Annotated in this window: 54 protein-coding genes (2 of these 54 cut by a window edge); 15 read left to right on the forward strand and 39 right to left on the reverse strand. The window is 51.7% G+C overall.

The genetic code is table 11. The features are described 5' to 3' along the window. Together KNP92_RS10055 and KNP92_RS10060 are read right to left on the reverse strand one after the other, a co-directional pair. Positions 1 to 143 carry the 5' portion of a sulfite exporter TauE/SafE family protein gene (locus tag KNP92_RS10055; protein ID WP_214839935.1) on the reverse strand. Its footprint begins 637 nt before the window's first position, so 143 of the gene's 780 nt are visible here — the first part of the coding sequence; the start codon lies at positions 141 to 143; its stop codon lies off the left edge, out of view. A 36-nt stretch (positions 144 to 179) separates the two neighbouring features. Then, complete coding sequence (locus tag KNP92_RS10060; RefSeq protein WP_214839937.1) at positions 180 to 551, reverse strand: rhodanese-like domain-containing protein; 372 nt, start codon at positions 549 to 551, stop codon at positions 180 to 182. Positions 552 to 661: 110 nt separating this feature from the next. Here KNP92_RS10060 and KNP92_RS10065 point away from each other — a divergent pair, with 110 nt between their 5' ends. The 3 genes from KNP92_RS10065 (at position 662) to KNP92_RS10075 (ending at position 3,612) form a co-directional block, all read left to right on the forward strand. Beyond that, positions 662 to 958, forward strand: a complete 297-nt coding sequence (locus KNP92_RS10065; protein ID WP_214839939.1) for a rhodanese-like domain-containing protein — start codon at positions 662 to 664, stop codon at positions 956 to 958. 67 nt (positions 959 to 1,025) lie between these two features. Continuing rightward, entirely contained in the window at positions 1,026 to 2,426 is a 1,401-nt protein-coding gene (locus tag KNP92_RS10070; RefSeq protein WP_214839942.1) for an MBL fold metallo-hydrolase, read from the forward strand. A 67-nt stretch (positions 2,427 to 2,493) separates the two neighbouring features. Further along, positions 2,494 to 3,612 (forward strand): TlpA family protein disulfide reductase, encoded by a 1,119-nt coding sequence (locus tag KNP92_RS10075; protein ID WP_214839944.1) that lies wholly within the window; start codon positions 2,494 to 2,496, stop codon positions 3,610 to 3,612. A 26-nt stretch (positions 3,613 to 3,638) separates the two neighbouring features. Here the strand turns inward: KNP92_RS10075 and nfsA are convergent, their stop codons facing one another. The 4 genes from nfsA to KNP92_RS10095 form a co-directional block, all read right to left on the reverse strand. Continuing rightward, complete coding sequence (nfsA, locus tag KNP92_RS10080; RefSeq protein ID WP_214839951.1) at positions 3,639 to 4,388, reverse strand: oxygen-insensitive NADPH nitroreductase; 750 nt, start codon at positions 4,386 to 4,388, stop codon at positions 3,639 to 3,641. A 62-nt stretch (positions 4,389 to 4,450) separates the two neighbouring features. Next, the gene (locus tag KNP92_RS10085; RefSeq protein WP_214839953.1) at positions 4,451 to 5,137 is read right to left on the reverse strand and encodes a hypothetical protein; all 687 of its coding nucleotides are present in this window, start codon (positions 5,135 to 5,137) and stop codon (positions 4,451 to 4,453) included. A 67-nt stretch (positions 5,138 to 5,204) separates the two neighbouring features. Then, positions 5,205 to 6,674: a catalase gene (locus tag KNP92_RS10090; RefSeq protein ID WP_214839955.1), complete on the reverse strand. Its 1,470-nt coding sequence runs from the start codon at positions 6,672 to 6,674 to the stop codon at positions 5,205 to 5,207. Positions 6,675 to 6,783: 109 nt separating this feature from the next. After that, positions 6,784 to 7,362, reverse strand: coding sequence for a DUF2238 domain-containing protein (locus KNP92_RS10095; RefSeq protein ID WP_251136450.1), 579 nt, complete (start codon positions 7,360 to 7,362; stop codon positions 6,784 to 6,786). A gap of 147 nt (positions 7,363 to 7,509) precedes the next feature. On the opposite strand from KNP92_RS10095, the gene KNP92_RS10100 reads away from it, so the two are divergent. Further along, positions 7,510 to 7,929, forward strand: a complete 420-nt coding sequence (locus KNP92_RS10100; RefSeq protein ID WP_214839957.1) for a VOC family protein — start codon at positions 7,510 to 7,512, stop codon at positions 7,927 to 7,929. A 36-nt stretch (positions 7,930 to 7,965) separates the two neighbouring features. Here KNP92_RS10100 and KNP92_RS10105 read toward each other — a convergent pair whose 3' ends face one another. The 11 genes from KNP92_RS10105 to KNP92_RS10155 all read right to left on the reverse strand — a co-directional run bounded on the left by KNP92_RS10105 (position 7,966) and on the right by KNP92_RS10155 (position 14,703). Beyond that, positions 7,966 to 8,691, reverse strand: coding sequence for a class I SAM-dependent DNA methyltransferase (locus KNP92_RS10105; protein WP_214839959.1), 726 nt, complete (start codon positions 8,689 to 8,691; stop codon positions 7,966 to 7,968). Further along, the gene (gene rsfS / locus KNP92_RS10110; protein ID WP_034804400.1) at positions 8,691 to 9,038 is read right to left on the reverse strand and encodes a ribosome silencing factor; all 348 of its coding nucleotides are present in this window, start codon (positions 9,036 to 9,038) and stop codon (positions 8,691 to 8,693) included. The genes KNP92_RS10105 and rsfS overlap by 1 nt, the downstream gene beginning before the upstream one ends. Positions 9,039 to 9,048: 10 nt before the next feature. Further along, positions 9,049 to 9,606, reverse strand: coding sequence for a bis(5'-nucleosyl)-tetraphosphatase (symmetrical) YqeK (yqeK, locus tag KNP92_RS10115; protein ID WP_214839961.1), 558 nt, complete (start codon positions 9,604 to 9,606; stop codon positions 9,049 to 9,051). After that, complete coding sequence (locus tag KNP92_RS10120; protein ID WP_214839963.1) at positions 9,596 to 10,165, reverse strand: nicotinate-nucleotide adenylyltransferase; 570 nt, start codon at positions 10,163 to 10,165, stop codon at positions 9,596 to 9,598. The genes yqeK and KNP92_RS10120 overlap by 11 nt, the downstream gene beginning before the upstream one ends. Continuing rightward, positions 10,162 to 10,458: a ribosome assembly RNA-binding protein YhbY gene (gene yhbY / locus KNP92_RS10125; protein ID WP_214839972.1), complete on the reverse strand. Its 297-nt coding sequence runs from the start codon at positions 10,456 to 10,458 to the stop codon at positions 10,162 to 10,164. Before yhbY ends, KNP92_RS10120 begins: the two co-directional genes overlap by 4 nt. A gap of 5 nt (positions 10,459 to 10,463) precedes the next feature. Next, positions 10,464 to 11,249, reverse strand: a complete 786-nt coding sequence (gene aroE, locus KNP92_RS10130; protein ID WP_214839974.1) for a shikimate dehydrogenase — start codon at positions 11,247 to 11,249, stop codon at positions 10,464 to 10,466. Further along, positions 11,246 to 12,358, reverse strand: a complete 1,113-nt coding sequence (yqeH, locus tag KNP92_RS10135; RefSeq protein ID WP_214839976.1) for a ribosome biogenesis GTPase YqeH — start codon at positions 12,356 to 12,358, stop codon at positions 11,246 to 11,248. Before yqeH ends, aroE begins: the two co-directional genes overlap by 4 nt. A gap of 134 nt (positions 12,359 to 12,492) precedes the next feature. Beyond that, positions 12,493 to 13,119, reverse strand: coding sequence for a YqeG family HAD IIIA-type phosphatase (locus tag KNP92_RS10140; RefSeq protein WP_214839978.1), 627 nt, complete (start codon positions 13,117 to 13,119; stop codon positions 12,493 to 12,495). 129 nt (positions 13,120 to 13,248) lie between these two features. Continuing rightward, positions 13,249 to 14,025, reverse strand: a complete 777-nt coding sequence (locus KNP92_RS10145; protein WP_214839980.1) for a phosphatidylserine decarboxylase — start codon at positions 14,023 to 14,025, stop codon at positions 13,249 to 13,251. Beyond that, positions 14,022 to 14,441, reverse strand: coding sequence for a thioredoxin family protein (locus KNP92_RS10150; protein ID WP_214839982.1), 420 nt, complete (start codon positions 14,439 to 14,441; stop codon positions 14,022 to 14,024). The genes KNP92_RS10145 and KNP92_RS10150 overlap by 4 nt, the downstream gene beginning before the upstream one ends. Before the next feature lie 67 nt (positions 14,442 to 14,508). After that, positions 14,509 to 14,703 (reverse strand): DUF2929 family protein, encoded by a 195-nt coding sequence (locus tag KNP92_RS10155; RefSeq protein ID WP_214839984.1) that lies wholly within the window; start codon positions 14,701 to 14,703, stop codon positions 14,509 to 14,511. A gap of 163 nt (positions 14,704 to 14,866) precedes the next feature. On the opposite strand from KNP92_RS10155, the gene KNP92_RS10160 reads away from it, so the two are divergent. Further along, on the forward strand, positions 14,867 to 15,679 hold the full coding sequence (locus KNP92_RS10160) for a Cof-type HAD-IIB family hydrolase (protein WP_214839986.1): 813 nt from the start codon (positions 14,867 to 14,869) through the stop codon (positions 15,677 to 15,679). 304 nt (positions 15,680 to 15,983) lie between these two features. Here KNP92_RS10160 and KNP92_RS10165 read toward each other — a convergent pair whose 3' ends face one another. The 10 genes from KNP92_RS10165 to KNP92_RS10210 all read right to left on the reverse strand — a co-directional run bounded on the left by KNP92_RS10165 (position 15,984) and on the right by KNP92_RS10210 (position 28,235). Next, the gene (locus KNP92_RS10165) at positions 15,984 to 16,832 is read right to left on the reverse strand and encodes a YitT family protein (protein ID WP_214839987.1); all 849 of its coding nucleotides are present in this window, start codon (positions 16,830 to 16,832) and stop codon (positions 15,984 to 15,986) included. 146 nt (positions 16,833 to 16,978) lie between these two features. Then, positions 16,979 to 19,276 carry a glycoside hydrolase family 65 protein gene (locus KNP92_RS10170; RefSeq protein ID WP_214839988.1) on the reverse strand — a complete coding sequence of 766 codons (2,298 nt, stop codon included), beginning with the start codon at positions 19,274 to 19,276 and terminating at the stop codon, positions 16,979 to 16,981. Between the two features lie 214 nt (positions 19,277 to 19,490). Beyond that, complete coding sequence (locus KNP92_RS10175; protein WP_214839989.1) at positions 19,491 to 19,898, reverse strand: general stress protein; 408 nt, start codon at positions 19,896 to 19,898, stop codon at positions 19,491 to 19,493. Then, complete coding sequence (locus tag KNP92_RS10180; RefSeq protein ID WP_214839990.1) at positions 19,895 to 20,707, reverse strand: YsnF/AvaK domain-containing protein; 813 nt, start codon at positions 20,705 to 20,707, stop codon at positions 19,895 to 19,897. The genes KNP92_RS10175 and KNP92_RS10180 overlap by 4 nt, the downstream gene beginning before the upstream one ends. A 73-nt stretch (positions 20,708 to 20,780) precedes the next feature. Beyond that, on the reverse strand, positions 20,781 to 21,830 hold the full coding sequence (locus KNP92_RS10185) for a YsnF/AvaK domain-containing protein (protein ID WP_214839991.1): 1,050 nt from the start codon (positions 21,828 to 21,830) through the stop codon (positions 20,781 to 20,783). A gap of 222 nt (positions 21,831 to 22,052) precedes the next feature. Next, positions 22,053 to 23,096 carry a LacI family DNA-binding transcriptional regulator gene (locus tag KNP92_RS10190; protein ID WP_214839994.1) on the reverse strand — a complete coding sequence of 348 codons (1,044 nt, stop codon included), beginning with the start codon at positions 23,094 to 23,096 and terminating at the stop codon, positions 22,053 to 22,055. A gap of 42 nt (positions 23,097 to 23,138) precedes the next feature. Then, on the reverse strand, positions 23,139 to 24,650 hold the full coding sequence (locus KNP92_RS10195) for an alpha-amylase family glycosyl hydrolase (RefSeq protein ID WP_214839995.1): 1,512 nt from the start codon (positions 24,648 to 24,650) through the stop codon (positions 23,139 to 23,141). Between the two features lie 23 nt (positions 24,651 to 24,673). Then, positions 24,674 to 25,507, reverse strand: coding sequence for a sugar ABC transporter permease (locus tag KNP92_RS10200; protein ID WP_214839997.1), 834 nt, complete (start codon positions 25,505 to 25,507; stop codon positions 24,674 to 24,676). 1 nt (position 25,508) lies between these two features. Then, entirely contained in the window at positions 25,509 to 26,861 is a 1,353-nt protein-coding gene (locus tag KNP92_RS10205; protein ID WP_214839999.1) for a carbohydrate ABC transporter permease, read from the reverse strand. Positions 26,862 to 26,966: 105 nt separating this feature from the next. Next, positions 26,967 to 28,235, reverse strand: coding sequence for an extracellular solute-binding protein (locus tag KNP92_RS10210; protein WP_214840001.1), 1,269 nt, complete (start codon positions 28,233 to 28,235; stop codon positions 26,967 to 26,969). Positions 28,236 to 28,609: 374 nt separating this feature from the next. Between KNP92_RS10210 and KNP92_RS10215 the strand changes: the two genes are divergently transcribed. Both KNP92_RS10215 and KNP92_RS10220 read left to right on the forward strand, forming a co-directional pair. Continuing rightward, a complete protein-coding gene (locus tag KNP92_RS10215; RefSeq protein WP_214840003.1) occupies positions 28,610 to 30,394 on the forward strand; it encodes a glycoside hydrolase family 13 protein in 1,785 nt (594 codons plus the stop codon). A gap of 157 nt (positions 30,395 to 30,551) precedes the next feature. Next, positions 30,552 to 31,910, forward strand: coding sequence for an MATE family efflux transporter (locus tag KNP92_RS10220; RefSeq protein ID WP_214840005.1), 1,359 nt, complete (start codon positions 30,552 to 30,554; stop codon positions 31,908 to 31,910). 67 nt (positions 31,911 to 31,977) lie between these two features. Here KNP92_RS10220 and KNP92_RS10225 read toward each other — a convergent pair whose 3' ends face one another. Then, positions 31,978 to 32,715, reverse strand: a complete 738-nt coding sequence (locus KNP92_RS10225) for an enoyl-CoA hydratase/isomerase family protein (RefSeq protein WP_214840007.1) — start codon at positions 32,713 to 32,715, stop codon at positions 31,978 to 31,980. Positions 32,716 to 32,869: 154 nt separating this feature from the next. Between KNP92_RS10225 and ybaK the strand changes: the two genes are divergently transcribed. From ybaK to KNP92_RS10255, 6 genes are all read left to right on the forward strand, one after another. After that, on the forward strand, positions 32,870 to 33,334 hold the full coding sequence (ybaK, locus tag KNP92_RS10230; RefSeq protein ID WP_214840009.1) for a Cys-tRNA(Pro) deacylase: 465 nt from the start codon (positions 32,870 to 32,872) through the stop codon (positions 33,332 to 33,334). Positions 33,335 to 33,351: 17 nt separating this feature from the next. Then, a complete protein-coding gene (pssA, locus tag KNP92_RS10235) occupies positions 33,352 to 34,050 on the forward strand; it encodes a CDP-diacylglycerol--serine O-phosphatidyltransferase (RefSeq protein WP_214840011.1) in 699 nt (232 codons plus the stop codon). Positions 34,051 to 34,144: 94 nt separating this feature from the next. Further along, positions 34,145 to 34,894, forward strand: a complete 750-nt coding sequence (locus tag KNP92_RS10240; protein ID WP_214840013.1) for a carotenoid biosynthesis protein — start codon at positions 34,145 to 34,147, stop codon at positions 34,892 to 34,894. Then, entirely contained in the window at positions 34,860 to 35,558 is a 699-nt protein-coding gene (locus KNP92_RS10245) for a lysophospholipid acyltransferase family protein (protein WP_214840015.1), read from the forward strand. The genes KNP92_RS10240 and KNP92_RS10245 overlap by 35 nt, the downstream gene beginning before the upstream one ends. Next, the gene (locus KNP92_RS10250) at positions 35,555 to 36,622 is read left to right on the forward strand and encodes a glycosyltransferase family 2 protein (protein ID WP_214840018.1); all 1,068 of its coding nucleotides are present in this window, start codon (positions 35,555 to 35,557) and stop codon (positions 36,620 to 36,622) included. The genes KNP92_RS10245 and KNP92_RS10250 overlap by 4 nt, the downstream gene beginning before the upstream one ends. Further along, positions 36,514 to 38,112, forward strand: a complete 1,599-nt coding sequence (locus KNP92_RS10255; RefSeq protein ID WP_251136451.1) for a phytoene desaturase family protein — start codon at positions 36,514 to 36,516, stop codon at positions 38,110 to 38,112. Before KNP92_RS10250 ends, KNP92_RS10255 begins: the two co-directional genes overlap by 109 nt. 420 nt (positions 38,113 to 38,532) lie before the next feature. Here the strand turns inward: KNP92_RS10255 and KNP92_RS10260 are convergent, their stop codons facing one another. From KNP92_RS10260 to addB, 9 genes are all read right to left on the reverse strand, one after another. After that, positions 38,533 to 39,372 carry a phytoene/squalene synthase family protein gene (locus KNP92_RS10260; RefSeq protein ID WP_214840021.1) on the reverse strand — a complete coding sequence of 280 codons (840 nt, stop codon included), beginning with the start codon at positions 39,370 to 39,372 and terminating at the stop codon, positions 38,533 to 38,535. Next, the gene (locus KNP92_RS10265) at positions 39,341 to 40,816 is read right to left on the reverse strand and encodes a phytoene desaturase family protein (protein WP_214840023.1); all 1,476 of its coding nucleotides are present in this window, start codon (positions 40,814 to 40,816) and stop codon (positions 39,341 to 39,343) included. Before KNP92_RS10265 ends, KNP92_RS10260 begins: the two co-directional genes overlap by 32 nt. Further along, positions 40,813 to 42,303, reverse strand: coding sequence for a phytoene desaturase family protein (locus KNP92_RS10270; RefSeq protein ID WP_214840025.1), 1,491 nt, complete (start codon positions 42,301 to 42,303; stop codon positions 40,813 to 40,815). Before KNP92_RS10270 ends, KNP92_RS10265 begins: the two co-directional genes overlap by 4 nt. Positions 42,304 to 42,407: 104 nt before the next feature. Further along, positions 42,408 to 43,409, reverse strand: coding sequence for a class I SAM-dependent methyltransferase (locus KNP92_RS10275; protein WP_214840027.1), 1,002 nt, complete (start codon positions 43,407 to 43,409; stop codon positions 42,408 to 42,410). A gap of 100 nt (positions 43,410 to 43,509) precedes the next feature. Continuing rightward, on the reverse strand, positions 43,510 to 43,890 hold the full coding sequence (locus KNP92_RS10280) for a YisL family protein (RefSeq protein ID WP_214840029.1): 381 nt from the start codon (positions 43,888 to 43,890) through the stop codon (positions 43,510 to 43,512). 120 nt (positions 43,891 to 44,010) lie between these two features. Further along, positions 44,011 to 46,569 (reverse strand): sensor histidine kinase, encoded by a 2,559-nt coding sequence (locus KNP92_RS10285; RefSeq protein ID WP_214840031.1) that lies wholly within the window; start codon positions 46,567 to 46,569, stop codon positions 44,011 to 44,013. Beyond that, positions 46,566 to 46,928: a response regulator gene (locus tag KNP92_RS10290; RefSeq protein ID WP_021066686.1), complete on the reverse strand. Its 363-nt coding sequence runs from the start codon at positions 46,926 to 46,928 to the stop codon at positions 46,566 to 46,568. Before KNP92_RS10290 ends, KNP92_RS10285 begins: the two co-directional genes overlap by 4 nt. Before the next feature lie 113 nt (positions 46,929 to 47,041). After that, the gene (addA, locus tag KNP92_RS10295; RefSeq protein WP_214840032.1) at positions 47,042 to 50,644 is read right to left on the reverse strand and encodes a helicase-exonuclease AddAB subunit AddA; all 3,603 of its coding nucleotides are present in this window, start codon (positions 50,642 to 50,644) and stop codon (positions 47,042 to 47,044) included. Then, positions 50,628 to 54,068, reverse strand: a complete 3,441-nt coding sequence (gene addB, locus KNP92_RS10300; protein WP_214840034.1) for a helicase-exonuclease AddAB subunit AddB — start codon at positions 54,066 to 54,068, stop codon at positions 50,628 to 50,630. Before addB ends, addA begins: the two co-directional genes overlap by 17 nt. Before the next feature lie 158 nt (positions 54,069 to 54,226). Between addB and KNP92_RS10305 the strand changes: the two genes are divergently transcribed. Then, on the forward strand, positions 54,227 to 54,607 hold the full coding sequence (locus KNP92_RS10305) for a truncated hemoglobin (protein WP_214840036.1): 381 nt from the start codon (positions 54,227 to 54,229) through the stop codon (positions 54,605 to 54,607). A 54-nt stretch (positions 54,608 to 54,661) separates the two neighbouring features. Then, positions 54,662 to 55,018: a hypothetical protein gene (locus KNP92_RS10310; RefSeq protein WP_214840037.1), complete on the forward strand. Its 357-nt coding sequence runs from the start codon at positions 54,662 to 54,664 to the stop codon at positions 55,016 to 55,018. 28 nt (positions 55,019 to 55,046) lie between these two features. On the opposite strand, the gene KNP92_RS10315 is transcribed toward KNP92_RS10310, so the two are convergent. Beyond that, positions 55,047 to 55,457 (reverse strand): hypothetical protein, encoded by a 411-nt coding sequence (locus KNP92_RS10315; protein ID WP_214840039.1) that lies wholly within the window; start codon positions 55,455 to 55,457, stop codon positions 55,047 to 55,049. A 126-nt stretch (positions 55,458 to 55,583) separates the two neighbouring features. Continuing rightward, on the reverse strand, positions 55,584 to 57,671 hold the 3' portion of the coding sequence (locus KNP92_RS10320; RefSeq protein ID WP_353047939.1) for an efflux RND transporter permease subunit. The gene runs 966 nt beyond the window's last position; the window shows 2,088 of its 3,054 coding nt (coding positions 967–3,054); the start codon falls outside the window, past its right edge; its stop codon occupies positions 55,584 to 55,586.

Below are 57,671 nucleotides of genomic sequence, written 5' to 3' on the forward strand. Positions count from 1 at the left end.
CTGAACGCCGCAAATCCGAGGATCGGCGGAATGTATAACAACATGGGATATTTGATAATCGAACCTCCGATGCCGACCATCCCTGAGATGAATGACCCGATGAATCCGATGAAAAAGATTGTGATGATAAACCCTAGCTCCATAAAAACTCCTCCAATTCCTTATGGACGCGGTACGTCCTATCTTTGTTCCCAGGCGATCATGCCACCCGTCACGTCATACACTTCCGTATAGCCGTGGTCACTCAATATTTGAGCAGCTACCGCACTTCGGTTGCCACTATGACAGATGAGGTATATCGGTTCATCTTTTTCATAAGGCAAACCGACCGCATCCAATGAAGAAAGTGGTGCGTTCACCGCTCCCTCAATATGCCCCCCACTGTATTCATCTGTTTCGCGTACATCAATTAACGTCCTTCCTTCTTTTTTTAATTGTATTTTTAACGTGTCAACATCAATTTTAGTCACTTCCGTCTTATTCGACGTGAATAAAACGAGCAAGAGCGTACCAATCACTAAAATCGATAAAAGAATGATAAGTTTCCGCATAATTCTACCCTCCAATCTTTCTACTTGCGCTCATTATACCTTAGGGGGTATATTTAAGCCAACGAAAGATTTTTGCCATTACATTTGATTCAAAAAAGGAGATTCAACACATGAAGACGATTACGACCACTGAACTTGAAGCGTTGCTCAAGGCCGATGAGACGATCAACTTGATTGACGTTCGCGAGACCGATGAATATGCCGGGGGCCATATCCAACAGGCGAAAAATGTCCCACTGTCTGAATTTGGGGAATACGTCGAAACGCTCGACCGTTCAAAACCGATTCACGTCATTTGCGCAGCAGGCGGACGCAGCATGAACGCTTCCACTTATCTCGATTCGCTCGGCTTTGACGTCGTCAACGTCGACGGCGGCATGATGAGCTGGACGGGCAAAAGGATCTAACGCTCTTTTCGATTCATTTCAAAAACCACATTCATTCACAGTCAACACTTCTTAGGGGGTATTTCACATGTTATTACGTTATTTCTATGATGAAAAATTAGCACAGGCTTCATATATGGTCGGTTGTCAAATGACCGGCGAAGCAGTCGTCATCGACCCTGCTCGTAACATCACACCTTATTTGGAGGAAGCCGAAAAAGAAAGCATGAAAATCGTCGCTACGGCCGAGACACACATCCACGCCGACTTCGTCTCAGGCTCACTCGAGCTCGCCAAGCGCAACGGCTCGAAAGCATACTTGTCAGACGAGGGAGACGCTTCGTGGAAGTACGCGTTCGCGAAAGAGATCGACGCCCAGCTCGTCAAAGAAGGTGACACGTTCAACGTTGGTAACGTCATGCTCGAAGTCATGCACACACCCGGGCACACACCCGAACATATCTCGTTCTTGCTCTACGACCGGAACCAGACGCAACCGATGGGGATCTTCACAGGCGACTTCGTCTTCGTCGGCGATATCGGTCGCCCTGACCTGCTCGAAGAGGCAGCCGGTGTGAAAGGCACGACCGCCATCGGCGCCGAGCAAATGTTTGATTCGCTCAAGAAATTCAAAGCTCTCCCTGACTTCATCCAAGTCTGGCCGGGCCACGGTGCCGGCAGCGCTTGCGGAAAAGCGCTCGGCGCCATCCCAACGTCGACGGTTGGTTACGAGAAAGCGACGAACTGGGCGCTTCAAATGACAGACAAAGACGCGTTCATCAAAGAGTTGACGACGGACCAACCAGAGCCGCCGAACTACTTCGCGATGATGAAGAAAGTGAACAAAGACGGGATTCAAGTGACGAATACGCTCTCACGTCCAGAATTCGCCGACACGGACCGTCTCGACGAGCTTGTGAATGAGACGCAAGTCATCGACACTCGGAGAGGCGAAGACTTTGCCAAAGGTCACGTCCCGGGCACCATCAATATCCCGTACAACACAAAGTTCGTCTCATGGGCCGGCTGGCTCGTCAATTTCGATCAAGACATCACGCTCATCACGAGTGCGGACGACGTCGAGCAAGTTCAAACTGACTTGCAATCAATCGGCATGGACAAGCTCCGCTACATCGTTCCCGTCGAAGAGCTCGGTCAAGAGCTGTTGACGGAGACGTACACGGACGTGACAGCCGAGCAAGCCATCGAATCTGCAGAAAAAGGTGACGTCTTCGTCCTCGACGTCCGGAATGCGACAGAATGGAATGCGAGCCATTACGAGAAAGCCGAGCGCATCTTGCTTGGTAAACTCGCACGCGACCACAAGGGACTTCCAACCGATCAGACGATTGCCGTCCACTGTGCATCCGGCGTCCGTTCACGGATGGCTGCGAGTGTCCTTCAATCGCTCGGCTACAAGGATATTCAAAACATCCTCGGTGGCTACGGTGCGATGAAGACGGTCCTCAATGCAGCACAAATTCGCTAATGCTATACTACAAACAAACAAAGAAAGCGCCCATTCGTCTGGGCGCTTTTTCACTAGGAGGGATGATGTGTTTGCCATCGGTCCATTAAATATCCGGCTCGACCTGCTCGTCTTCATGGCCAGCCTACTCTTGTTATACATCGGCTTCAGAAAAATCGGATTGTCGGAAAAAGAACGTGACGCCGTCCTCGGCACGTGGTTCGCCGGCTTCCTCGCTTGGAAAGGCAGCGCCGTCTTGATCGGCCTCGTCTCGACCGGTAGCCCGACACTCGCCTTATACGCCACTGGCGGGAACTGGTCAATCGCCATCGCCGCACTCGTCACCGGACTGTTCGTCTTTCGGCTCGACAAGCAGCTTTACGGCTATTGGACGTTGTCCGGTCTTGTCTTATGGTTCGGAATGACGCTCGCCGTTCCGCGTTACGCCGCGCTCCCCCTTTTTGCTTCACTCCAACCGCTCCATCTATACACGGCCGGGCTCATCGTCGTGTTGATGCTGTTGACGTGGCGTTGGATGCGGACGCCGTCGCGCGGTTCGCTCATCTGGACGTTCGCCGGCGCGATGCTCATCTGGGTGTTGCGTGAGGGCGCGACCGGGACGTGGCATATGGGGGCGCTCGGATTGTTCATCGGTCTAGTCGTGCTTGCGACGACCCTTGCCCGCCCCACGCGAAAAGCCGTCCAACTCACACTCGGCATCGTCGTCGCGCTCGCCATCATCAATGCGAGTCTGCCCGACCAGACACCGACGCTCGAGGCGACCGAGACGATCGGATTGAACATCGGTCAAGTGCCCCCGGACTTCGAATTGAAACGAACAGACGGCAGTACGTTCCGATTGGAAGACTTGCGCGGACAACGCGTCGTCCTCAACTTTTGGGCGTCGTGGTGTCCTCCATGTCGCGCTGAGATGCCCGACATGGCCGGATTCGCCCGCTCGAACGATGAGGTGACGATCGTCGCTGTGAATACGACGACGAGTGAACGAGATGTCGAAGACGCCACATCGTTCGTCGCCCCGTATGAAGAAGCGTTCGAAGTCGTCTATGATCAAGACGGTGCCGTTTCGAACGGCTACCGCATTCAAGCGATGCCGACGACGTACGTGCTCGATGAGTCCGGTGTCATCACCGCAAAACAGTTCGGTGCCATCGACAGAGCGTGGCTCGATGCTCGGACAAAATAAATACCGCCAAAAAATTGGCGGTATTTTCAGTGCTTCAAATAGCCTTGTGCTTTTAAGAAATCCTTGACGTCAAGTCGCGTTGGCTTCGACAGCATCCGTCCCATCTGAGCAGTCCATGTGTCGTCCCGGCGATTCGACCCGCGCGCCGCATAGTAACCGTGAATCGTCTCGTCATAATGTGACAGTTGCCGTTTCAGTTCGGCCGGGTCAAGTTCATATGTATTCTCGTGGTAGACGTGTTCAAATGGCAAGCGCGGCTTCTGGTCCTCGACGTGGGCGGGGACACCGACCGCGAGCCCGAACAGTGGCAGCACTCGCTCCGGTAGGCCGAGCAACTCTTTCACAGCGAACATATCGTTCCGAATCCCGCCGATGTAACAGATGCCGAGCCCCATTGATTCCGCGGCGACAACCGCATTCTGTGAGGCGAGCGCCGCATCGATGACGGCGACGAGAAGCTTCTCATCTGTCTCGAGCGTCCCGGCCACTTCAGCATCACGCATGTCTCCAATCACCTCATGGCGATACAAGTCGGCACAAAAGACGAAGAAGTGCCCGTTGTTCATCACATAGTTTTGGTTACCCGCAATCTCGGCAAGCCGTGCCTTCTTTTCCGAATCGGTCACACCAATGATGGAATAGGCCTGGATGAAGCTCGACGTCGAGGCACGTTGAGCACTCTCGACAATGAGTCGAATTTGTTCGTCGGTCAAACGCTCGTCCGTGAAGGAGCGGACAGAACGGTGGTTCAATAACGTTTCGATGATTTGGTTCATGAAGATTCCCCCTTTTGTCTTATCTTGGCATAGAGGAAAGGCTTCCGACAATTTTAGAGACTTCATTCTATTTTCGAGATGATCCACGGTAACCATAAAACGGGCTCCGTCCCCACCTCTTCTTGATTACTATATGCACAATAGCGTTCCGCCTCTTTAAGCGTTGGAATGAAGCCGTGCTCATTCAATTGGAACGAGAACCGTTCGGCGAAGTCACGCTCTAGCCCATTGCATAAATACGAATGAAACGTACCGTCCTCATATCCGAGCACTTCATAACCGAGAGATCGTCCAAGCGGCTCGTCGTGTTCACGTTGCAAAATGAACCGCTCGACGCCGTACTGCTCGGGATGGTCCCCAACTTGTCCTTCCGCTAAAAAGTTAGCGACATAAGGTTCAGGTAGTTTCAGCTCGATAATGTCGAGTTCGATGTGGGCGAAGAAGCGATCCCGAAACATCTTGGCGAGTTCAATCGTCTGAAACGTTTGAGGATATCCGAGTTCTCCCCTCTCGTGAAACACCTCCACCCATTCCATGAGCAGGAGGAAGTCTTCCTCGCTGAGTCGCAATCGTTCTCGATACGCCTCCTTCCTACGTTTCGACGTCCCCCAAAGCACATCAAGCGTAGGGTGTTGCTCACAAATACATGCGCTCGCCGACTGCACGAACTCCGGAATCCGTTGCTCGTCCATGAAGTCCGCTCGTTTGGTCCGTTCGATCAGCAAGTATCCTCCACTCCTCATCTTCATCTCTTCACCTCCACTATTTAATATACGCAAAAAAAAGCAGAGCGCAAACGCGCCCTGCTCCTCCTACTTATTCTGTCACTTGGCTCAAGAACGGTGTGATGTCGACGTTCAACTCTTTCGAGAGACGCTCGCCGAGGTCACGGTCGGCCCGATAGAAGTTACAAATCAAGAGAAGAACCGTCTTCTCGTGACGAACTTCTTTGATGTGGGCGACGAGGTTACGGACGAGGCCATCTTTCTCTTCTTGCGAGTAACGACGGTACACTTCGCCTGCTTGTCCGAAGTCGTTCGTCTTCTCGATCTTTTGACGACCGGCTACGCCATTGAGCGGTTGCTCTTGTTCAATATAAGCAGCATCCGGTCTCGGTGTGTCTTCATAACGGTTCGGTTCGTAGTTTACGGTGCTCGTCTGTTGCTTGAACGGCATCGCCCCATCACGCTGGTTGTTCGACACTTGGGCGAACGGGCAGTTGATTGGGAGTTGAAGATAGTTCGCACCAATGCGGTAACGTTGTGTATCTGAATACGAGAAGAGACGCCCTTGAAGCATCTTATCTTCAGACGGTTGAATCCCTGGGACGAGGACGCCTGGGTTGAATCCGACCGATTCCGTCTCAGCAAAGTAGTTGTCGACGTTTTTGTTCAATGTCATCGTTCCGACGAGTTGATACGGGATGACGTCTTCGAACCAGTCTTTTGTCGCATCGAGCGGATCGAAGTCGAAGTTGTCCATATCGGCCGGATCGAGAATTTGAACGTAGAGGTCCCATTCAGGGAAGTCACCTTCTTCGATGGCGTTGAACAAGTCACGTGTCGCATGGTTGAAGTCTTCCGCTTGCACTTTCGCCGCTTCTTCCATCGACAAGTTTTTAATCCCTTGTTTCGGGACCCAACGGAGTTTTATGTACACCGTGTTCCCAAATTCATTGACCCATTTGAACGAGTGGACAGACGAACCGCGCATATGGCGATAAGACGCCGGGATTCCCTCATCACTGAACAAATGTATGAGCATGCTCGTCGACTCCGGTGTGAGCGACATGAAGTCGAAGAAACGGTCCGGGTCTTGAAGGTTTGTCCGTGGGTCCGGCTTGAGTGAGTGAATCACGTCCGGGAATTTGATGGCGTCACGAATGAAGAAGACCGGCAAGTTGTTTCCGACGAAGTCGTAGTTTCCTTCTTCCGTGTAGAACTTGACGGAAAACCCACGTGGGTCACGGAGCGTCTCAGGCGATCCGAGTCCGTGGATAACGGTTGAGAAACGAGCGAACACTGGCGTCTCTTGTCCTTCTTCTTGCAAGAATTTGGCTTTTGTATAACGTTTCATGCTATTTTTAACTTTGAAGACACCATGAGCTCCAGCTCCACGGGCGTGAACGACACGCTCTGGCACGCGCTCACGGTCAAAGTGGGCGAGTTTTTCGATAAGTTGATAGTCTTCGAGAAGCGTCGGGCCACGACGACCCGCAGTGATGGAATTGGCGTTATCCCCGATTGGGACGCCTTGGTTAGTAGTTAAACGGCGATGTTGATCCATATTATTGCCTCCTCTTTATAATCATTCTTACAAAATCAATAATATAAAAAGATAATAATTATTACAAATAAAACAGCTCGATTCTAATCGAACTGTTTTGAAAGCGTTATCAAGAATTCGTTTTCGACTGATCTTTTCGATGCAGTTCGGTCACGAAAAAGGCCGCTAACATCCCACCGAACGAGCCAGCGATGATATCGATCATCGTATCGTCGTTGCCGTTCCCTTGCATCGTCGTGTTCAAGACGAGATCGGACGTGAATTCGTACATCTCCCAAAGCGCCGCCCCTGCCATCGCAAAGACGACGATATAGACGAAGAGAAATCGTTTCGGCATCTCTAACCGGATGTCGTCATCGAGTCGGCTAAAGAAGTCATACCCGAGAAACGCGATGAATATGCCGCTCAATACGTGCAGGAATGTGTCCCACCACCCGTTCGCGTATAGGCCGACAATGGAACCTAAATACTGCGAGGCGAACAGGAACAAGATATAGGCGACTTTCAACTTGGCATCGAACGTGATCTTGAACGTTTTCTCGAGGATAAATGGAATTAGCCCGGACACAATCCCTGCAGCAGCGACACTCGCATCGAACCACGCTTCTTCAATGACCGACGCGACAAGAATAATCCCCATGAACAATACAAATCCGAACTCCAACATCCGTCCACGTGCCCATTGCATACGAAACGCCTTCTTTCTATTCGAAGTCTCAGTTTCTGTTTCCCGTTTTTTACATAGCCAGAACAAATTTGATTCGAAATTCACGCTTTTGTCGGATTGCGCATTTTAAAACGGACGCCATACTAAAGAAAAAGGAGTGTGACGAATATGCCCATCAATCCATATTTAAACTTCAACGGAAACTGTCGAGAAGCCGTCTTGTTTTACGCCGATGTATTCGACTATCCGAATCCCGAGATCATGCCGTTCGGTGCCCAGCCCGGTCCAGACGGGAACCCGGTGCCACCTGAGCTGGCCGAGCTCGTCCTTCATGCTCGCCTCGTCGTGCACGGGACGTCGCTCATGTTCTCTGATTCGATGCCGGACGGTCCTGTCACGTTTGGCCAGAACATCACGCTTGCCGTCTTGACTCGTGATCTCGAGGCTATTCGTCGCGAGTTCGACGCACTCGCAGTCGGCGGACGCGTGTTGATGCCGCTCCAAGAGACGTTTTGGAGCAAGGCGTACGGCACCGTCGAAGACCGATTCGGCGTCCAGTGGCAGTTCAGTTATGAACCCGAAGCATAAAAAAAAAGTCCCATCGCATTCGCGATGGGGCTGTATTTATTTCTTGGCCACGAAAAAGATTCGTTCAGCATCAGCTCCTGGCGCCTTGTCCGTGAAGTCGGCCGTGACCGACTTCACATGAAAGCCCGCACCGATGAGCCATTGCATGTATTGCCCCGGCTCATACGTCCGCTGCTCGTGCGTCTCTTCGACCCGCTCATACGTCCCATCCTCGAGCGCGACGAAAAACGTCAAGTCGTGGACGACCGAGAGCGGGGCTTCGCCCGGGTCGGCGAACCAGATGTACGAACAGTCCTCACCGTTCGATGCATACGTCTTCTGGTTGAAGAGCGTCTGCATCTTGTTCGGCGAGTGTACGTCGAAGATGAACGTGCCGCCCGGTTTAAGTTGCTCATAGACGGCTTCGAACGTATCGATGACGTCGGCCTCATCCGCTAAATAGCAGAGCGAGTCACACAGAATCGTCACGGCATCGACCGGTTGCGGCAACTCGAATTCCCGCATGTCCTGTTGCCATAGCGGCAAGTTGACACCTGCCTCGAGCGCTTTTTCTTGCGCGACTTCAAGCATCGACTCCGACAAGTCGAGCCCGATCGTATCGTAGTGTGCGGCAAGTTGAATCGTCGCAGAACCCGTCCCGCATCCGACGTCGGCGAGCGATGCCCCGTCCGGCACATGACGTCGCACAAACGCGACCCACTCTCCGTAAGGCGCATCTTTCATCAACTCATCGTATACGTAGGCGAACCCTTCGTACGCCATTAACCGACTTCCACTTCGACGTGCGGCGCGTCAGCCCAAAGTTTTTCGAGGTTATAGTAATCACGGTCGTCACGATGGAAGATGTGGACGACGACGTTCTCGAGGTCAGCGAGCACCCAACGTGCCGTGTCCATTCCCTCGAACTTGTGGAGCGGAAGATCGTTCTCGCCCGCAACATCTTTAATTTCACGTGCAATCGCTTCGACTTGCTTCTCTGAGTTTCCGTGGCAAATCACGAAGTAATCTGCAATCGGCGAGATGCCTTCCATGTCGAGGACGACGATTTCTTCGGCGCGCTTATCATCCGCAGCCTTTACAATCAATTCAAGTTGTTCTTTTACAGTCATATTGACCCTCCTAAGGTGTTTTCACAAAATCGTTATATGTCGCAATCGTCAGTGGGAAAATCCGTACCGACTTGTTCAATAAGTGTTGAATCGACTGACGTAACGTCGCGACGACAGCCAACTCGAGTGACTGCTCGGCGACGTCCCGCAATGCTTCAACACCAGGGTAACGCCGGTTCGGTTCAATCGCATCGGCCACAAAGATGACTTGGTCGAGGCGCGACATACCCGGGGAACCGGTCGTATGGTTCTTAATGGCGGAGACGACGGATGCATCGAGGTCATAGGAACGGTCTAACAAAACTGCCCCGACCGGCGCATGCAAGAGTTCGTCATCAAATTCGAGTAAGGCGAGGTCAAGCTGTTCGTCGAGGACGACTTGACGCATCTCGTCACGGTCCATATATTTCGCATAATCGTGCAACATTGCGGCCAGACGGGCCTGTTCGACGTTCACGCCATAAATTTTCGCCAAGTGTTCCGCCGTCTCGACGACACCGAGCGTATGGATGAATCGTTTCTCTGGCAACGTCTGTTCAATCAACGTTCTCGCTTGTTCATACGTCATACAATCCATGCTCCTTGATATAAGTTTCCACTTCTGATGGCACGAGATACGCAATCGAACGATTGCGTTTTGCCCGCTCGCGAATATCCGTCGATGAGATTTCGAGTTGTGGCATATCGATCGTCCGGACATCGGCCCGTTTCGGAATGCGATAACGACTCTCGGGACGAGCGACGGCACCGAACGTGACGAGCGTAATGAGCGTCTCGTAGTCGTACCACTTCTCGAGCGCATCGAGCGAGTCCGCCCCAATTAAGAAATAGAACGTATCCTCCGGAAAGCGGTCGCGCAGTCGGCGCATCGTCTCGACCGTGTAAGACGGCTCGGTCCGTTCGAACTCAATCAAATTGAGTTTAAACGCCGCGTTTGATGCGATCGCGCGCCGGGTCATCTCGATCCGGTCCTCTGCTTGGCTGAACCCGGACTTATGGGGCGGAATCGCCGCCGGCAAAAACCAGACTTCGTCGAGTTCAAGCTGTTCACGCGCCTGCTCGGCAATCAACAAATGACCGAGGTGCGGCGGGTCGAACGTTCCTCCCATCAGTCCGATGCGGCTCATGGGAGTTTGATTTGGCGGTTTTCTTTCTCTGTCGCCTGTTTGTACAAGACGATGACTTTGCCGATGACTTGAACGACTTCTGCCTTCGTCCCTTCCGCAAGCTCTCCTGCCACGTCTTTCGGCGTGTCGGCACAGTTTTGAAGCACTTGAACCTTCAACAACTCACGCTTCTCGAGCGCGTCACTAATATCTTTACACATCGCTTCACTGACACCATTTTTTCCGACTTGATAAATCGGTGAGAGGTGGTGTGCCTCTGCACGTAAATATCGTTTTTGTTTACCTGATAACATTATTTCTATTCCTCCAATAAGCTCTCAATTAACTTCATTCCAACAAATTGATCCGGTTTCACACCTGTCCAATACTCAAACGCCAAAGCACCTTGTCCGACGAACATGGCTGTTCCGTTGACGATGATCGCCCCTTTTTTAGCGGCTTCTTTTAAAAACGGTGTGACGAGTGGACGATATATGATATCACAAACGACCGTGTTTTGTCGTAACCCATTTAATGAATGCGGCGAATGGACGCCGTCCATCCCGACCGAAGTCGTCTGGATAATAACGTCATACCGTGCGATGTCGACGTCAGGAAGGGCTTCTGCTTCGATACCGAAACGTTCTGCGAGACGCGTGGCTCGTTCCATCGTCCGGTTCGTGACCGTGATATCTCGTGTCGGTAACGCACTGATAATACCGCGCGCCGCACCGCCTGCCCCGATGACGAGCACGCGACCTGACCAGTCTGTCATCGGAGACAGGGCGACGATTAGACCGGCACCGTCTGTATTCGTTCCAATCAACTTGCCGTCCCGTTTATATACCGTATTGACCGCGCCAGCTTCCGTAGCCGCTAAATCGAGTTCATCTAGGTATCGGATGACGGTTTCTTTATACGGAATCGTGACGTTGAAGCCGTCCCATTCGCCGTCGCGCATCGACTGAAACAATTCGCTCAAATCTTCTTCGGCGACGTCGAGCGCCTCATAACGCCCGAAAAGCCCAGACGCTCTCAGCCACTGCTCGTGCAGGACGGGAGAGAGCGAATGAGCAATCGGGTGACCGATGACGGCCAGTCTCATACGAGTGCCTCACGCAACGTGACGGCGACTCCTTTTGGTGCCCAGGCAGCGATGCGGCCACCTTTGCCGTGAATCGCAACCCAACCGAGACCACTGAAGACGATATCCGTCTTCACACCGTCACGGAGACTGAACTCGTGACGGACGAGCGGCGGTAACTTCTCGAGTGTCTTCTCGTTCGGTGGGTTGAGCATTTGACCGATGTGGTTCTCGTACAACTCGTCTGCTTTATCGAGTTTCGTACGATGCGTCTTCAACTCGTTCGACATGTAGACGACGAATGAACGCTTGTTACCTTCCATATAATCGAGACGAGCGAGACCGCCAAAGAAGAGCGTCTGTTGCGGGTTCAATTGGAACACGTGTGGCTTAATCTCTTTTTTCGGCGTGATTGTCTTCAAGTCTTTCGCATCGACGTAATGCGCCATCTGATGGCGGTTGATGATCCCTGGTGTATCGTAAAGGTTCGCATCGTCATCGAGCGGGACGTCAATCAAGTCGAGCGTCGTTCCCGGGAAATGGCTGACCGTGATAATCGCCTCGTCTTCTGCGCCGAAACGCTTGATGACTTGGTTGATGAGCGTCGACTTCCCGACATTCGTACAACCGACGATATAGACGTCTTTCCCTTTCCGATAGTACTCGATTTTTTCAGCGAGCTCGTCGATACCGTGGCCTTTTTTCGCACTAATCAAATGGACATCGATCGGGTTCAATCCGAGCTCTTTCGCTTCGGCCTTCATCCAGTTCGCCATCCGGTTCGGGTTGACCGATTTCGGTAACAAGTCGACCTTGTTTCCGACGAGAAGCACGGGATTCGATCCGACCGAGCGCTGAAGTCCTGGGAGCCAGCTCCCGTTAAAGTCGAAGATGTCGACGATTTTAATGACGAGCGCTTCTTTCGCGCTAATCCCGTTCAAGATGCGCAAGAAGTCGTCATCTGTCAATTCGACGTCTTGAATTTGATTGTAGTGCTTCAATTTGAAGCAACGTTGGCAAATGACGATCTCGCGATCGAGCGCCGACTTTGGTGCGTATCCGACACCAGAAGGGTCTTCTGTTTGAATGAGAACGCCGCAACCGGCGCAAAAACGTTTTGTTTCTTCCATAGCATGATTTGCTGTCATTTGAGTTTCCCCTTCTTCATTCACCGTAGCGCCTCGCCGCTACTCCTGAAGCGTTAATTCCGACGCCTTACGCGCCGTACAAGGACAGCCTCCTTCTTCCTGTGCGTTCGAGGTCCTTATTCATCTTTTTTATGTGAATCTTCGGAATTCGGGTGCATCGCTTCTCCGATTTTTTCGGCGACGGCTATTTTAGCACGTTTCGCATCGACCGCGAGCTCCTCGACTTTTTTCGTGATTAAAACGTACTTTCCACGACGCTTCATGTGAGCGAACACAACTTTCTCAAGAAGACGATTGAACTTCGTAACGAAACCGTCTGTCTTGACGACAGGTTCAACATGAATGACATGAATTCCGGCCATATTGGCGCCGAGCACATCCGTAAACAACTGGTCTCCTAAGAAAATCGCTTCTTTCGTCGAATAGCCATATTTTGCGAGTGCACGCTTGAAACCAGATGGTAACGGCTTTCTCGCACGCGACACGTAATGAAGGCCGAGTGGTTCCGTAAACGTCCGGACGCGGTTTTCGTTGTTGTTCGACACGACGATTACGTCAAGTCCATGTGATTTTACTTGTTCGAGCCATAGCAAAAGAAGCTCTGGTGCGTGCGGGACGTCCCAAGCCACGAGTGTATTATCAAGGTCCGTCAAAATGACACGGACACCACGGTCTTTCAATTCTTCAAGGTCGATGTCAAAGACAGACGCGACGAACTGTTTCGGATAAAGTCGATTAAACACGTTTGAATTCCTCCAATTATCTAAAGCGATTCAACTACTCATACAAGTATTGATATCCCTTCTATGGTAAACGAAAACCGACCAAACGACTAGTGTATCGTTTGGTCGGAATGAAAAAGTTTGTGATTTTCATAGAATCGAGCCGATGGCTTCACCGAGACGGACCGGACCGATTTTTGATGAATCAATGTGGACCCGTCCTTTTTCGAAGCACAGGACGACCGTCGAACCGAACGAGAAGTAGCCGACTTCGTCTCCTTTGTCCACGTGTGACCCGTCATGCGTCCACTCGATTGTGTTGACGTTCAACGCGCCGACCATGACATGTTCATAGACACCGGCAGGGCTATCGAACCGCGTGATGCGGCGATAGTTGCGGGAGAGCGGTCGAACGGTTTCCGTCAATCCGATTTCATTGACGGGTGCCGAACGATCTCCAAGCTCATAGTGACTGAGGACACGCCCAGCGAGCGGGGCGTGGACGCGGTGATAATCCCGTGGGCTCAAATAAAGCACACAGACCGTACCGCCCGCATAGCGGCGCGCCTCTTGTTGTGAACCGAGCATCTCGGCGAGCGTATAGGACTGACCCTTCACTTCAAAGCGGCTATCGTCTGTGATATCGGTGACGATGGACAGCTTCCCGTCACACGGAGAGACGATTGATTGTGTATCTGCGTCAATCAATCGAGCCCCCTCTTTTAAATGTCGCGTGAAGAACGCATGCAGACTCGGATACGATTCGATCGGGTCTCTTGCTTCATCAATGTCAATCTTATACGTTTTCGCGAACGAGGCGATGAGTGAACGGCTATAGTTCGATTCAGCGAACCACCGGAGCCGTTTGGCGATGAACGGGGAAGCGTTCAATTCAAACAACGTCTGGTAGAAACGGCTTTTAATCACTGTTCACCCTCCTCGTTCTTGAAGAATGTCTCATATTGTTGCTCAGAGACGGCCCCTTCGATTCGGCCCGTCTCTTGGCCGTCTTCAAATCGGATGACCGTCGGCGTACCGTTGATGCCATACGTCGTCCAGACGTTATGGTCAGCTAAATTAATTGAAACAGCATCGTACTCTTCCACGAGTGGCTCGACGTATGGTTTCACTTGCTCACAGTACTCACAGCCTGTCTGCCAGAAATAGACGACCACTTCATCTTCTTCCGAAATCTTCGTCTCCAACTCTTCGGCATTGACGGCGTTGACGCCCTCTTCTTCATTTGCATTGTTCAAAAAGAACAATAGCCCGATGCCAATCACGATAATGGCAGCAATAATGGCGAACGTGATGAAGTTCGCGCGTTTTGCATCGTTTTTCATAGTAAGCCCTCCTAAAATGATATAAAAAGAACTGACTCGACTGTGAGCCAGTTTGATTGTGAACGTCTTACTTCTCTTGGGCGACGTCGCTAATCCCCATATCTTGGTTTACGACATCCAAGAGTACGATAAAGATTGTGATGACCACGCCAAATCCTGTCGCGAGCATCGCATTGAACGTCACGCCGTCGACAGCAGAAATGATAAAGATCGCTGTGTTCGAAAGCACAATCGCCCATAACAATGTGACTAAATAACGCATCGAAAGTCCCCTCCATCTCACAGATGATGCATGAATTGCTCATACGAGATTAGTATAGCATTGTTCCTTATAAATGTGCGACCTCGATTGTATATTCTTTCCGTCGTAACCAGAAATGTGATACCGTCAGAGAAACAGTACACCGTAGAAAAGAGGATGACTTATGTCACGTTATTTAATCGCAGTGGATTTAGACGGCACGTTGTTACGAGATGACAAAACGATTAGCGACCGAAACATCCGCGCGCTCCAAGCGGCGCGAGATGCCGGCCACGAGGTCATGATTGCGACAGGGCGACCACATCGCCACTCCATCATGTACTATGAACAACTCGGTTTGACGACACCGCTCATTAACTTTAACGGTGCGCTCGTCCACCATCCGAAAGACACATCTTACGCCGTTACACACCGACCGATTCCCCTCAAAACGGCACATGACATCATCGAGGAAGTGTCAGAGACGAAAGCGCATAACATCGTCGTCGAAGTGACGGACCACGTCTACTTCCAAAAAGATCCGCAGGAATTTTATAGCCCCTACGCCGAGCGCGCTCTCAGCGTCACGTCGGGGAATTTGCTTAAACACTTACAAGAAGAACCGACATCGCTCCTCATTCATGCGACGAAAGAACACGTCGAGCATGTGCGTGCCCGTTTGAACAACGTGCATGCCGAGGCTGTATTGAACCGTCAATGGCGCATGCCGGAGCATATGATTGAAGTCATGAGCCAAAACACGTCGAAGGCGCTCGGGCTGCGTGAAGTATCGAAACATCTCGGAATCAACCGCCAGCAGATCATCGCGTTCGGTGACGAAGAGAACGACCTCGAGATGCTCGACTACGTCGGCACCGGCGTCGCGATGGGAAATGCCATCAATCAACTGAAAGCTGTCGCGAACGAAGTGACCGCGTCTAATATGGAAGACGGCATCGCCATCTACCTCGAAGAAAAACTCGGCATTAAAGCATAATCAAAACACACCGACTGGATTCAGTCGGTGTGTTTTGATTATTGACTACCACGATGTTTCGCGCGCTTCCTTCTGGCGCCTCCGCTTTCCTAGGGGCGAGCAGGGAGCCGCATCGCTTAACGCTGCTGGGTCTCCCCTTGCTCGCTGATCCCTTAGGAGTCTCCGGCGCCATCGGATGAGCGAAGCAATAGCAGGTTCTCGTCTTTTTCTGAGGTCTGGACGGCCAAACGTTTACATCATCCAACGTAACAATTTGATCTCTATCTACACAATAACCCCCGCTGAACGCTCAGCGGGGGAATCATTAGCGTCGGAACGCACCTTCGACATCTTCAGTCGGAACCATGTTGATGAAGACGGCCGGGTCCGCATCTTTACAGATTCGTGTAATCTCACGCACTTCGTGACGCTGGGCGACCATCATGAGCGTCGCTTTCTCGACTTTCGAGTACGTGCCAATTGCGGGCATAAGCGTGATGCCACGGAAGACGTGCTGGTGTAACTCTTTCGTCACTTCATCCGGATGACTCGTGACGATGAAGAGTGTTTGCCGTTGTGTGTTCGTATAAATTTCATCGATGACTTTCGATGTGACATACAAGAAGACAATTGTATAGAGCGCAGTCGGCCATCCGAACAAAGCGCCCGCCCAAAGTGCAATCATCATGTTCATGAGGAACAAATACACTCCGACCGAGTTGTTTGTGAATTTCGCCAAGATGAGCGCGACAATGTCGAACCCACCGGTCGAGGCACCGAAGCGAATCGTGATCCCCGAACCGATTGCAAGGAGTACCCCGCCAAAAACAGCGTTCAAGAGCGGGTCCTCAGAGAGGAGCGGCGACTGCGGAAGCACACGGATGAACACCGTGACCGCGGCGACACTGATGAGCGTATGGATCATCATGTTTCGTCCGAGCATAAAGTAACTGACGACGAGGAGCGGTGCGTTTAAAATGAAGAACCAGAGTCCTTCCCCTAGTTCGAACGGCGTATCTGCAAATAACTGCGTAAAGATTTGGGCAAGCCCCGTGAAGCCGGTCGAGTAGACCCCGGCTGGAATTAAAAATAAGGTCATAGATAACGCGACGAACAAGCCTCCAATGATCGAGACGACGCCGATGCGTGTATGTTCTTTTACAACTTCCGTCAAGTGTTGGTCTCTCCCCCCTGAAATTTCTAAGAATCAAGATAACATAGATTTCTAGCCCTGCCTATCACTAAAATGGACCAACCTGTCGAGACCCTATGTAAAAAAACAAGCCGACCGAAGCCGACTTGTTGTGCTGATGCGTTTGATTACGCTTTCACAGTTTCGATTGTCACTGTATCATTTGCCGGAACGTTGACCACATTTCCATATACCGTGATGGAAACGTCCGTTCCACCCGTTTGTTTGATCGTCACATGGTCACGTGTCGACGTAATCGTCAAGTGATGGCCACGCCAGAGCATGTTAAACGAGTAGCCGTTCCAATCTTTCGGAATCATCGGGCTGAACGTAAGCTCATTTTCGAGTGCGCGCATGCCAGCGAACCCATGAACGATTGACATCCACGATCCAACCATCGATGTGATGTGAAGACCATCTTCCGTGTCGTTATTGTAGTTGTCGAGGTCAAGACGCGCTGAACGTTGATACAACTCGACTGCCTTATCCTCGTAACCGACTTCCGCTGCGATAATTGAGTAGACGCAAGGCGACAAGCTCGACTCGTGAACCGTACGCGGCTCATAGAAGTCAAAGTTCGCCCGCTTTTGTTCGAGCGTGAAACGGTCACCGAACGTGTAGAGACCTTGAAGCACGTCCGCCTGCTTGATGAAATTCGAGCGAAGGATGCGGTCCCATGACCAGTTCTGGTTGAGCGGCAAGTGTTTCGGATCAAGGTCTTTCACCAAAATCTGTTCTTTATCCATAAACCCGTCTTGCTGCATAAACACGTCTGGCACGAGCTCGTCTTTCGGGTAATACATCTTCGTCTGGATATCGGTCCATTTCGCCAACTCTTCGTCCGAGAGACCGAGCGACGCGATGAGTTCGTCCAAACGCTTCGGCTCCGCTTCTTTCAAGTAGTTGTACACTTCTTGCGTGTATTCGAGCGTCCAGGCGGCAATCAAGTTCGTGTACCAGTTGTTGTTGACGTTGTTATCGTATTCGTTCGGACCTGTAACGCCTAGGATCATGTAGACATCTTTGTGCGGGACAAAGTTGACACGGCTCGCCCAGTAACGCGAGATTTCGACCAACACTTCCAGTCCATATTGTCCCAAGTACGATTTGTCGCCTGTGAAGTTCGTATAGTTGAAGATGGCGTGTGCAATCGCACCGTTACGATGAATCTCTTCATGCGTGATTTCCCACTCGTTGTGGCACTCTTCCCCGTTCATCGTTACCATCGGATAGAGGGCACCTTCCATGCCGACATTCTTGACCGCGTTCTCTTTCGCTTGCGGCAATTGGTTGTGGCGATATTTGAGCAAGTTCCACGATACTTCTGGCTTTGTTGTCGCCAAGTAGAAATGTAGACAGTACGCTTCCGTGTCCCAATACGTCGCACCGCCATATTTCTCTCCGGTGAAGCCTTTCGGTCCGATATTGAGACGCGAGTCTTCACCCGTATACGTCTGATACATATTGAAGATGTTGAAACGAATGCCTTGTTGCGCTTCCGCGTCGCCGTCGATGCGGACGTCCGCATCTTCCCAACGTGCGAGCCAAGCGCCCGTCTGCTCAGCTAGGAGCGTCTCGAAGCCTTTCTCGAACGCCGCTTCGACGCGCTGCATCCCTGTCGACTGTAACGCTTCGATGTCATAGTCACGGTTCGTCACGACCGAGACGTACTTGTAGGCCGTCGCTGTCTCGCCAGCTGCTGCCGTCACTGTGAACTTGTTGGCGACGAAAAGGTCTGTTGCTTCGAGCACTTCACAACGGGCACCTTCGACGTCCGCGATCATCGATGCCGTCACGTGCCAATCGAGCTTTTTCGTCTTTGTCGTCACAAAGCCAAAGCGCTCTTCGACACCGTGTTCGACCGGTAACCAAAACTTCTCATCATAGTTCGAGTCTTCATTGACGACATCGCCGTCTAAGTAAGGAGTGAACTCGACTTTCGCCTCGTAATTGACGGGCGTGACGTTGTAACGGATTGCTAAAATCTCTTTGTCGACGATAGAGAAGAAACGGACGACTTCAACTTGCGTCTCTTCTGTGCCGTTCATTAACGTAAACGTCCGTGTGAGCACGCCACGTTGCATGTCGAGCTCGCGCGTGAAGTCTTTGACCTCCCAGTTCGCCAGATCGACCGGTGTCCCGTTGATCACGACACGAAGGCCGACGACGTTTGTCGCGTTCAGTACTTTCGCGAAATATTCCGGGTACCCGTTCTTCCACCAACCGACGCGTGTCTTATCTGGATAATAGACACCCGCCACATAGAAACCTTGGTGTGTATCGTTCGAGTAATCCTCTTCAAAGTTTCCGCGCATGCCCATATGGCCATTCCCGAGTGAAGTAATTGACTCGGCAAGACGATTCTCTTTCGGATGAAGCCCTTCTTCGGTTACTTTCCATTCATCGACTGCAAACAATCGTTTCATCTGTCTGCCACTCCTTTTTCTCTAACAAGGCTACTCCTCAATAGACAACGACATCATGCAAGCGTTTGTCTATGAAAGCGCTGTATTTCAATCTCACCTCCCATTTTACACGACTCAACAGATAATGCAATCGTTTGCATAAAACTTTTTCTTTCTTTTTTTCGTCACATTTTCATATACAAAAATAGCCTCGGGTTCCCCCAAGGCCATTTCTTTATTCTGTCCGATCGCGACCGAACGCCGCGTTGTCTTCGTGTCCTTCGAATACCGGGTTCTCCCCGTCATTAAAGCCTGTATCCGGTTCATCGAGAATGAGCGCATACCCACCATTTAAAATGTCTCGATAAGCATTGTTTACATCATCGTCCGCGAGTCCGAGATCGAGAAGCGCACGTTTGACTTCTTGTTCCCCTTCGGCCACGCCGGCGAATTTTTGCAACCACGACGCCGACGCTTCTTCGACTTTCGCGTCCGTCTTCCGCTCGACGAGCGAGACGTTGTCTTCGTCTTTCACGACGACGAACAAATCTTTCTCGTCATATCCATCGTGATTCAATTGATCGATTTTGGCAACGAGTGACGCCTCATCCTGATACGTACCGACAAATCTTCTTCTACTCATATGTCCCCATCCTTTCGATGTTTAAGTGAAGCGTCGACTTCGATGTCGGCATCGCCAACTTGTCGAACGTCAACTTCTTCTTTGCGCAACGTCTCCGTCACCGTCTCGACGTCTTCATGGACGCGCTTATGGACGATGATTTCTTCGACGACGACCGGTCGCTTGACGATGAACGCCCGCTCTTCAATCACTTGAATCCGGAGATGGTCCCCTTCATCAATCGTGCGAATGCCCGGCTGATCGAAATCATACGTTTCGAGCTCTTCAAGCGAGCCGTCTTTACGCTCTACGTGTAACTGTTCCCGTCGGACCGGGATTTCAATCTCTTGTTTCGACTCGGTTACATGTTTGTCGATGACGACTTCACCCGTTTGGATAGCCCGTTTGTCGACTTCGAGCTGCTCTTCATGCAACAGAAGCGTCTCTTCTTCACGACTAGTCGTATCAGTTTGCTTCTTAGCTCGAGTTGAATTTATCCGTTCCCCTTGCTTCGCATCAACGTATAAGAATAGCTTGCCGTGCTCAATCGCTTGGGCATACGTATCTTGCCGCTCCGGTGTCAGACGCATGCTACTCAGCCATCGTTCGATCGGACGCTCGCTTGAGGTGACGAGCGAGGCGACTGCATCTGGATCATCCGCTACGAAGACGTATAAGTTGGACTGGCGACGCACCGCTTCTCCCGTTTCTTTTCGTTTGACGACAACGTACATGTCACTTTCTTCGTACCCTTCCCGTTTTAAATCGACCACACGGGTCAAAAGCGCTTCCGTATGATCGAACAGTTCGGTAATGATTGCGTGTTTCATGACGCACTCCCTTTCTCCTCGAAAAAAGGATGGTCCCTCAGAGAGAGCCATCCTTCTTCAGGCAATTTTTCCGTTAAATTCGGTCGCGGTCGTCACGACGGGTGTGGTCATGGTCATCGTGACGTGTATGATCTCCGTCACGATGCAAACGATCGCCGTCACGTTTACGAAGGTCCTCTTCGCCTTCGATGTGGGCTTCTTCCTTGCGCACCGTCTCACGTACAGTTTCCGTATCTTTAACTTTGTCTTTTCCGACTACGATTTCTTCAGACACGACATCTTTTTTCGTGACGTCAACGCGCTCTTCCGTCACCGGTACGCGAATCTCGTCATGATTTGTCCCTGAATCAAACGAGTGGTCTGTCGCTGCACGATCCCCATCGACCGGACGTCGCTCGACATAGACTTCGTCACGCTCGACTTCCACGTCGACGCGCTCTTCGTGTTCGACCACGTCTTTTTCAACGCGGACTTCTCCCGTTTGAACGCGCTCTTTGTTCACTTGAAGACGTTCTTCATGGAGCTGGAGCTTCTGCTCGTCCGTCAAGTCCGTCCGGTTACGAATGTCTTCGTCCACATCATGCAACTGATGGCGATGTGACGAATCGTGATGTGATGAATCACGGTGCGTCGAATCATGATTTGTCGGTCCCGTCGCATCAAGTCCAGTACCTGCTGCGCCGACGCCCGTTCCAAGATCGCGAGCCGTCATATTGCCAGCTTCGTTTCCTTCAGAACCATAGCCCGCTGACGTTCGTCCTTCAAACGTGTCGTTTCGTCCATTGTCGAGTAGTCCGTCATCCGTATCGAGTAATAGGACGAATCCCCCGTTCTCGATGTCTTGATGGTGACGCGCCGTCTCTTCTTCTGAGAAACCGAGTTTGTCGAACGTATGACGCACCTCGTCCGCTCCGTCTGAAACGCCGAAGAAGCGGTCTAGCCATGAGGCTTTCGTTTCTTTTACTTCTGCATCTGTCTCGCCACGAACCATCGAAAGGTTCGATTTATCTTTTACAACAACATACAGGTCTTCTTCACGGTGACCTTGAGCGCGAAGCTCATCAATTTTTGATACGAGCTCTGACTCTTGATAGTAAGTCCCTACATAACGTTTGTTATCCATGATTGAATCTCCCTTTCACATTCTATATTTTTTGGTTATGGGCCTGGCGAAACGGATGAGTTTGCCAATCTGCCGGTAATGAAAGTGTTCCCTTGCACTTTCTTTTCAAGCTCTTCTTTCACGTTTGTAACCTTTTTGTAATATTAAGACTTTTGTCCGATTGCATCACTTTCAATTATATGCACAAAAAAAACCTCTCGTCCGAAGACGAAAGGTTTCCGTTTACTCGACCGGTTGTCCGGCTTTCTTTTGTCCACATGATTGACGGACGACGAGATAATGAGGCACGATGACACGTTTCCCATAAGGTGGTGCGCTATCGCCAATCTGTTCAATCAAACAGTTCGTCGCTTCAAATCCAAGACCGAAAATGTTAATTTCGACCGACGTAAGAGGCGGATTCGAGTGTTCGGCGATGTAGACGTTGTTAAAACTGACGACCGCGACGTCTTCCGGAATCCGAAGACCCATTTCACTGAGCGTGCTGATGACACCGAGCGCCATCATGTCGTCGCTGACGACAACGGCCGTCGGTGGTTCTTCAAGGCGAAGCAATTCCCGAACGGCTTTCGCCCCGCCTTTCGTCATAAATTCGGCCCGGGCGATATAATCTTCGCGTACCGGGATACCTGCTTCCATGAGCGCCGTCGCGTAGCCGTTACGGCGATCTTGCGTGACGGCGAGCTTATCGGATCCACCGATAAAGGCGATACAGCGATGGCCTAGGTTGTATAAATGCTTCGTCACTTCCCGAGCCGACAAATAGTTGTCCGTGTCGACATATGTGATCGATGAGGCATCCCCGAACGGCTTCCCGACCACAACAAATGGGAATTTCGTTTGACGTAAATACTGAACGACTTTGTCATCTTCACGTGAATACAAGACGATGACACCGTCCACACGTCGCCCTTGTACCATTTCGATGACACCTGACAATACTTCTTCTTCTGTCACACCCGTTGTCATGTAAAGCGAGTACCCGTTTTGATGCGCTTTCGTACTGATTCCCCGGAGCACTTCCGGGAAGAATGGATTTTGTAACGTCTTCGTTGCCGCACTCGGCATGACGAGACCAATCGACTGCGTCGAGCGGTTCGCGAGGCTTCGTGCATGAATGTTCGGATGGTACCCGAGTTCCTCCATCGAACTGCGCACGCGCTCTTTCGTTTTTTGACTGATTCGTGGACTGTTCGCAATGACACGTGACACCGTCGACGGTGCGACGTTGGCGTGCTTCGCGACATCTTTAATCGTGATTTGCATGGTGCTCCCCCTTGCTTCCGTTAGTTCTTAAGTTCCCTATTGTCAGTTGGCGCTTCTACGGCGCTTCCACATCACAAGTCCCGTCAAAAAGATTGGGATGGCGATGACGAGCAAGCCGACGGTCCACATATTCACTTCAGACTCTTCGACAATGTAGGCGTTTGCACTTTCGCCTGACAGTTTAATCGTAAACGTACCACGTTTCTCTGTGACAAGTTGTGAGAACAGGAGACCACGAAGACGGGTGTCTTCACCGACTTCGCTTACCTCGAATTGAATCTCTCTGTCCTCTTCGTTCATGTTGATGGCATATAGGGCGACGTCATCGCCATCACGGCGTTCAAATACGGCCATCCCGCCTTCAGACGCGATCAACCGCTGTTCGCCGGTCGCAAACACCGGGTATTCGGCCCGCATCCGGTTCATCGTCGTAACATAATCGTGAAGGTCTTCATTTCCCGGGAATTCGGTCATCTCCCGGTTAGCCGGGTCAGCCCCACCCGTTTGGGCGTTCTCCGTGCCTTGGAAGACGATCGGCATGCCCGGTGATGCATAGAGTGCGAATAACCCGAGGCGGAGTCGACGTTCCGCCGACTCGGCACCACCAAGTTCCGCGACGTGCATGAACCGTTCGACGTCATGATTGTCGAGGAACGTCGCCATTTGGTTCGGGTCATTGAAGAACGTCTGAGCGTAGCTCGCAGCCACGTCAATTTCGTCGACGTTTGCCGTCTTTTGCGCCATCGTCTTCGCGACTCGGTCATAGAACGTGAAATTGGTAATGCTGTTGAACCCGAGGTCATCGTACTCTGCGACATATTGCGGATTCGGGTCAAATACTTCGGCCAACAAATAAAAATCGGGGTCGACCGCACGGACCGCTTCGACGAAATCTTCCCAAAACGGCTTATCGACGTGACGGACCGTATCGAGTCGATATCCGTCAATGCCCGTCTCTTCAATCCAATACGTCGCCGCTTCGAGCAAGTAGTCTTTCACTTCCGGATCTTCCGTTTTAAAGTCCGGTAAGTCAAAGAGCCAGTGGGTCTCGACTTGTTCTTGGTCTTGCCAGAGCACGATCGGCAACTCGTCGTGGAACCATTCCGGTCTTTCTTCAACCCATGGATGGTTCGGCCCGACGTGGTTGACGACGAAATCGAGGATGACTTTCATATCCCGCGCGTGCGCCTCGTCGACGAGTCGCTGTAAATCTTCTTTCGTTCCGAACTGCGGATCGATCTCATAAAAATCTTGAATCCAATACCCGTGGTAGCCGTCCGGCATATTTTGAAACACCGGCGTCAACCAGATGGATGTGAATCCGAGCGACTGGATGTAATCGAGCTTTTCGATCACTCCTTCAAGATCGCCCCCGTGAAACGCTTTCGGGTCATCCCGGTCCACTTGCAGATTGTTGTCGGGATTCCCGTCAACGAACCGGTCGACCATAATAAAGTACATGCGTTCTTGTTCCCATGTTGCTGCTTCTTTCGCTCCGACGACTGTAGGAAACAAAAGAAGCGACAGGAGAACGAGCACGACGCCTCGCCTCATATCGCTTCCCCCTTAAGTGAGTATTACCCTTTCGTACCACCCGCAGTGAGACCCGAGACGAAGTAACGTTGGAACATGAAGAACAAGAGCACGATCGGAAGGGCCGAAAGGACGGCGCCTGCCGCGAACAACGTGAAGTTGTTGTCGAACTGTCGAGAAATCATGTTATAAAGTCCAACCGCAAGCGTCTGTTTCTCCGGTGAACGAAGGACGAGCGATGCCAAGATAAAGTCGTTGAACGGGCCCATGAAGTTAAAGAGGGCGATCGTTGCGACAATCGGCTTCGCGAGCGGCAAAATAATTTGCCAGAAGATACGGAGGTGACCGGCACCATCCATCCGAGCGGCTTCATCGAGCTCTTTCGGAATCGTATCGAAGTAACCTTTGGCGAGATACGTGTTCATCGGAATCGCCCCGCCGGCGTACAGCAAGATGAGCGCTGTGTGCGTGTCGAGAAGACCGAGCATGTTGAGGAGCACGTAAATCGCGATGATAGCGACGAACTGTGGCACCATTTGCAAGACGAGGAACAAGATGAGCGAGTTCTTCCGTCCGACGAAACGGTAACGCGAGAATACATAACCCGTGATCGTGACGAGAATGACCGCGAGCGCCATCGTGATGAAGGCAATCTTCAATGTATTCACATACCATAAACTATAATCCGAAATCGTTAAGTCAAACAAGTTTTTATAGTGAATAAACGTCGGGTTGTCCGGAATAATTTTTGACGTGATCGTACGACCCGGGTTAAATGACGTCCCCACTACCCAAAGCATCGGATAAAGGATGATGATCGACGCAAGCGTCAAGATAACATACGAGAGCGCCAGATTGATTCGTCTTTGTTTTTTCATATCAAATCATATCCTCGTCTTTGAAAGATTTTGTCCGACGGAACTGGATGACGGCAAGTGTCATGATGAAGAATGACAAGATGAGCGTGATCGCAGCCGCAAGTCCGTATTGCGGGTTGGCCCCGAGAGACAATTTGTAAATCCATGAGATCAAGATGTCGGTACCGCCGGCCGTCTGTCCTGGCACCGCAGGTCCTCCACCGTTGAAGAGGTAAATCAAGTTAAAGTTGTTAAAGTTGAACGTGAACTGCGTGATCAAGATCGGCGCTGTCGCGAACAAGAGCATTGGTAACGTGATCAAGCGGAACTTGTCAAAGATTGTTGCGCCGTCAATCGTCGCGGCTTCATACAAGTCACCCGGGATCGACTGCAAGACACCGGTCATGAGCGTCATGATGAACGGGAAACCGAGCCACCACTGAATCAAGATGAGCGCGCTCCGTGTCGCCGTCGGGTCGGTCATCCAACTGATTGGATCGAGCCCGAACGCTGGGAGGATCGTCGTGTTGAATACGCCGAACGATTCGTTGAACATCGAACGGAAAATCAAGATGGTGATGAACGCTGGGACTGCCCATGATAAAATCAAGATTGAACGGAACAAGCGACGGAAACGGAGTCCCTCTTGGTTCAAGAGGACCGCAAGGAAAATTCCGATGGCGATGACGCCTGTCGTCGACGCGACCGTCCAGACGAGTGTCCAACCGAGAACGCTGACGAACGTATCGCGCCAAATGTCGATTTGGAAGATGCTCGTGAAGTTACTGAATCCGATCCACTCGACGAGTTTCGCCGGTGGCGCGTTGTTGTAACGATAGTTCGTGAACGCGATTAAGAATGTGAAGATAAGCGGTAAGACGACAGTGAAGACGAGCAAGATGAGTGACGGGATTAACATGAGATATGGGAATCCATGGTCACGCAAGTTGCGAAGCTGCACTTGGAACGATGGCACGTTTAGGTGCTGATCACGAATGCGACCGACTCGGTATGCGTCACGAATGTTCCAGATATAAAACGCAATTCCGAAGAACAATAAGATTAAGGCGACAATACCTTCTACCATCAAGAAGATGGAATGGTCGTTACGAGGTCCTGCCACTTCGCCAAGCGTGATCAATCCCCAAAGGCCACCACGGTCGCCAGGTCCTGCGCCCGCTCCTTTGAAAAAGAGATCGTAGTTTACTGCGAAATAAGACATGATGACGATAAAGAATGCGACTGCTTTCGCGCGCTGATTGTTATAAAATTGACCGGCTCCCGGAATGATCGAGAGTAGTGCAGCGTTGCGGGCATGATTCGTCGGTTTGTCCGGACGTTGCTCCGGCGTGTTCGGTTTCGGAATTGAAGCCATCCTCAATTTCTCCTTTCAATTTGAGCAAATCAATCGAGCAAGCGTTTGCTCAATTCTAGAAAATGAGGGGGAACGCCAGTCGGCGCACCCCATCATTTCAGTTCCTTATTGGTTGTTCGCTTGGATTTGTTGCTCGATGACTTTCACAGCATCGTCAGCTGATTTTTGTGCATCTTGCTTGCCAGTTGCGACGAGCTGGAGTGCTTGTGCCATTGGCTCCCAAACTTGACCCATTTCAGGAATGTTAGGCATTGGGATTGCGTTCGTTGCTTGATCGAATACCGCTTTCGCTACTTCGTTCGACGTGATTGTCTCGTTCGACTCAAGAGCAGCTACTGGTGGGATCTCGTTGTACGCTTCAAACATCTTCAATGCGTTCTCTTCGTTTGTGAGTTCTGCAAGGAACATTTCAGCCCACTCTTGGTTCTCAGTGTAAGCTGAAAGTGCGTATGTTTTCACGCCCATGAACGTCTTGATTGGCTCACCGTTCGGGAGTGTCGGCATTGCTGATGCACCGAGGTTGACGCCCGCGTCTTGGTAACCAGCTACAGCCCACGGTCCGTTCATGACTGTGTGTGCTTTCTTCTCAGTGAAGAGTTGGTCCATCGCTTGGCCGCCAGACTCACCGATCAATCCTTTAGGGAAGAGACCTTCTTGGTACCATTTGCCGATGTAGTCGAATCCTTCGACTGCGCCTTCGTTGTTCAAACCGATGTCAGATGGGTCGAGCGCGCCGCCATCTTCTTTAAATACGTATCCGCCGAAGCCAGCGATGACGCCGTGTGCGAAGTAGAAGTTATCCCAAAGTCCGAGGAATCCGTACTCGCCATCACCTTTTACGTCATTTGACAATTCGTACAATTCATCCATTGTCGCTGGTGCTTCAGACACTAAGTCCTTGTTGAACATGAGGACTGGTGTTTCAACTGATTTCGGGTAGCCGTAAGCTTGACCGTCGAACATGACAGCTGATTTCGAAGCGTCTGTGAACGCGTCGAGTGCGCCTTCGTCAGCGAGCGGTGCCAAGTGACCTTGGTCTGCGATCGTGCCGATTTGGTCGTGTGGGACGAGAACGATGTCTGGACCTTTACCAGCCGGGCCATCGAGGGCGAGCTTGTCTTTTTGGTCCGTCATCTGTACTTCGACAACTTCAACCTTTACGCCATGCTCTTCTTCAAATGCTTTGGCAACTTCTTTAGTCGTTTCCGACTTTTCAATATCTTCCCAAATTACGATTTTTTCTGGCTTGTTCTCGCTAGAAGAACCGCCATTTTCGTTAGAAGAACCGTTGTCCGTACCGCCACCACATGCAGCAAGTGCACCGAATGCGAGTACTGCCGTTGAAAGTCCTGCTACCATTTTTTTCATCTTCATGATGAAAAACCTCCCCAAGGAATAGTATGGTCAGATTTGCGCAAGCGTTCTGTCCGATTGATTAAAAAAATGATACTCCGCTACGAAATCAATCGTTCAGTGAAAACGTTTGCATCCTCACCTCAATTTTTATTATACAGTTGTGTAAGCGTTTTACAAGTCTTTTTTTTAGCTTTTTTTCTTGCCGTTAACCCATTTATCTCTTTTTGAATTTTTTGTTGTCGTTTCTTCAATAATTATCCCAATGTATGATTGACAAAATGTAAACGCTTTATTAACCTTTGCTTGAGCAAACGTTTTCGCAACTGTTGTTTCATTTCGAATTCGACAGTGTAAAATGGATATAACGCCAATAGAGAAAGGAACGATTTCATTTGATCAAAGAAGCTATTTACCATCGCGCCATGTCCCCTTTCGTGTACAAGTATGACCGAGAGACGATTCACATTCGCTTTCATACGAAGAGAAATGATATCCAATCCGTTGACTTAATTTGGAACGATCCGTACGACTGGCATTCAGAAGATCCGGCCATGTGGAATTTTGATCCGAGCAAACCGAGTTTTTGGCGTACATTCGAGACACCTATGGAAAAAATTGGTCATGATAATCAATACGATTACTGGTTCATCGCCATTAAACCCCCTTTCCGTCGCCTTCGTTACGGTTTCCGACTTCATGACGGAAACGAGACGGCTGTCTTCACGGAAAAGGGCTGGTTCGAGGATAAACCGCTCGATGATACAGGTTATTACTTCTGTATCCCGTTCATCAATCCAATCGACATCTTCCACGCCCCGTCTTGGGTGAAGGATACGGTTTGGTATCAAATCTTCCCGGACCGGTTCGCAAACGGTGACGCGTCCATCGACCCGGAAGGTACACTCCCATGGAACAGCGCTGAACCGAGTCTGACAAACTTCTTCGGTGGCGACTTCCAAGGGGTCATCGATCACATCGATTACCTCGTCGACCTCGGCATCACGGGCATCTACTTCTGTCCAATCTTTAAAGCGACGACGAACCATAAATATGACACGCTCGATTATATGGAGATTGACCCGCAGTTCGGGACGAAAGAGAAGTTTAAAGAAATGGTCGACTTGCTTCATGCCAACGGAATTAAAGTCATGCTCGATGCGGTGTTCAACCACGTCGGTTACCACCATCCGTGGTTCCAAGATGTCGTCGAGAACGGGGCACACTCGGAGTATCGGGACTGGTTCTACCTTCGCGACTTCCCGATCGAGACAGAACCGAAGCCAAACTTCGATACGTTCGCGTTCGAGAAGAACATGCCGAAAATCAATACCGAGCACCCTGCGCTCAAAGCTTACTTATTAGAAGTCGCTCGTTACTGGATTGAAGAATTCGGCATCGACGGCTGGCGTCTCGACGTGGCCAACGAAGTCGACCATGCGTTTTGGCGCGACTTCCGAAAAGCCGTCAAAGAAGCGAACCCGGAAGCGTACATCCTCGGTGAGATTTGGCACGATGCCCAACCGTGGTTAAAAGGCGACCAGTTAGATGCGGTCATGAACTACCCGTTCACGAACGCGAGCTTGAACTATTTCGCCCTCGACCGGACGACGGCCTCGCAGTTCCGTGACGAGTTGACGCGTGTGGAGATGATGAACACGATGAACGTAAGCGAAGTGACGTTCAACTTGATCGACTCACACGACACGCCGCGTGCCCTCACCCGTGCGAAAGGCCACAAAGGAAAGTTCAAGCTCCTCATGACGTCGATGCTTACGTACACGGGTAGCCCATGTATTTATTATGGAGACGAGATTGGACTCGAAGGCGGGCAAGACCCAGGTTGCCGTGGTTGTATGCCTTGGGATGAAACACAGGAGGACCGGGAGTTGTTCCGTTTCACGAAGAAGCTGATTCAACTTCGTAAAGATCATCCTGTCCTCGCTAACGCTGGCTCGTACCGTTTCAACCTCGTCGATGACGAAGAGAATGCGCTCATCATCGAGCGTTGTACGAAAGACGAGACGTACTTGATATACTTCAATAACTCAGATACGAAATCTGTCCTCAACCCGCTCTGGCATACCGGAAGTGCGCATGACCTGCTCAACGACCGTGATGTAGACTCACTTGAGATTGAATTGGCCCCATATGGTACAGCGATTTTGAAAATGAAATAAATTCGATTTGACACCCGTTTTGACGGGTGTTTTTTTTGTTGAAAATAATTTACGATATCTCTTTCTTTTTCATTTTAAAAGGAGTAACATGACCCATGTGATTTTTAAAAACGTAAATATTTCATAGAGAGAATTGTAGAAACAAGGGAGAATACACATGTCGAACAAAAACACCGAGCAGCTCAGCCTGTTCAAAATTTCATGGCCCATCTTTATCGAGCTCGCGCTTCATATGGGGACCGGGATTATCGCAACGCTTATGCTTGCCCATTATTCTGACGCAGCCGCTTCTGCGGTCGGAGTCGCCAACCAAATCTTGAACGTCTTTTTAATCGTCTTTAGCGTCACGTCGGTCGGTGCCACGATTTTGATTGGGCAAGCCATCGGTGCCAACCGGATGAAGAAGAGCCGGGACTTCGCCCGCTCTGCCGTCAGCTTGAATATGTGGCTCGGTGCTTTCATGGTCGTTTTCGTGTTCTTATTCGGTGAAACGTTCCTTCGTCTGTTCGGATTGTCAGATGAACTGTTCGCACACGGGATTTTATTCTTACGCATCGTCGGGCTCTCGCTCTTTACTGAGGCCCTCATCATGGCATTGAGTGCCGTGCTCCGCAGTCACGGGCTGACGAAGCACGCCATGCTCGCGACACTTTTAATTGATATCATTACGGCAATCGGCGCCATGCTCGCCGTTACAGGCTGGTTCGGCCTTCCGGTAACCGGTGTCGCCGGTGTGGCATGGGCCATTGTCATCGCCCGCTTTGCTGCGATGGTGCTCTTGTTCTGGATCGTCAAACGTCGTCTTATGCTCCGCTTCCCGATGAAAGAGTTGATTCGCCCGCAAGGTGACGACATTAAGGCACTCCTCCAAATCGGGATTCCGTCGGCTGGGGAGAACTTGTCCTATCAGTTTTCACAAATCATCATCACTGGGTTCATCGCGACGATGGGAGAAGCGTCACTTGCGGCACGCGTATATGTCATGAACTTATCGATGCTCGCCTTCCTCTTTACCGTCGCAATCGCCCAAGGGACACAGCTCCTCATCGCGCGCGACGTAGGTGGGAAACGGTTTAAAGAAGCGTATACACGTGCTGTGCGGACACTGAAGATCGCCATGTTCTCGTCGCTCGTCGCCTCGCTCGGTCTTGCGGTCTTCGGCAAGTCGCTACTCGGTCTATTCACGTCGAACCCGGACATCATCGCGGTCGGGATTCCAATCCTTTGGGCAACGCTCATTCTTGAGCCAGGTCGGGCGATGAATATCGTCTTGATGGGCTCGTTGAAATCAGTCGGAGACGTCCGTTTCCCGGTCATGATCGGTATCGCCTCGATGTGGGGCGTCGCCGTTGTGTTCAGTTACTTGTTCGGGCTCCAGATGGGGCTTGGCATTCTTGGGATTTGGCTTGCCTTCACACTCGATGAGTGGTTCCGCGGCTTCTTCGCCTTCCGGCGTTGGAAGTACGGGACGTGGCAACAAAAAGGCTTCCAGTTCGAAGCGAAACCAACAGCATAACAAAAAGAGGGTAGACGAATCGGCGTCTACCCCCTTTTTGTATGTCTCATCCACTTGGCCGCACTTTTTATTTTTTCGTCAAAAAGGCGTGCATCGCCTGACGGTGGATCTCGGTCTGTCCACATTTCCGTTGCCACTGAATCTCTTCTTCGAGCCCTGCCTCAAACGTTTCGGCCCGGAACAGCGCCTTCATTCCTTCGACTGCAACAGGAGACTGCTTCGCGAGCGTCTCCGCATATTCCGTCAACGCTCTCGTATAGACATCATCTTCGACGAGCTCGGTGACGAGCCCGAACCGTTCCGCCTGTTCGGCATCGATTGTCCGCCCGCTCCACATCCAACTGAGGGCGAGATCGGGACGCATGAGACGCTTCAAGTGATACGGTCCACCCGCGTCGGCGACGAGACCGATTTTAATGAACGCCGAACTAAACTTTGTCGAACGGGCCACGATACGTACGTCGGCCGCGAGTGCGAGGCTGAGGCCGGCACCGGCGACGACCCCATGGATGCCGGCGATCAGCGGTTTTTTGCATGACTCGAGCGCCCGTACGAGCGGATGATACACGTCCTCCAAGTACGTTCCGTAATCGGCATCCCCTTCAATCGTCAAGTCTTGTCCAGATGAGAAGGCTCGTCCTTCTCCGACGAGAACGATGACGCGAACGTCGTTATCCGCCACGAGGTCCCCGATGGCCTCGGCCGCTTCCTTCAAAAGCGTCTCGTTTAACGCGTTCAACTTCTCGGGCCGGTTCCATTTGAGCCATCCTACTCCGTTATGGCGTGTGATTTGAATCGTTTCCATTGTGATGAATCCCCCTTTTAGAAATGAATCACTATTCAGTTCGCCATTTCGAGAGCAGTTTCCTTCCCGTCACGAAAACTTCGCGTGTACGATTGCCCGACACTGCCACTATTTGCTATTCTTAGAGAAGTCATTCAACGAAAGGGTGGGCTTGATGCAACTGACGAACGCCGCTCGACAATTGAAGCAACGAAACATTCCGTTCACGTTCCATACATACGTGGTAGACCCGTCGGACGTATCGGCGAGCCATGTCGCTGCGTCGATGGGAAAACCGGTCGATCAACTGTATAAAACGATTTGTCTCGAGAGCGAGCAGAAGCGTCACGCCTTCTTCCTCATCTCCGGCGACCGCGATATCGATTTAAAGGCGGCCGCAAAAGCATGGGGCGTCAAAAAAGCCACACCAGTCCCGATGAAAGAGCTTGAAGCGCTTACGGGATACATTCGGGGAGGCGTCTCACCGATTGGGGCGAAAAAGGCGTTCCCCGTCTTTTTGCACGAGAGCGCCAAAGAAAAAACAACGATTGTCATCTCCGCAGGGAAACGCGGCGCCCAACTCGAACTCACGCCAGACGATTTGCTCCGTTTCACGAACGGTCGCTGGTTCACTCAATAGAAATTGGAGGCATTACTATGTGGAAAGAAAGAATCCGGTCATGGGTTCCTAACTCGTTTACGTTCGGCAACTTATTTTGCGGGGTGATCGCTATCGTCTATGCGGCGAGTGGAGATTTTTCCAACGCCACGTTACTGATTATCATCGCCATGATGCTCGACAGTCTCGATGGACGACTCGCTCGAATGCTCGGGGTTGCGGGTGACTTCGGGAAAGAGCTCGACTCGCTTGCTGACGTCGTCACGTTCGGGGTCGCACCGGCCCTGCTTGCGTATTACACGTTCTTCATCGACTATGGCAACTACGGTCTGTTTTTCGCCGCCTTGTTCCCGCTCTTCGGTGCCTATCGTCTCGCCCGATTCAATTTATCGGCGACGAACGTGACCGCGAGTTATTTCTCAGGTGTGCCGATCACGGCTGCGGGCGGTTTGCTAGCGGTCGTCACGACGTTTGGTGATCGCATCAGCGAACTACTCACCCCTATCTTTTTTACCGGACTCGCGCTCCTCATGGTCAGTCGCGTCCGCATCCCGAGCTTTAAAGAAGTGCCGCTCCCACGTCACTCGTTCATCATCACAGTCAGTCTCGTCTACTTGACGTATATGATTTTCGCCCGTTGGAAAGAATGGCCGTCGTTTTGGTTCATCGCCGTGCCGTTCTACATCCTCTTTATCGCCTTCTCCTTCGTCAAAAAACGAAAGAGTATGGCCAACTGACGAGCTCCTCACCATGAGGGGCTTTTTTTTTAATTGCACGCATTCATTAGACGCTTGCGGAAAAGCTCTTTAGAATAGGAGATGAGGTGATGGAATGAAAGTATATCCGTGGATTTGGAAATGGTTTGTTGTCTGGTACGTCATTGGGGTTATCTTGGTCGGCTTCGACTTGTTGCCGAATTGGCTCGAATGGGCGAATCCGGTCTTTTTATGGCTCGCCGGTGCGATTGGGGCGTTCGTGATTGCCGACGGGGTTCGTCACGCCCGTTGGATCGTCCCGTTTATCTTTTTCGGGTCAATCGCTGTCGAGACGCTCGGTGTAAAAACGGGATTCCCGTTCAGTGAATATCTCTATGCCGAAGCATTCGGTCCAACCGTGTTCGGCGTCCCGGTCACGATTGGCGCAGCTTGGCTAGCCGTCATCGGCGCAAGTTTTGCCGTGGCGCGCTTCTTTCCCTTTAAACGACGGACGCTCTGGCTTGTGCCGTTTCTCGCCGTCTGGCTTGACATGGCGATCGACCCGGTCGCCGCGAACGTGAAAGGCTACTGGGAATGGGCGAACGGTGGATTGTATTACGATATCCCGACACAAAACTTTGTCGGTTGGTTCGGTCTATCGCTCATCTTCTCGTGGGTGCTCGACCGTTACGAGGTCGAAGCTGAGCCGCTCTTATTGAAGCACGGCCGTTATTTATTCGTCATGCTACACGCTTTGTTCGGTGTCACGGCAGTCAACGCCGGTTTATATGGAATCGGGATGCTCAGCATCTTGACCGCAAGTGTTATTTTCTTCGAACGGAGGGTCAGACATGATCGAATCGAACAAAAAGAAATGGTTCAATGACGTCTTCTCATTTTTTGTGAAAGAACGTCAAATTCGTCCGTTCTTTCATACGATCCACGTACGAGCTGATGATGTCCCGACCCCCGGTTTGTTCCTTGCGACCCACAGCTCGTTTTGGGACGGACTCATCCTACTTATGCTGAATCAATATTCGTTACGTCATGACGTCCACGTCTTGATGGATGAGGAAGGCTTGCGCCGCTTCCCCTTCTTTCGCCACTTAGGCGCATTTTCCATTCAAAAAGGCAACTTGTCCGATGTTCGGGCGTCGCTCTCTTACGCTTCCGATTTGCTCGAATCTGGCAAGTCCGTCTGGGTGTTCCCACAAGGACGGGAGTATCCGCAAGAATATCGTCCAATCGAAATCGGGACCGGTGCGACGATGTTGCTCACAAAACCGGTAGTCCGGCTCTGTGCCATCTATTACGCGTTCGAGTCACATGCCGCACCGGTCGTATACGTCCGGTTTCGCAATCATACCGTCGTCTCAAAAACGAGGCGGCTTCAAAAACAGGAGTTGGCCGAAGCGCTCGAACGGCTATACGATGACACGCGTACTGACGTCATCGAACAATCCGAACGTTATGTCGCCCTTTTCCCGCCGAAACGCAGTCTTGCGGATTGGACCGAACATCTTTTGAAACTTGGGAGGGGCGACCGATGATCCTCTTCTCGCTGACGTTATTCATGCTCGTCTTCACGCTCATCAATCTTGTGTTTTTAAGACCGCTCACCAAGCCCGTCGACGCTCCCCCGACGGCCGTCTGTATCCCGCTCCGTAATGAGGAGCGGAACGTTCCGAAACTGATTGCTAGTCTAAAGGCGGCCGTGCCACCCGGGAGTCACGTCTATTTATATGAAGACCGGTCCGAGGACGGTACATACGCTGCGCTCGTTCAGACGATTGCGGACGATTCTCGCTTCACCATCTTTCGTGGGGTGCCGCTCCCCGAAGGCTGGGCGGGTAAAGTCCATGCGTGCCATCAGTTGGCGAGCCGAACGATCGAGCCGTACATTTTGTTCCTCGATGCCGACGTGACCATCGATTCGATGTTCATCGGTCGACTGCATGGGACACGATTACGTGAAGGGGCCGTTTTCTTGTCTGGTTTCCCTCGTTTCCCGACGCCGACATGGCTCGGAAAGCTGCTCATCCCGATGCAACACGTCTTAATCGCCCAACATTTGCCCCTGTTCTGGCGAAAAGTTCGTCATCCTGCTTTCGCGGCGGCGAACGGAATGAATGTTCTCGTCGAACGGACAAGTTACGATGAGGTCGGAGGCCACGCTTCGATTCACAATTCTTTGATCGATGATATCGATTTGTGCCGGGAATTCAAACGACGGAAAAAAATAACGTCCCTTGTGCAAGTGTCGCCATATATCACATGTGACATGTATGCCACGAATGAAGAAGTATGGAACGGGTTTTCAAAAAACGTATTCAAGGGAATGAATGAATCAGTGGGCATCGCCCTTTACTTCTTTCTCTATTACGGCGTCCAAGCGTCGGCATTCGTCGCCCTACTCGTCCGACCTGACTGGTATTCGTTCGGAGCGGTCCTTTGCGTCCTACTCGCACGGCTCGCCATCGATTTGAAATCAGGGGGAAGACAGTTTTGGTTGCATCCGTTCAGTCTCATCGCCTACCTGGCGTTATTGGCGACTGCGGTCATTCGAAAGTGGAGACGACAACCGATCACGTGGAAAGGCCGCATGTATCCTTAGAAAACGTTAGGAGGCACATTGCCATGAAACAAATTGCCATCATCGGGGCCGGTCTCGGTGGCCTGAGCGCCGCTGTCACCCTTGCTTCACGCGGTTACGACGTGACCGTCATCGAAAAAAATGATCACGTCGGCGGAAAGCTCATGCCCGTCATCACCGACGGCCATCGGTTTGATTTTGGTCCAAACACGATCACCATGCCGGACGTGTTCCGATCCGTTATCCGCAATAGCGGAGCGAACCCGGAAGATTACTTTGAACTCGTCAAACTCGATTTGCATACGGTCAACCACTTTACCGACGGCTCGACGTTCACGTTCCGTTCCGGGCGCGAGCAGATGGAAGAGGAGGTTCGACGCTTGACGGGTAGCAAGGCCGATCAAAATCAGCTCGCCGACTATTTGGATGAGGCGGAAAAATTATTTGAAATCGCGAACAAACGGTTCTTTACCCGAATGGAGACGAAAATGGACACCGGGCTATGGGCCGATATGATGAAAGTCCACCCGCTTACGAGTCTGCATTCGCTTCATAAGAAGTACTTCAAAGACCCACGTATCATTCAAGCGCTCGACCGCTACGCGACGTATATCGGGAGTAGCCCGTACGTCACACCGGGCACGTTCGCGCTCATCTCCCACCTGGAGTTGAACGATGGGGTGTATTATGCAAAAGGTGGAAACTGGACAATCGCAAAAGGCTTCGCCAAACGGGCAAGTGAACTGGGCGTCAAGTTCAAACTCGGCCAAGAAGTGACGAAGATTGAAGTGATGAACGGCAAAGCCCATGCCGTCATCATCGACGACGAAGAAGTATTGTCGTGTGATGCCGTCTTATTGAATGGGGAATTGCTCACGCAATATCCACGTCTCGTCGATGCGGTCAACCGTCCCTCGTTCCCAGTCCCGACACGCGATACGGTCGAACCGTCCGTCTCGGCATTCGTCATGATGGTCGGGTTGAATAAACGCTTGAACCTCGCCCACCACAACGTCTACTTCTCTGACGACTATGAGGCCGAGTTCCGGGCGTTGTTCGACGAAGAGCGTTATGCGGACGAGCCGACGATTTACATCTCAAACTCGTCCCATACGGATCCTGCAATGGGTGAGACCGGGGACAACTTGTTCATCCTCGTCAACGCCCCGGCCCATTTGACCGACATTGATGCTGAAACGTATGAACATTTGATCCGTCGCCGACTCCGTAAATTCGGAGTCGAGTGGGACGACGCCGACGTCGTCTATCACCATCGCGTCACCCCGCACGATTTGACGCGTGACTTTTATGCGTATTACGGCGCTTTATATGGCACATCCGCTAACTCGAAGAAAGGTGCTTTCTTCCGCCCGTCAGCCCGATCAGAAGACGTCTCCAACATTTGGTTTGCGGGCGGGTCGACCCATCCGGGCGGTGGCAGTCCGATGGTCACGCTTTCAGGACAGCTAGCCGCTCGGTCGATGTTAGAGGACATACCTCTGACAATTTGAACATTTTGTGAACAGAAGATTCGACACTTGTCGACAAGTCTGAGACGTGATAATATCATATTCGAGTTCAAGCAGTATTGTAACGTTTGTTACACCTGTAGCGATCGAATGGCTTCCCCGAGCCAATCGCGTTTTGAACTTGTCACACCCGAGAAAAATGATGAGCGAGTTTCCCCACTCGTATGCCGTAGCTGGATCAGCATGCATCTGATGTTCCCCCTTAGTCCATCAAGCATCCTGTTTCAGCGAAGATGCCCCATCGTTTCATTCCCCATGAGACGAGGCACATCTTTAGGCGTTCATCACAAGCCGATTCGTTCGTTTCCCCGACGAACGAATCACATAACGCTTACACCACTTTTGGTCCCCCGCCAAAAGTGGTTTTTTTATGCGCAAAAAAACGACCGCTTCCGCGGCCGTTCACAATCGTGCTAATAGTTTTCCCTTTTGGAACGTCGAGACGTAGGCTCGCTTCGTGAACACGTCATATGCGTTCCCCCGCGCCGCGTCCAAAATGCCTTCATAGAGAAGGGCCGCCGCCTGTACTGGCTTCCGGCTCGCCGGTGGGTAGAGGTGATGGGGTTCGCGCGCCCGGGTATACAAGAATTCAGCTCGACGGGCGAGCGTCTCCCAGACATCCTTGAACGCAGGGGTCACTTGTCGTGCGAACAAGTCCGCCTCCGATACACCGAACTCAGCGAGTAGCGTTTGCGGGAGATAAATCCGGTCCCGGTTCAAGTCTTCGCCGACGTCACGCAAGATGTTCGTCAACTGCATGGCGATGCCAAGGTCGATTGCTCCTTGCTTAAGGGTCGCCTTCTCCGACGCATCCGGCTCTGGTACGAGAATCGGCAAGAGCATCAAACCGACCGTGCTCGCAGCATAATAGCTATACTGTTCCGTTTCTTCAAGCGTCGCATACCGCGACTTATGTAAATCCCACTTCATCCCTTCGGCCAACTCAAAGAAAGGCGCGACATCCATGTCGTAGCGATTCCATACATCTCGAAGCGCGACCCAAAGCGCCCCTTCGACGTATTCGTTTGCCAAAAAGCGATTAAAATCATGCAAAAATTCCGTCAGGCTCGCTTCAGGCCGGTCGGATTCATCGACGGCATCGTCAAGCAGACGGCAAAACGTGTAGACTGCCATCACCGCCTGACGGTCCGGTTTGGAGAGCAGAGAGAAGGCCCGATAAAATGTCAACGAGCCTTTCTTCATGATTTCCTCACATTGACGATACGCTTCTTGTGTCGTCATAGAATGCCTCCATTTCTTCTTCCATTCTTTTCACGAGTAGCTCGGACCCAATCATGACAATTGGTACACCCCCACACGGGTGTACCGAGGCACCGACAGCAAAGAGCCTCTCGATGTGCGCATATGGCCGGGCTTGCGGCTTGAATGCTGCCGATTGCGATAGTTTTGGTGCGATGCCGAAACTGCCGCCTTCAAAGAGACCGAATCGCTCCGCGTCCATCGGTGTCCGAAGTTTCATCTCGGTGACACGCTCACTGAAGCCCGGTACGAGCGTCTCAAGCCGGCTGACGAGGTGATCGATCGTCCCGTTTGTCTCGAAATCAGAGCGCTCGAGCTTTCGCGGGACGGGAACGAGAACGTAGAGCACACTCGTGCCTTCTGGTGCGAGCGTCGGGTCGATTTGAGACGGGTTGAACGTATACATCGCTGGGTACTCGCTCAGTTTACCATCTTCAAAGATGGTTCGCATCGATCCCGCAAAATCGTTCGGTAAGTCGAATTGATGTACCGGCAAATCAAGCTCACCGTTAACCGTGAAATACAACAGGAGCGTCGCGCTCGATGGTTCGTACGTTTTCGGTTTGACGCCATCGATGAGCCGTTCCATAAGCGGGAAATCCCCGTTCACGACGACCGCATCGTGTGAGTCGATGACGCCGTCAACGACGACCGCGTTCGCCCGCCCCTCTTCCACGCAGACACGCTCGACGTTTGCGTTCAAGTTGAACTGCACACCACGACGTCGTAGCTCTTGTTCTAGTTTCGTCGCGAGCGAGAAATATCCTCCTTTGACGTACCAGACCCCTTCCTCTTGTTCACGATACGGGATAAGTCCGTAAAGTGAAGGGGTGGCATACGGGTTTCCCCCGATATAGAGTGTCTGTAAGCTATACGCGACGCGTAGACGCTCATCTTTGAAGAAGCGTTTCATGTTCTCATGTGCCGTCTCATACGCTTTTAGACGCATGAGTAGCATCAACAATCTCGGTTCAAACAAATCCGATTTCGCTTTATAGCCTCGGTCCAAAAACGAATCAAAGCCGATTTGATATTCGTTACGCTTTTGTGCCATATATCGCCGGAACGCGTCGCCTTCCCCGAACATCCGCTCCACTTCTTCCGCTTGCCGTTCGATGTCGCGGTATTTATAGAACGTCGTCCCGTCCTCATAGCGGAGTCGATAGAGTGGGTCAATTTCAAGGAGCTCGACCGCCGCATCCGGAAGCCCCGCCTCTTTCAATTGTTGCTTCAATTTCGAAGGCAACAACACGATCGTCGGTCCTTCATCGACGCGGGCGCCATTGTCAAACTCGACATAGTTGAGTCGGCCTCCGACGCGCGCTTCTTTTTCATAAATCGTGACCTGTAAGGATGGATATTTATGCGTCAATAAAAGCGCCGCATATAACGAGCCGATTCCGGCCCCGACAAATCCAATCTTCATTGGCCGACACCTGCCCGGTCACGAAGCAAATCGGCCGTGATACGCGCCGACTCAAAGATGGTCGGCAATCCGCTTCCAGGATGTGTCCCGCCACCGACGAGCCAGACGTGGTCGAGTTCTTCAAATTGATTGTGCGGACGGAAGTACATCATCTGCGACAAGTTATGTCCAAGATTGAACGTCGCCCCTTCATATACGCCGAACGCTTCCCAGTCTTTCGGGGTGAGCGCTTGTTTCACTTCGATGTGGTCTCGAATACCTGTATACGGGGAGCGGTTCTCGAGCGCGTCCAGTACTTGTTCAGTCATCTTCGCCTCGAGCGTTTCCCACGGTAAGTTCGATAAGTTGTTCGGCACCGGCACGAGCACGTATAGCGACGATTTGCCGGCTGGTGCGAGCGTTGCATCGATCTTCGAGGCGTTCTGAACATAGAAAGAGAAATCATCGCTCAATTTCAAGTCTTGGGTCATCTCTTTAACGTTTCGCTCGTAGTCGTCGGCGAAGTGAATCGTATGGTGGCCGACGTCATATAAGCGGTCGAGTCCGAGATAGAGCATGAACGTCGAGCAGGAGTACCGTTTCTTCTGCAACTGTTTCGGGCTCCAGCGCGACAACGTGCCAGCTGGGACGAGTGACGTCATCGCATGGGCGAAATCGGCCCCGATAATCACTTCATCAAAGGCATAATGGACGTTGTTCGCGACGAGTCCGTTCACGCGCTTCCCGTCAAGCAGTAACCGATCGACCCCTTCACCGAGACGGATCGATCCGCCTTCTTCTTCGATGACGCGCGCCATCGCCGTGCACAATTGATTCACGCCACCAATTGGGTGATGAACGCCGTATGCGTGTTCCATGTACGACAAAATCGAGAAGCCGCCCGGACAGTCCCAGGCCGACATGCCGAGGTATTTCGCTTGGAACGTGAAGGCGTATTTCAACTCTTCACTCGTAAAATATTCCGACAAGACGTCATAGAGCGACTTGCCAATCGAAAGGAAGGGTAACGCCTTTAAAACGCGAAGCGAAACGTAATCAGTTAGCCGGTCGTGCGCCGTCTGAAGCACTGGCATTAACTTCGAGAGCTTGATGGCCTGCTCCGCCATGAACCGCTCATACCCTTCCCCGTTGCCTGGGAATTGTGCCTCAATCGCCTTGAACATCTCGTCGCGGTCCGTCGTCATCGACAGGACACGACGGCCCTGGTCGAAATATAAATCATACATCGGCTCGAGCCGTTTCATTTCGACGTAGTCGTGCAAGTTACGGCCCGTCTCCTCAAAGATTTCTTCTAAAATATAAGGCATATTCAAAAAAGTCGGGCCACGATCGAACGCGAACTCCCCGACTTGTAGACGTGACGTCCTACCCCCGACGAACGGTTGTTTTTCGAACACGGTAACGGACACACCACGGCTCGCCAAAAGCATGGCTGCGGCGAGGCCTCCTGGTCCGGCACCGATGACTGCAACTCTTTTTTCCGACACGTTGAACAACTCCCTATGTGAATAGTCTCTTATGCTTCTACTTCATTATAGAAACGAGTCGAGACAAGTTCAAATCTGAATCGGCTCGCGGTGTGTAATGCTCATCAGTCGCCACGTTCGGCGATGACGATATACCATGATCCTTCTGGGATGAATGGGATAAAGCGGATGTTTATGAACCCGCTCTGTTCCATTTGACGACGGAGGGCGCGAATCGTAGGGAGCGGATAGAGATTATCATGGAGTGTCATGAAGGCGTTGAACGCCGAGGCAAAGCGTGCGCCAAGTGGCGTCTCTGCGAGCGGTGTGACGAGGATGGCGACGCCTCGCTCATCTAGATTTTCAAGCATACGCCCAAGTAGCTTCGTCCGCTCGTCCGGCGAGAAGTAGTAGAGCATGTTGTTCATCATGACGGCATCGAATCGGTCATCGTGATCCCATTCCATGAAATCAGCCACTTCGTAACGAATCTCTCCTGTCTCGTCTTTCTCCCGCGCCTCTTCAATGACCTCTTCTTCTAAATCGATTCCCGTCAATCGCCAGTCCGGCTCAAGCTCGTGCAATTTACGCAAATACCCACCATGGCCACAACCGATGTCTAGCATCGTGTTCACGTCCGCTTGACGCAACAGTTGTTGGACGATCGGGAAGGCGACCGTCTCGACGAGCGTCGACGTCTGGGCGACGACTTGGCCGTGGGTGGCGCCGTCGAACGTCTTTTGTTTACCAGACTCTAAAAATTCAGGATACGCGATCAGTGCCGGAATATGGAGCTCCATCATCTCTTGAAGCATGAACCCGATGCTCCGTTCATCTTCATGGGACAATTGATATTTCAAGCTACGTGTCGGGTAGTAACGCCACCCTTTTTTCTTCAAGTGACGAACCGCGACCCCAACTTCAAGCCAACGTTCGATTGCGAGTTTCGTCAATGGTTGCTTCAAACGAAGCGTCATCTCCGCGTAACTGGCCCCACCTTGAAGCGCATCAAATAAACCATACTTGTATCCAATATAACCATGCCATAACGGCAGGAACGACTCGGTTTGCTTCATCCATCTTCGTGCATGGAGCACGCGCGACCATTCATTCATCTGTTGTTCCATCGTTTCACCTCATCATCGTAATCACTGATTTCTTTATTTTCCCCTAATAATTTACGGACAAACAAAAAATCCCACTTCAATGTGTGAAGTGGGATATGACTTAAATAAAGTTGCTGAAAAACGACTGGCCGTACGGAAGCGCATAGCCGATAAAGATGGTCACGAGCGCCAACACGGCGAAACCGCCGAGCATAGCACTAGCCGGCTTTTGCTTTTTGGTGCGGACGAGCGCCATCTCACCAAAGATGAGCGTCAAGAGACCGACCGTGATTTTGACGTGGTAGAACATGCCGCCACCGTTCAATTGTAAGTACAAATAAAGTCCCGTTCCGAACGCGACGAGGAGCATGAGGCGAAACGCCATATGCGCAATTTTGCCGCTCTTGTTTCCATTTTTGTAGCCGATATAGGCGACAGCAAACAAGACGAGTAGCAAAATCCAGCTCGTTACGTGCGTGTGTAGGAATGCAGTCAATGGCATTCATTTATCCCCCTTTTCATCATATACAATCTTTATTGTACACGAATAAACCCGTGACCGGTCAAGCGCGAGCACAAAAAGAGAGGAATGGCCCGTTTCCACGGACCATCCCTCTTTTCATTATACGGTTGCCGGTGTCTCTTCACGAATAGCATGTTCATAGCTTGGGATGACGACAGTGAACGTCGATCCTTTATGCTGAACCGATTCGACATGGATTTGTCCGGCATGCCCACGGACGATTTCCTGACAAATCGGGAGTCCAAGACCTGTACCACCAATCTCACGGCTATCCGAATTATCAACGCGATAGAACTTGTCGAAGAGTCGATCGAGCGCTTCACTCGGGATACCAATCCCTTCGTCTTTCACTTTAATCGACACGGACTGGTCGTGATGGGCTAATTCAATCGTAATCTTGCCACCGTTCGGAGAATATTTCACCGCGTTCGACAGTAAGTTACTCATCAACTGTTTAAACTTTTGACAGTCGGCAAACAGCTCATACGGACGATCATCAGAAGTGATCAGTTCAAACTGATGCTTCAACGAGGACGCTTCATAAAACGTCATCATGTCCCGGATGACCGGCTCGACGTCGAGTTGTTCCCGGTCATACATTTGACTGCCCGCTTCCATTCGTTGCACGTCAAGGAAGTCGTTAACGAGATGCGTCAACCGTTCCGTCTCGGCATGAATCGTCTCCAAATACTTCGCTTGTTTATCGTTCGGCAATTGCTTCTTCACCATGAGCTCGGTGAACCCATAAATCGAAGAGAGTGGTGTCCGCAACTCGTGCGAGATGGTCGAGATGAACTCGCTCTTCAATCGTTCGGCTTCCGTCTCGCTCGTGATATCCCGGAAGACGAGAAGCGTCCCTTTCGACACGCCTCCGACGATAATGCGCTCAGCGTACATTTGTAAGTTCATCTCGCCTTTACGGATTGAGAAGCTGACACTGTCATGTGGGAAATCATCAGTAAAGAGTCGTTCCGTATATTTCAAGAAGTCGTCTTCTTGATCGACCGTCGTCGAAATCGTCTCACGCCACTCGTTCCAAGACAGCTCATTCAATTCGTTCGATGAGATCTCGTCGAGCTCTGGGAACATCTCGTAAAGTGGACGGTTAACAAAGACATCGTCAGTCGCATGTTCGACGTAAATAACAGCTTCTCGAATCGAATCGAGAATCCGTTCCGTCTTCCCTTTCTCACGGGTCATCTCCTCAAAGAGACGCATCCGTAAGAGAGAGAGCGACAGCTGGCGAGCGAACGACGTGATGTCGCCCATTTGCGTCTGTGTGAACCGGTCTTTGTAACGTACGAGATAAATGAAAGCAATCACCGTATCATCCGTTGGGTCGTGGACCGGTACGGCCGTCTCATACATGTAGTACGGATACGGAAGCGGATGATCGCTCGCGACTTGTTTCGACGAGTGGACGGTCGTCCGAAGCGTCATCGCCCGAGTGAGGACCGAGTTTTCACTTTCAAGTAATTGACGAGTGAGTGTCTCGTTCAAGCCGTGGCTCGTGACCGAATACGAACCAGACTCCCCGACAAACACGAGCGCCCCGACTTCCGAGTCGGTGATGGCGACAAGTTTCTCGATGATTTCTGGGTAAGCCGTTAACGAGTCACGGGCGGCGAGCGTCTCCGTTAACTCATTCCGGTACGCCAAGTGTTGCTCGTTCTGTTGTGTTTGCTCGAGAATTTCTTCAAGTTCTTGTTGCTGCGCTTGCAATTCTTCTTGCTGGGCAATCAACTCTTCTTGTTGCGCTTGGAGCTCATGGTTCTTTTCAATCAAGTGACGTTCGTTGTCACGAAGCGTCTCGGCCATTTTGTTGAACGAGCGAGACATCGTCCCAATCTCGTCCTCGCGGACCATTTGATCGCTTAAATCGACGATTTCACCTTTTAACAATCGATCAGATGCAATCGAGAGACGTGAAATGAGTCCAGATTGACGCCGCAAGAACGGCTGGACGAACATGAGAATCAAGACGGCGAACGATAAGATGCTCGCAATCCATAAGAACTGGAGAATCCCATTGTTTTGACGCCATTCAGCATATACTTTCTCTTTCTCACTCTCCATGAGCGTCTGATAATCCGCAAGCGAGGTCTCGATTTGCTCGATTGGACCGAGCGTGTCGATGCCGCGTTCCGGACTATATTGGACGACGCCTTGTTCAATCAGGCGTTGAGCGGTCGGAAGCGATAAAACAGTCTCCGGGTCGATAAACGTCTCGGTCACCTCTCCATTTTGACGTGCTTCCCCATACTCGAACGTGACAGGTAAAATTACATCAAAATAGAAGTCGTGAAAGTTTTGCAAGTCTTCGGCAAAAATCTCGCCTTGTCGTGTCCGGATGACGCTCTTGAACCAATTGATTTCTTGCTGAAACTCATTTTCTTTTGAACGCGCTCGTTCGAGTGCGGCCACATCGCCAAACAACAAATATCCTCGAGAAGCGTATTGGGCACCTTGCCACTCATCCCATAACGCATTCAGACGGGTCACCCGCTCATCAAGATCACGCAGACGTGACTCGTTCGCTTCAAGGCGATTGTCGACATACGTATACGTGAAGACCGAACCGAGCAAAGCAATGGTAAGGAACGCGTAAAGGACGAACATGACATCGCGTCCAAGCTTCTGTTTAAACCATCTGTTCAATTCACAATGCCTCCTATAATTTTTACAAGTTCGAGTGGGCTAAACGGTTTCGAGATGAAATAGTCGACACCAATCTCGTTCGCGCAATCGCGGTCAGATTGTTGACTCTTCGCCGTCAGCATCATCACTTTCGTATGTTGACGTCCCGGTAATTTCCTGACTTTCTCAATGACTTCGAGACCCGTCATACCAGGCATCATATGATCGACAATCACGAGGTCGTATTCATTTTGTTCAATCAAACGGTATGCTTCGAGGCCGTCTGGTGCCTCGTCGATGTCATATCCTTCATCTTCTAACGTATCTAGTACGAGCATGCGTAATACTTCTTCATCTTCTGCGAGTAGAATTTTTACCATGACGATTCCTCCATTTTCATTCCATTTCATTATTTTAACGGATTTATTTCATAATCACAAAACAAAAGGTGCACGGTCTATAACCGTACACCTTAGAGGTTTTCCCGTCCATATTATATTGAAACAACATCCTGCAAATCTAATGAATAAATAACGGTCTTTCCTACCGTGATGCCCCAAATCGATTCGATAGCCTCCCGGTAAAGCGAGAGCTGGACAGTATAGCGGTCGCGCAACAGCTGACTTGCCGCTTCCACTGAATCCGTCATGTAGCGCACCGAGTCCGATTTATAATCGAGCAGCACATACGTTTCACCGTCAAAGAAGAGACAGTCAATAATCCCTTGGATGAGTACCCGTTCGTCCGTGAACGTTCCATCTGGATTGACGCGTTCGGCTGGCACCGTATACGTGAATGGTAACTCGCGCCACGCCTGACTTCTTGCTAGCGCCTCAGTCAATGCACGTCCAATCGGCGCCCGGAAAAATGTCTCGATGTCCGGCATCGCGAGACGTGCGGTCCTCGCTTCGACCGGACTGAGCATCTGATGATTCTCAAGTCGGTCAACCTGTGGGGCAATCGGCAGACTCGGATCGAGCAGTTGGAACAACAGATGGAGCGTCGTCCCCCGCTCGGCACCGCTTTGGTCCGTCTGTTTCCATTTTGGTTCCCGGTAAGGGGTATCCGTCGCCCGAAACGTCTCTTCAAATGCTGCCTCTTCGAGTTGTGTCGCTCGTTTCAGTTCGGTGACCGTTTGTTTGGCGGCCGTCTCGGTCGCGGAATGGGCCGGATACGTGTAGGCGAACGCCCGTTGCACCGTCTCTCTCACTTCTTGCTCGCGTTTGACAGGGAAGTCGATTGCTTCGAACTGTTGGACGTGATGAAGTTGCGCCATCATCTCTTGGAGTGCGGCGACTTCGGCCAAGTCTTCTTCAGCGATGATGCGATACGTCCAGCGAGTCGCTTCCGGCATCCCGGAGAAGACAGAGAGACCGTTCTGTTCAAGGAACGGCGCTGCACCCTCAAGTTTTAGTAGTGCAGGGGCGACCCAGTCTAAGTACGTTTTGGCGTCTCGTCTCGCCTCAGCCGATAGCGTCTCACCGGTACGTTCAACGTGAAGCCAATCGTGCACTTGTTTCATTGGATCGGCGACAGTCCCGACTAAAATCAACTTCTCTTTCGCTCGAGTCAACGCCACGTACAACACTCGCATCTCTTCTGCTTTCATCGTTTGGTCGAGGTCTCGCCGAATCATCTCTTTGACGAACGTCTCGGTCCGTGTTCGCGTAACGACGTCAATCGCGTCTAAGGAGATGCCGTAGCGTTTATGGAAGATGACTCGTTGCATTTGATCACGCTTGTTAAACTGTTTCCCAAGCTGGGCGACGATGGTTACGGGGAACTCGAGCCCTTTCGATTTGTGGACCGTCATGATGCGGACGACGTTCTCTTCTTCCCCGAGCGACCGGGCTTCCGACAAGTCCTCTCCGTTATCTTGTAACCGGTCCATCACACGAAGGAAACGATACAGCCCCCGATACCCGCTCCGCTCATACGAAAGCGCCCGGTCATAGAGCGCCTTCAAGTTTTCTTGGCGACCTTTCCCTCCCGGCAAACCGCCGGCAAAATCATAAAACCCGGTATCATTGAATACTTGTTGAATCAGTTCCGACAGGCTGTGATTACGGGCGAACGTTCGCCACATTGAAAGTTGATCGAGCACATCTCCGCACTTCAACCCGAGCTCATCGTCGTCATCTGCTTTCAGTTTCAATGCATCAAAGAATGACTCTTCGGATTCGAGACGAATCTTGGCAAGTTCTTCATCTGTGAACCCGAACATTGGGGAACGGAGCGCCCCAGCTAGCGGGATGTCCTGGAGTGGGTTGTCGATCAACTTGAGGACGGACAGCATCATCCGAATCTCCGTCGCCTGGAAATAGCCGCCGTCCGAGTCCGTATACGCCGGGATGTTATATTGGGTCAAGATGTCCATCAACTGCTCGACCCGTTCTTTCTTCGAACGGACGAGGATCACGATATCTCGATATTCACATGAGCGGAGTAACCCGGTCTCTTCATCGGTCACTTTGAACGGTTCGTTCCCGGACACGAGTTCTAAAATCCGGGTCGCAATCGCTCGCCCTTCAAGTTCTTGTTTTGATAAGTCGCGACTCTGCCCGTCGACGAGCACGAGTTCTGGGTTCGCCTCAAGCGGCTCATAGTCACGCCCCGGCACGAGACGTGCTGCCTCATCGTATGCAATCTCCCCGACTTCTTCATCCATCAATTTAATGAATAAATCGTTGATCCCGTGGAGCACTTCAGCCCGGCTACGGAAGTTTTGGGACAAGTCGATGCGTTGCCCCGACTCCGTTCGTTTAAACCGCGTGGCTTTTTCGATAAAGAGACGCGGTTCGGCATGACGGAACCGATAAATCGACTGTTTGATGTCTCCAACCATAAACAAGTTGCCGACTTGTTCGTCTTCCTGACTGACTAGACCAATAATTGTCTCCTGAATCTCGTTCGTATCTTGATACTCATCGATGAGCACCTCGACGAACCGTTGTTTATAAAGCGAAGCGACCGAGGACGGGGTGGTCCCCTCCCGCAAAATGGCAAGGGCGTAATGCTCCAGGTCACTGAAGTCGACAAACGCCCGGTCGCGCTTCGCCTGTTCGTAAGCGACGGCGAACGTCCGGACGGTCCGGACGAGCGTCTCGACGAGCGGCCGCTGTGACGTCAATGCCTCGAGATGATCGGCTCCGCTCACGCTCGCCTCCGTCAGCGCATCGGTTAATTTTTTCTTCGCCTGATCGTATGCCGGTTTCAACACGTTGTGATAGATGTCGTGCTCGTCTTGCCGCTTAACCGGCTTCATCGTCCCGAACTTGACGGCACGTGCCGCCGTCTCGAGTTCGCTCCATCTCAATGTGTCAAGCTCGATTCGGTCGAACGGAGCAATCGCGGCGAGGACGTTCTCGGCTTGCGCCTCGTAGCCGGCAAGCCGAAGTTCGACACCGACGCGGCGGAGCTGTCTAAGCGCCCGCTCGATATCGGTGAATAAGACACGTCCGAACTCAATCAAGAGCGGTTCTTCGTCCGGGTCACTGTCCATCTGATAGAGCGAAACGAGTTCATCCAAGTATGCTTCCGGGTCCGGAAGCGTCCGGGCATAATGGTACAACCCAAGGATGAGCTCTTCAAGCTCATTGTCACCCCGGTCTGACGTATAGGCGTCAACGAGAGCGAAAAAGCCGCTGTCTTGTTTCCCGTATTCTTCTTCAAGGACGTCTTCAAGGACGTCATCTTGGAGCAGTACCAAATCTCGCTCCTCGGCGATTTTGAACGCCGGATCGAGGTCGAGCAAGTAATAGTTCTCCCGAATCACTTCTAAGCAAAACGAGTGAATCGTCGTGATGAGCGCCCGATTGAGCATTTGACGTTGCCGCCGGATATAGTCGTTGTCCGGGTCCTCGCGTAGGGCCAAGTCGAGCGCTTTGGCAATTCGTCGTTTCATCTCTGCCGCTGCCGCGTTCGTGAACGTGACGACGAGCATACGGTCGGCAGTCAACGCATCTGCTTCATCGAGCAGGCGACTCGCGAGACGTTCGACAAGGACCGCTGTCTTACCTGACCCGGCCGCAGCCGAGACAAGCACGTGCGAGCCTCTTGCGTCGATGGCAGCTTGTTGATCATTCGTCCACTTCATCGGCGTCACCTCCTAGTTTTGATAACACATCATCTTTCTCAAGCTTCTTCAACTGCCGCGGCTCATTGGCGAGCGCCTCGTCAAAGTGACAAACGCTTTGGTACGGGCACGTCTGGCACGGGCGACGTTCTTTATATTCGTACGGTTCGACTCCAATTTTGCCTTCGTACATCGCCTCGGCACTCGTCTCGGCGACATCGATGGCGTGGTCCATCAACTGTTCAAGTTGCGGCGGTGTGACGACTTTCTTCACCGTATTCGCATCAATCGTCCCGTCTTTCTTGTATTTGACTGGGATGACGATTGATTTTTTCGTCTCTGCCTTCGCCGTCCGGTCCATCACCTCGAGCACTTCCGGGTCGTCCACGAGCAAGCCTTGCATCTGATACGACTCGAGCACTTTCCGTTCCGTGTCCGCCTCTGTCCCGCCCGGCGTGACAAGCGGTCGATGGACGTGGAAATAAAGTGCTGCAGCAGGGGCGACGTTCTCTTTCGTCCAGGCGTCTGCCTGTTCGATTAACACTTTCAAATAAATCAGCATCTGCATCGCGAGGCCGTAATAAATTTCAGCGAAATCAATCTCCCGTTTGCTCGACTTGTAGTCGACGATTCGGACGTAAAGTTGATCATGAATCGATGCCGTGTCGACCCGGTCGATGCGGCCGACGAGTTCACACGTCGCACCGTTGCTGAGCGTGAACGAGACGGGCGGGAAGTTCCCGCTACCGAACGCGAGCTCGAACGCGATGGGGTCGAACCCGTCGCGTTTCGATTGTTCAATCAATACTTCGGCCGTCTTCGTGACGACGTCCGTTAATTTCTTCTTCAAATATCCGTAACGGTTCGAACTCATTAAAATCGCATGTTGAATCTCAGGGGTGACGAGTTCGACGGCAGACTCAGCGAGTGTCACGCACTCGGCCTGATCGACGTCGCGCCATTCCTTCCCGTCCATTTTGACCGTCTGGGACATATGCTCAATCGTCCGATGGTATAAGTTCCCGATGTCAGGTGCTTCGAGCCGATACAAGCGGCGCTCCCTGAGGCGAAGACCGTAACTCGCGAAGTGACGGAACGGGCATGCCTGGAACGTCTCGAGACGGGACACGCTCGCTCGAATCGAGTTCGTGTAAAGGGACTTGGCCACGTCTTTTGAGAGTGGCTCCGGTACGTTCTGATAAAACAAGGCGCTCGTCAGCAAACGGATGCGCTCGCGTCCTTCCGGGTGCTTGAGCAACTCGTTATAGACGGCGAACCACGTATCTTGAATCGGATAGTGTCGACTGAGCCGTTGTAGCTCGAGCGCGGTCACGGCCGCCGTCTGGTTGACGTTCGTAATGAAGCGGAGCTGATCGGCTGGCCGGTGTTCTCCGGCCTCTGCGAAGTGCGTCTTGACGACGGCACCGTTTAAAATCCGCGTCTTTACGTCGGCGACGAAAGCTGCCGGTTGGATCGCCTTCCCGCTTCGGTCGACGAGCGCATAACTGACGTATAGTCGATGGCTTGAAGCCGTCAACGCTTTATACAAGTAATACGACTCATCATCGAATAGATGCTCGGTCGCCTTCCCTGCCCGGACGCCGTTCTCATGCATAAAATCGAGATCTTGGTCGGTCAATAGCTTCGACTGTGTCGTGACGAGTGGGATTTGGTCCTCGTTCGCCCCAAGTAAAAAGATGACTTTCTTGTCAATGAGACGCCCCCGGACATAATCGGTCACGGTCAGTTGATCGAGTGACGGAGGAACGAGCGCGTAACGAAGGCTGTCGAGCCCGGTGTCCATCATCTGTAAGAACAGATCGGTCGAGAGCGACTCATCCGGCGCGGCCGCTTCGAGTTGTTCGAGCAAATGCAACACCGCGTCCCACACTTGCGTATGCTCGCGTGCCTCAAGCAACCTGGCGTCCTCAAGCGCCTCGTCGCGCCAATACGACAGACAAGCCGCGACATTGATGCGTTCTAGGAAATGATAGATGGCGTGCGTATATGCCTGCATCGTCTTGGCCGCCTTTAAGTCAGCTAAGAGCGGGTCGAACGTATCGACGACCGTCTGGCGATAACGATTGAGCGCGACTTCAAAATCGAGCTCTTCCCCAGTTAGTTTCGCTTCGTCCTCGGCCCGGCGCTTCAATTGCCATTCGTCGTGCCAATGATAATGCTTAATTCCCCGTTCGATGACAAACGCCTCGAGCCGGTCGATGGACGTACGCCGATGGTTTTCGTCAAGCAAGACGAGTTCCGTCTTTAACGCGCGAAACACGGGCTCTTCCCGATAGCCGCGGAGTGCGATGTCGACGGTCGCCTTCAATAATTCGACGACGGGATGATCGAGCATCGGTTGCCGTTCATCGAGGAAGTAAGGTAAGGCTGCTTTTTGAAGCGCCTGGGCTGCCAAGTCACCGTACGCTTCAAGCGACCGCGAGACGAACGCGATATCACGATACCGATAGCCGTCCTCTCGGACGAGCCGCATCACTTCACGGACGGCCGCTTCCACTTCAACGGTGCGGTCGACTGCGGCTTCGAGCGAAACGCATCGCTCTTCGCGTGTATAAGGCGCTGCCGTCGTTTGACCGAACGTCGCTTCAAGATATGTGAGACTCGGATGATTGAATCGTTTCGCACCCGTATAGGGCACGTCCGTCGAGCTGATGCGGGACTCAGACAGTCGTTCTTTGAACCGCATGAGCGTCCGCTGCGTCGGACCGAAGAGCGGATTCGGACGATAGAGCGTGTCCGGGTCGATCGTCAATAAGACCGATAACGGAGCTTTCTCCGCGAGTGCGACGAGGACGGCAAGCTCTTGCTCGGAGAACTCGTTGAACCCGTCGACATAAAACTGGGTACCCGCCAGATCGACCTCTGGCAATAGTTCAAGCATGACGTTGAAATAGTCCTCTGCATGGAGAGCCTTGCCTGCCGTCATTGACATGAAGCCTTCATACAAAATCGATAAATCTTGTAACTTTAACGCCCGATGCGGGTCTTGCTCGCTCAAGCGGAGTAATTGTTCTGGGTCAACGAGTCCACGCTTTAACATCGTAATTAACGCATTCAACTCTTCATAAAATCCGTATTGGTTCATCGTCCTCCGGAACAATGTCAACCGTTCTTCGTTCATCTCGACGACGCGGCGCAACAAGAGATGCGTCCCCGTCTGATCTAAAAATTGTTCGGTCGAGATGCCGTGGTCGCGCATGAGTAAGAACGCAAGGCGGCGCATCGATAACACTTGCACTCGGGTCGAACCTGTCAAGCCATCTGTCATCGCCATCTTTCGCTCCATCTCAAATGACATTTGGTCCGGTACTAGTAAATAGATAGTCGGTCCGCTCGGGTCGCGTTTTAGTTCCTTGATGATGTGTCGCATCATCGATTCGCTCTTTCCGCTTCCAGAACGTCCGACATGAAAAGTGACCGTCATTTAGGCGAACACCCCTTCCCTTTTTTCTTTATTATGACGTATCGCCTTCGGTTTGTAGAGCGAAACATCCGATTGACCCGGACAAAAAAATATCAACCCTTTCCCTTACCCATGCATCATGAAAATCGATTAGACTAAAGGTATGAGGGGGATGAATGATGAGTGCATATGAACAATTTGGAGGCGAACGTGGCGTGAAGCAACTTGTCGAGGCATTCTATGACCTCGTCTATGCCGACCCGATTTTGTTGCCACTGTTTCCGGAAGATAAAGAGCGGGTAAAACAACATCAGTTTGAGTTTTTGACCCAGTTGCTCGGTGGTCCGAAACTATATACGGAACGGCGCGGTGGCGGGAACTTAGCGATGATTCATCGTGACCATCCGATCTCCGAGACACATGCGGGCCATTGGCTCGGTTGTATGGAGCAAGCGCTCAAAACGGTCGATGCACCTGAACCTGTCAAACGACAGCTGTTCCATCGTTTGATCATGTCGTCGTCTAACGTCGTTCGCGTCTGCTCCCACCATTTTGAGTAGTCAGCTTTTCAAAAAGCGGGTATGATAGGAAAGTAAGTAAAGGAGGTCGTTGTCATGACAGAAGAAGAGAAAAAAGAAGTCGTTTCCTCTGAGGAAGAGACGGAAGAAGTCGAGCCTACGGCTGTCCTCGCCGATGCACTCGATGAGGATGACGAGGAAGAGGATCAACCTGAAGAAAAGAACATGGACCACATTAAAGGCGTGTTCAACTATATGCATGAGAACGGAAGAGAATATCGTGTCGTCTTTTATCAGGACCGCAAAAACCTCGTGTTCCGTGAACTCGGAAACGGGAAAGTCGAATTCGTGGGACGTTTCACGGATGAATCGTACGACGAAGAGAACGAGGATGAAATGCGTGAACTCGGCGAATCTGAATTGAACCGAATTCTCGAAGACCGTCTTAAATAAAAAAATCGCCCGAGCTCGGGCGATTTTTTTATTTGTTCTGATTCCGTTTTTTCTTCCGAAGGGCATAGACGGCACCTGCAATACCACCAGCGACAGCAAGACCGGCCACGACCGGGACGAGTATTTTCTTCGTCGGAAGCATCTCGCGCACACGCTCGTACGGTGTCGGGACGGACAGTTCGAGTTGAACGGCCGCTTCCCCGTGCCCGTTCGCCCGTGCCTTGCGCGCGGCATCCGTGATGACGACACGACTCGTCGTATAACGACGGTTGCCATGCTCATCCGTGAAAGGACGGCGAACGCGTTTTACACCGCGCACCGTCTTCCCGCGTGCAGCATCTGGCCGGACGACACGTTCACTCGTCCATGCCCTTCCACCCGTCGCACTATAAGCCGGGCGAATCGTCCGGCGATTTAACCACGTGTATGAATCATTCATCGTTGATTCCCTCCAATATTGTGAAGTCCTTCTCTTATTATACCCATAGAGCATCTCCAAAAAACATCGCGCCCAAGACCGAGTACGAGGGGTAAACGAAAGACCGGCTCGAAGGCCGGTCTCGCGTCATTCCGTAAACGGTTTGTCACGATGGCGACGTTTCGCCAAAATCAAGTAGTATGCCGGCACAAGAACGAGCGTGAGGATCGTCGAGAAGAGAATCCCAGAGACAATCCCAATCGCGAGCGGCTTGAAGAGCGGGTCATTTCCAAGTGCGACCGGCAACAAGGCGACGACCGCAGTGAGCGCCGTCAGCAAGATTGGCCGAATCCGGGCCCGACCAGCCTCATACACCGCTGTCGTGACCGCCATCCCTTGTCGAATGCCTTGTTCAATGAACTCGAACAAGACGACAGCATTTCGGACGACGATTCCGGCGAGCGACACCATCCCCATCGAGGCCATGAAACTGAACGGCGTCTGTGTCACGAACAGACCGACGACCGCACCAGCGATGGCCAAATAAATCGTGAACAAGACGAGTAGTGGCAAGGACAAGGAGTTGAACTGGAACGCAATAATCAAAAAGATTAAGAACAAGACGACGACGAACAACGTGGCGAGCTCAATAAAGAACTCATTTTGCGTATCACTCGACCCGGTCTGGGCGAATGAAACCCCTTCGTCTGTCAAACCGGCTTGTGCTTCTTCAAGGACGCGGTCAACGTCCGTTCTAAAGGCGTCCTCGTCCATCCCTTCGGTCGGATAAATCCGAAGCGTCACGGTACGTTCTCCGTTCTCCCGCGGGATTTGTTGAATTTGCTCGGTGGTTGTCTCCGTGACGAACGTACTGAGCGGGGCGACCGGTGGACCAGCTTCCGTATCGACAGGCATAAGGATGTCATCTAACGCGAGCGCCTCGCGGTTCGCTTCGGCATCAATCACAATTTTGACATCGCGTTGCTCAATGCCGTCATCAAACGTCCCAATTGGTACCCCATCCGTGACGAGACGGATTTGATCACTGATCGTCTTCGCCGTCACACCGGCGGAAGCCATCGCTTCACGGTCGAGCTCGTATGTGAGCGTCTGGAACGGCTCTTTAATATCGTCGAGAACGAGGGCACCTTCAATCGTTTCAAGCTCGGCTTTCACCTTATCCCGAGCGTCGACGAGCTGATCGATCGTTTCCCCACGCATCGTAAACTCGACTGGGGCCGATGCAGGTGGTCCTTGTTGTTGGGTTTCTAAAAAGATTTCCGCGTCAGGGTAATTTTCTCGCAACTGAGAGGTGTAACGGTCAATGAGTTGAATCGCGTCGATTTCATCGTTATCGACACGGACGACGATTTGTCCTGTGTTTTCCCCTGACTGGTCAAGTCCACCTGTGAACAGGCTCGGGAGCCCGCCCCCGGCGAAGACAGACGTCTCGACGACACCGTCGACGTCTTGGAACTCAGCTTCCATCTGCTTCAAGCGACGTTCCGTCTCCTCAAGGTTTGTCTGGACCGGGAACGTGACGCTCGTCACGACTTCCGGGCGATTCGCCGCCGGGAAGAATTCGAACGGCGTCAATAAAATGAGACCATAGAGCGCCGTCGTGATGACAAATCCGATGAGCCCGAACGTCCAAGGACGTTTCGCGACGAGCGGGAGCAGTTTGTCGGCATAAAAGTTACTCAACCGATTAAGCGGTCCGCCGAGCCATCCAGGTTCGCGTTTCGAGACGCGGACTTGCTTGCGGTTTAACCAGTACTGCACGATTGGGACGAGCGTCAAACTGATTACCATCGATGCGAGCACCGATAAAGCGAGCACGGTCGGTAGCGCCCGGATGAAGTTCCCGTTCGCACCTGAGAGCAACGTCAGCGGCAAGAAGGCGAAGACGACGGCGAGCGTCGACGTGACGATCGAGCCCCACACTTCTTTCGTTCCACGGACTGCCCCAAGCATGGCCGAATCCCCTTTACGGTACCGGCGTAAAATGTTGTCATTGACGACAATCGCGTCATCGACGAGAATCCCGAGCGCGATGATCGCACCGATGATGGAGATTTGGTTCAAATCGACCCCCGTGAAACGGAGTGGAATTAATGCGAGCAAGAATGAGAGCGGGATAGCCAAGCTGACGACAAGGGACCCTGTGAACGTCAAACCGATCGTCGTTACGACGATGACCGCAATCATTGCAATGATAAATTCACGTGTGAGCGA

Source organism: Exiguobacterium sp. s122 (assembly GCF_018618475.1).
Lineage (GTDB): Bacteria > Bacillota > Bacilli > Exiguobacteriales > Exiguobacteriaceae > Exiguobacterium > Exiguobacterium himgiriensis.

Coding starts and splice junctions, on each gene's coding strand:
- nfsA (WP_214839951.1), bottom strand. CDS start 4,388: ATGAACCAAATCATCGAAACGTTATTGAACCACCGTTCTGTCCGCTCC.
- KNP92_RS10120 (WP_214839963.1), bottom strand. CDS start 10,165: ATGAGCCGCATCGGACTGATGGGAGGAACGTTCGACCCGCCGCACCTC.
- yhbY (WP_214839972.1), bottom strand. CDS start 10,458: ATGTTATCAGGTAAACAAAAACGATATTTACGTGCAGAGGCACACCAC.
- KNP92_RS10070 (WP_214839942.1), top strand. CDS start 1,026: ATGTTATTACGTTATTTCTATGATGAAAAATTAGCACAGGCTTCATAT.
- KNP92_RS10205 (WP_214839999.1), bottom strand. CDS start 26,861: ATGGCTTCAATTCCGAAACCGAACACGCCGGAGCAACGTCCGGACAAA.
- KNP92_RS10245 (WP_214840015.1), top strand. CDS start 34,860: ATGATCGAATCGAACAAAAAGAAATGGTTCAATGACGTCTTCTCATTT.
- KNP92_RS10095 (WP_251136450.1), bottom strand. CDS start 7,362: ATGCAATGGGCACGTGGACGGATGTTGGAGTTCGGATTTGTATTGTTC.
- KNP92_RS10220 (WP_214840005.1), top strand. CDS start 30,552: ATGTCGAACAAAAACACCGAGCAGCTCAGCCTGTTCAAAATTTCATGG.
- KNP92_RS10060 (WP_214839937.1), bottom strand. CDS start 551: ATGCGGAAACTTATCATTCTTTTATCGATTTTAGTGATTGGTACGCTC.
- KNP92_RS10210 (WP_214840001.1), bottom strand. CDS start 28,235: ATGAAGATGAAAAAAATGGTAGCAGGACTTTCAACGGCAGTACTCGCA.
- KNP92_RS10250 (WP_214840018.1), top strand. CDS start 35,555: ATGATCCTCTTCTCGCTGACGTTATTCATGCTCGTCTTCACGCTCATC.
- rsfS (WP_034804400.1), bottom strand. CDS start 9,038: ATGACTGTAAAAGAACAACTTGAATTGATTGTAAAGGCTGCGGATGAT.
- KNP92_RS10280 (WP_214840029.1), bottom strand. CDS start 43,890: ATGCCATTGACTGCATTCCTACACACGCACGTAACGAGCTGGATTTTG.
- KNP92_RS10290 (WP_021066686.1), bottom strand. CDS start 46,928: ATGGTAAAAATTCTACTCGCAGAAGATGAAGAAGTATTACGCATGCTC.
- KNP92_RS10155 (WP_214839984.1), bottom strand. CDS start 14,703: ATGCGTTATTTAGTCACATTGTTATGGGCGATTGTGCTTTCGAACACA.
- ybaK (WP_214840009.1), top strand. CDS start 32,870: ATGCAACTGACGAACGCCGCTCGACAATTGAAGCAACGAAACATTCCG.
- yqeH (WP_214839976.1), bottom strand. CDS start 12,358: ATGGAAGAAACAAAACGTTTTTGCGCCGGTTGCGGCGTTCTCATTCAA.
- KNP92_RS10240 (WP_214840013.1), top strand. CDS start 34,145: ATGAAAGTATATCCGTGGATTTGGAAATGGTTTGTTGTCTGGTACGTC.
- KNP92_RS10225 (WP_214840007.1), bottom strand. CDS start 32,715: ATGGAAACGATTCAAATCACACGCCATAACGGAGTAGGATGGCTCAAA.
- KNP92_RS10260 (WP_214840021.1), bottom strand. CDS start 39,372: ATGACGACACAAGAAGCGTATCGTCAATGTGAGGAAATCATGAAGAAA.
- KNP92_RS10150 (WP_214839982.1), bottom strand. CDS start 14,441: ATGAAAAACGATGCAAAACGCGCGAACTTCATCACGTTCGCCATTATT.
- KNP92_RS10195 (WP_214839995.1), bottom strand. CDS start 24,650: ATGAGGCGAGGCGTCGTGCTCGTTCTCCTGTCGCTTCTTTTGTTTCCT.
- KNP92_RS10200 (WP_214839997.1), bottom strand. CDS start 25,507: ATGAAAAAACAAAGACGAATCAATCTGGCGCTCTCGTATGTTATCTTG.
- KNP92_RS10065 (WP_214839939.1), top strand. CDS start 662: ATGAAGACGATTACGACCACTGAACTTGAAGCGTTGCTCAAGGCCGAT.
- KNP92_RS10090 (WP_214839955.1), bottom strand. CDS start 6,674: ATGGATCAACATCGCCGTTTAACTACTAACCAAGGCGTCCCAATCGGG.
- KNP92_RS10275 (WP_214840027.1), bottom strand. CDS start 43,409: ATGGAACAACAGATGAATGAATGGTCGCGCGTGCTCCATGCACGAAGA.
- KNP92_RS10170 (WP_214839988.1), bottom strand. CDS start 19,276: ATGAAACGATTGTTTGCAGTCGATGAATGGAAAGTAACCGAAGAAGGG.
- addA (WP_214840032.1), bottom strand. CDS start 50,644: ATGAAGTGGACGAATGATCAACAAGCTGCCATCGACGCAAGAGGCTCG.
- KNP92_RS10180 (WP_214839990.1), bottom strand. CDS start 20,707: ATGAAACACGCAATCATTACCGAACTGTTCGATCATACGGAAGCGCTT.
- KNP92_RS10160 (WP_214839986.1), top strand. CDS start 14,867: ATGTCACGTTATTTAATCGCAGTGGATTTAGACGGCACGTTGTTACGA.
- KNP92_RS10315 (WP_214840039.1), bottom strand. CDS start 55,457: ATGAATGATTCATACACGTGGTTAAATCGCCGGACGATTCGCCCGGCT.
- KNP92_RS10190 (WP_214839994.1), bottom strand. CDS start 23,096: ATGCAAATCACGATTAAAGATGTCGCGAAGCACGCCAACGTCGCACCG.
- KNP92_RS10105 (WP_214839959.1), bottom strand. CDS start 8,691: ATGGCGTACGAAGGGTTCGCCTACGTATACGATGAGTTGATGAAAGAT.
- aroE (WP_214839974.1), bottom strand. CDS start 11,249: ATGAGACTGGCCGTCATCGGTCACCCGATTGCTCATTCGCTCTCTCCC.
- yqeK (WP_214839961.1), bottom strand. CDS start 9,606: ATGACGTATGAACAAGCGAGAACGTTGATTGAACAGACGTTGCCAGAG.
- KNP92_RS10185 (WP_214839991.1), bottom strand. CDS start 21,830: ATGGATAACAAACGTTATGTAGGGACTTACTATCAAGAGTCAGAGCTC.
- KNP92_RS10175 (WP_214839989.1), bottom strand. CDS start 19,898: ATGAGTAGAAGAAGATTTGTCGGTACGTATCAGGATGAGGCGTCACTC.
- pssA (WP_214840011.1), top strand. CDS start 33,352: ATGTGGAAAGAAAGAATCCGGTCATGGGTTCCTAACTCGTTTACGTTC.
- KNP92_RS10265 (WP_214840023.1), bottom strand. CDS start 40,816: ATGAAGATTGGATTTGTCGGGGCCGGAATCGGCTCGTTATATGCGGCG.
- KNP92_RS10100 (WP_214839957.1), top strand. CDS start 7,510: ATGCCCATCAATCCATATTTAAACTTCAACGGAAACTGTCGAGAAGCC.
- KNP92_RS10085 (WP_214839953.1), bottom strand. CDS start 5,137: ATGAAGATGAGGAGTGGAGGATACTTGCTGATCGAACGGACCAAACGA.
- KNP92_RS10310 (WP_214840037.1), top strand. CDS start 54,662: ATGACAGAAGAAGAGAAAAAAGAAGTCGTTTCCTCTGAGGAAGAGACG.
- addB (WP_214840034.1), bottom strand. CDS start 54,068: ATGACGGTCACTTTTCATGTCGGACGTTCTGGAAGCGGAAAGAGCGAA.
- KNP92_RS10305 (WP_214840036.1), top strand. CDS start 54,227: ATGAGTGCATATGAACAATTTGGAGGCGAACGTGGCGTGAAGCAACTT.